Annotated in this window: 45 protein-coding genes and 1 tRNA gene (1 of these 46 running past the window's edge); 15 read left to right on the top strand and 31 right to left on the bottom strand. The window is 64.1% G+C overall.

Annotation, left to right across the window (positions count from 1 at the left end):
• Window positions 1-121: 121 nt before the first annotated feature.
• Window positions 122-2,083 (top strand): choline transporter BetT, encoded by a 1,962-nt coding sequence (gene betT / locus ACL9RJ_RS29815; RefSeq protein ID WP_017125363.1) that lies wholly within the window; start codon window positions 122-124, stop codon window positions 2,081-2,083.
• A 176-nt stretch (window positions 2,084-2,259) separates the two neighbouring features.
• Here betT and ACL9RJ_RS29810 read toward each other — a convergent pair whose 3' ends face one another.
• From ACL9RJ_RS29810 to ACL9RJ_RS29800, 3 genes are all read right to left on the bottom strand, one after another.
• A complete protein-coding gene (locus ACL9RJ_RS29810) occupies window positions 2,260-2,517 on the bottom strand; it encodes a hypothetical protein (protein WP_017125364.1) in 258 nt (85 codons plus the stop codon).
• 128 nt (window positions 2,518-2,645) lie between these two features.
• A complete protein-coding gene (locus ACL9RJ_RS29805; protein WP_017125365.1) occupies window positions 2,646-3,542 on the bottom strand; it encodes an SDR family oxidoreductase in 897 nt (298 codons plus the stop codon).
• A gap of 106 nt (window positions 3,543-3,648) precedes the next feature.
• The gene (locus tag ACL9RJ_RS29800) at window positions 3,649-4,389 is read right to left on the bottom strand and encodes an SDR family oxidoreductase (RefSeq protein WP_017125366.1); all 741 of its coding nucleotides are present in this window, start codon (window positions 4,387-4,389) and stop codon (window positions 3,649-3,651) included.
• Window positions 4,390-4,516: 127 nt separating this feature from the next.
• On the opposite strand from ACL9RJ_RS29800, the gene ACL9RJ_RS29795 reads away from it, so the two are divergent.
• Window positions 4,517-5,407, top strand: coding sequence for a LysR family transcriptional regulator (locus ACL9RJ_RS29795; RefSeq protein WP_017125367.1), 891 nt, complete (start codon window positions 4,517-4,519; stop codon window positions 5,405-5,407).
• A gap of 447 nt (window positions 5,408-5,854) precedes the next feature.
• Window positions 5,855-6,892, top strand: coding sequence for an L-glyceraldehyde 3-phosphate reductase (gene mgrA / locus ACL9RJ_RS29790; protein WP_103032814.1), 1,038 nt, complete (start codon window positions 5,855-5,857; stop codon window positions 6,890-6,892).
• 162 nt (window positions 6,893-7,054) lie between these two features.
• On the opposite strand, the gene ACL9RJ_RS29785 is transcribed toward mgrA, so the two are convergent.
• From ACL9RJ_RS29785 to ACL9RJ_RS29775, 3 genes are read right to left on the bottom strand one after another with little or no spacing between them, the layout of a single operon-like run.
• On the bottom strand, window positions 7,055-10,108 hold the full coding sequence (locus ACL9RJ_RS29785; protein WP_177119423.1) for an efflux RND transporter permease subunit: 3,054 nt from the start codon (window positions 10,106-10,108) through the stop codon (window positions 7,055-7,057).
• On the bottom strand, window positions 10,105-11,187 hold the full coding sequence (locus ACL9RJ_RS29780; protein ID WP_017125370.1) for an efflux RND transporter periplasmic adaptor subunit: 1,083 nt from the start codon (window positions 11,185-11,187) through the stop codon (window positions 10,105-10,107). The genes ACL9RJ_RS29785 and ACL9RJ_RS29780 overlap by 4 nt, the downstream gene beginning before the upstream one ends.
• Window positions 11,184-12,284: an efflux RND transporter periplasmic adaptor subunit gene (locus ACL9RJ_RS29775; protein WP_422765926.1), complete on the bottom strand. Its 1,101-nt coding sequence runs from the start codon at window positions 12,282-12,284 to the stop codon at window positions 11,184-11,186. The genes ACL9RJ_RS29780 and ACL9RJ_RS29775 overlap by 4 nt, the downstream gene beginning before the upstream one ends.
• A gap of 151 nt (window positions 12,285-12,435) precedes the next feature.
• Between ACL9RJ_RS29775 and ACL9RJ_RS29770 the strand changes: the two genes are divergently transcribed.
• Complete coding sequence (locus ACL9RJ_RS29770; RefSeq protein WP_017125372.1) at window positions 12,436-13,596, top strand: AAA family ATPase; 1,161 nt, start codon at window positions 12,436-12,438, stop codon at window positions 13,594-13,596.
• 467 nt (window positions 13,597-14,063) lie between these two features.
• Here the strand turns inward: ACL9RJ_RS29770 and ACL9RJ_RS29765 are convergent, their stop codons facing one another.
• From ACL9RJ_RS29765 to ACL9RJ_RS29730, 8 genes are all read right to left on the bottom strand, one after another.
• A complete protein-coding gene (locus tag ACL9RJ_RS29765; RefSeq protein WP_177119421.1) occupies window positions 14,064-14,846 on the bottom strand; it encodes a MetQ/NlpA family ABC transporter substrate-binding protein in 783 nt (260 codons plus the stop codon).
• Between the two features lie 321 nt (window positions 14,847-15,167).
• A complete protein-coding gene (locus ACL9RJ_RS29760) occupies window positions 15,168-16,064 on the bottom strand; it encodes a sigma 54-interacting transcriptional regulator (protein WP_177083715.1) in 897 nt (298 codons plus the stop codon).
• A 56-nt stretch (window positions 16,065-16,120) separates the two neighbouring features.
• A complete protein-coding gene (locus ACL9RJ_RS29755; protein WP_103033142.1) occupies window positions 16,121-16,702 on the bottom strand; it encodes an alpha/beta hydrolase in 582 nt (193 codons plus the stop codon).
• 476 nt (window positions 16,703-17,178) lie between these two features.
• Window positions 17,179-17,580 carry an ExbD/TolR family protein gene (locus ACL9RJ_RS29750; RefSeq protein WP_017124728.1) on the bottom strand — a complete coding sequence of 134 codons (402 nt, stop codon included), beginning with the start codon at window positions 17,578-17,580 and terminating at the stop codon, window positions 17,179-17,181.
• 1 nt (window position 17,581) lies between these two features.
• Window positions 17,582-18,307 (bottom strand): MotA/TolQ/ExbB proton channel family protein, encoded by a 726-nt coding sequence (locus ACL9RJ_RS29745; protein ID WP_017124729.1) that lies wholly within the window; start codon window positions 18,305-18,307, stop codon window positions 17,582-17,584.
• Between the two features lie 43 nt (window positions 18,308-18,350).
• Window positions 18,351-19,169 (bottom strand): energy transducer TonB, encoded by an 819-nt coding sequence (locus tag ACL9RJ_RS29740; RefSeq protein ID WP_177083721.1) that lies wholly within the window; start codon window positions 19,167-19,169, stop codon window positions 18,351-18,353.
• A gap of 487 nt (window positions 19,170-19,656) precedes the next feature.
• Window positions 19,657-19,980: a hypothetical protein gene (locus ACL9RJ_RS29735; RefSeq protein ID WP_422765925.1), complete on the bottom strand. Its 324-nt coding sequence runs from the start codon at window positions 19,978-19,980 to the stop codon at window positions 19,657-19,659.
• 209 nt (window positions 19,981-20,189) lie between these two features.
• Window positions 20,190-22,562 carry a TonB-dependent receptor gene (locus tag ACL9RJ_RS29730; protein WP_422765924.1) on the bottom strand — a complete coding sequence of 791 codons (2,373 nt, stop codon included), beginning with the start codon at window positions 22,560-22,562 and terminating at the stop codon, window positions 20,190-20,192.
• Window positions 22,563-22,715: 153 nt separating this feature from the next.
• Between ACL9RJ_RS29730 and ACL9RJ_RS29725 the strand changes: the two genes are divergently transcribed.
• Entirely contained in the window at window positions 22,716-23,663 is a 948-nt protein-coding gene (locus ACL9RJ_RS29725; protein WP_017124732.1) for a LysR family transcriptional regulator, read from the top strand.
• A 210-nt stretch (window positions 23,664-23,873) separates the two neighbouring features.
• Complete coding sequence (locus ACL9RJ_RS29720) at window positions 23,874-25,478, top strand: alkaline phosphatase family protein (RefSeq protein ID WP_422765923.1); 1,605 nt, start codon at window positions 23,874-23,876, stop codon at window positions 25,476-25,478.
• 60 nt (window positions 25,479-25,538) lie between these two features.
• Here ACL9RJ_RS29720 and ACL9RJ_RS29715 read toward each other — a convergent pair whose 3' ends face one another.
• A complete protein-coding gene (locus tag ACL9RJ_RS29715) occupies window positions 25,539-26,444 on the bottom strand; it encodes a TauD/TfdA dioxygenase family protein (RefSeq protein WP_422765922.1) in 906 nt (301 codons plus the stop codon).
• Between the two features lie 183 nt (window positions 26,445-26,627).
• Between ACL9RJ_RS29715 and ACL9RJ_RS29710 the strand changes: the two genes are divergently transcribed.
• The gene (locus ACL9RJ_RS29710) at window positions 26,628-27,548 is read left to right on the top strand and encodes a LysR family transcriptional regulator (RefSeq protein ID WP_103032478.1); all 921 of its coding nucleotides are present in this window, start codon (window positions 26,628-26,630) and stop codon (window positions 27,546-27,548) included.
• A gap of 35 nt (window positions 27,549-27,583) precedes the next feature.
• Here ACL9RJ_RS29710 and ACL9RJ_RS29705 read toward each other — a convergent pair whose 3' ends face one another.
• Window positions 27,584-28,609, bottom strand: a complete 1,026-nt coding sequence (locus tag ACL9RJ_RS29705) for an ABC transporter substrate-binding protein (protein WP_103032479.1) — start codon at window positions 28,607-28,609, stop codon at window positions 27,584-27,586.
• A gap of 322 nt (window positions 28,610-28,931) precedes the next feature.
• Between ACL9RJ_RS29705 and ACL9RJ_RS29700 the strand changes: the two genes are divergently transcribed.
• From ACL9RJ_RS29700 to ACL9RJ_RS29690, 3 genes are read left to right on the top strand one after another with little or no spacing between them, the layout of a single operon-like run.
• The gene (locus ACL9RJ_RS29700; protein WP_422765921.1) at window positions 28,932-30,530 is read left to right on the top strand and encodes an ABC transporter permease; all 1,599 of its coding nucleotides are present in this window, start codon (window positions 28,932-28,934) and stop codon (window positions 30,528-30,530) included.
• Window positions 30,527-31,342, top strand: coding sequence for an ABC transporter ATP-binding protein (locus ACL9RJ_RS29695; RefSeq protein ID WP_017124736.1), 816 nt, complete (start codon window positions 30,527-30,529; stop codon window positions 31,340-31,342). Before ACL9RJ_RS29700 ends, ACL9RJ_RS29695 begins: the two co-directional genes overlap by 4 nt.
• A gap of 13 nt (window positions 31,343-31,355) precedes the next feature.
• Window positions 31,356-32,966 carry an arylsulfatase gene (locus ACL9RJ_RS29690; RefSeq protein WP_422765920.1) on the top strand — a complete coding sequence of 537 codons (1,611 nt, stop codon included), beginning with the start codon at window positions 31,356-31,358 and terminating at the stop codon, window positions 32,964-32,966.
• Window positions 32,967-33,088: 122 nt separating this feature from the next.
• On the opposite strand, the gene ACL9RJ_RS29685 is transcribed toward ACL9RJ_RS29690, so the two are convergent.
• The gene (locus tag ACL9RJ_RS29685) at window positions 33,089-34,162 is read right to left on the bottom strand and encodes a fatty acid desaturase (RefSeq protein ID WP_422765919.1); all 1,074 of its coding nucleotides are present in this window, start codon (window positions 34,160-34,162) and stop codon (window positions 33,089-33,091) included.
• 96 nt (window positions 34,163-34,258) lie between these two features.
• Between ACL9RJ_RS29685 and ACL9RJ_RS29680 the strand changes: the two genes are divergently transcribed.
• On the top strand, window positions 34,259-35,263 hold the full coding sequence (locus ACL9RJ_RS29680) for an AraC family transcriptional regulator (RefSeq protein WP_017124740.1): 1,005 nt from the start codon (window positions 34,259-34,261) through the stop codon (window positions 35,261-35,263).
• A 162-nt stretch (window positions 35,264-35,425) separates the two neighbouring features.
• Here the strand turns inward: ACL9RJ_RS29680 and ACL9RJ_RS29675 are convergent, their stop codons facing one another.
• On the bottom strand, window positions 35,426-36,112 hold the full coding sequence (locus ACL9RJ_RS29675) for a Crp/Fnr family transcriptional regulator (protein WP_422765918.1): 687 nt from the start codon (window positions 36,110-36,112) through the stop codon (window positions 35,426-35,428).
• A gap of 86 nt (window positions 36,113-36,198) precedes the next feature.
• Between ACL9RJ_RS29675 and ACL9RJ_RS29670 the strand changes: the two genes are divergently transcribed.
• Complete coding sequence (locus tag ACL9RJ_RS29670; protein WP_422765917.1) at window positions 36,199-36,723, top strand: DUF962 domain-containing protein; 525 nt, start codon at window positions 36,199-36,201, stop codon at window positions 36,721-36,723.
• A gap of 174 nt (window positions 36,724-36,897) precedes the next feature.
• On the opposite strand, the gene ACL9RJ_RS29665 is transcribed toward ACL9RJ_RS29670, so the two are convergent.
• The 6 genes from ACL9RJ_RS29665 to dibA form a co-directional block, all read right to left on the bottom strand.
• Complete coding sequence (locus ACL9RJ_RS29665) at window positions 36,898-37,887, bottom strand: sulfate/molybdate ABC transporter ATP-binding protein (protein WP_017124743.1); 990 nt, start codon at window positions 37,885-37,887, stop codon at window positions 36,898-36,900.
• Between the two features lie 3 nt (window positions 37,888-37,890).
• Entirely contained in the window at window positions 37,891-38,763 is an 873-nt protein-coding gene (gene cysW / locus ACL9RJ_RS29660) for a sulfate ABC transporter permease subunit CysW (RefSeq protein WP_177063531.1), read from the bottom strand.
• Between the two features lie 12 nt (window positions 38,764-38,775).
• The gene (cysT, locus tag ACL9RJ_RS29655) at window positions 38,776-39,594 is read right to left on the bottom strand and encodes a sulfate ABC transporter permease subunit CysT (protein ID WP_017124745.1); all 819 of its coding nucleotides are present in this window, start codon (window positions 39,592-39,594) and stop codon (window positions 38,776-38,778) included.
• An 82-nt stretch (window positions 39,595-39,676) separates the two neighbouring features.
• Complete coding sequence (locus ACL9RJ_RS29650) at window positions 39,677-40,687, bottom strand: sulfate ABC transporter substrate-binding protein (RefSeq protein WP_017124746.1); 1,011 nt, start codon at window positions 40,685-40,687, stop codon at window positions 39,677-39,679.
• A 158-nt stretch (window positions 40,688-40,845) separates the two neighbouring features.
• On the bottom strand, window positions 40,846-41,028 hold the full coding sequence (gene oscA, locus ACL9RJ_RS29645) for a sulfur starvation response protein OscA (RefSeq protein WP_007945260.1): 183 nt from the start codon (window positions 41,026-41,028) through the stop codon (window positions 40,846-40,848).
• 357 nt (window positions 41,029-41,385) lie between these two features.
• Window positions 41,386-43,305, bottom strand: coding sequence for a phosphodiesterase DibA (gene dibA, locus ACL9RJ_RS29640; RefSeq protein ID WP_017124747.1), 1,920 nt, complete (start codon window positions 43,303-43,305; stop codon window positions 41,386-41,388).
• A gap of 167 nt (window positions 43,306-43,472) precedes the next feature.
• On the opposite strand from dibA, the gene desA reads away from it, so the two are divergent.
• Together desA and ACL9RJ_RS29630 are read left to right on the top strand one after the other, a co-directional pair.
• Window positions 43,473-44,657 (top strand): delta-9 fatty acid desaturase DesA, encoded by a 1,185-nt coding sequence (desA, locus tag ACL9RJ_RS29635; RefSeq protein ID WP_017124748.1) that lies wholly within the window; start codon window positions 43,473-43,475, stop codon window positions 44,655-44,657.
• A gap of 149 nt (window positions 44,658-44,806) precedes the next feature.
• Complete coding sequence (locus ACL9RJ_RS29630) at window positions 44,807-45,796, top strand: GGDEF domain-containing protein (RefSeq protein ID WP_017124749.1); 990 nt, start codon at window positions 44,807-44,809, stop codon at window positions 45,794-45,796.
• Window positions 45,797-45,815: 19 nt separating this feature from the next.
• On the opposite strand, the gene ACL9RJ_RS29625 is transcribed toward ACL9RJ_RS29630, so the two are convergent.
• From ACL9RJ_RS29625 to ACL9RJ_RS29610, 4 genes are all read right to left on the bottom strand, one after another.
• Window positions 45,816-47,027: a response regulator gene (locus ACL9RJ_RS29625; RefSeq protein WP_177119412.1), complete on the bottom strand. Its 1,212-nt coding sequence runs from the start codon at window positions 47,025-47,027 to the stop codon at window positions 45,816-45,818.
• Between the two features lie 132 nt (window positions 47,028-47,159).
• Window positions 47,160-48,440, bottom strand: coding sequence for a 4-aminobutyrate--2-oxoglutarate transaminase (gene gabT / locus ACL9RJ_RS29620; RefSeq protein ID WP_177083740.1), 1,281 nt, complete (start codon window positions 48,438-48,440; stop codon window positions 47,160-47,162).
• Between the two features lie 183 nt (window positions 48,441-48,623).
• Complete coding sequence (gene gabD / locus ACL9RJ_RS29615) at window positions 48,624-50,066, bottom strand: NADP-dependent succinate-semialdehyde dehydrogenase (protein WP_177083741.1); 1,443 nt, start codon at window positions 50,064-50,066, stop codon at window positions 48,624-48,626.
• A 313-nt stretch (window positions 50,067-50,379) separates the two neighbouring features.
• Complete coding sequence (locus tag ACL9RJ_RS29610) at window positions 50,380-50,694, bottom strand: RebB family R body protein (protein ID WP_177109124.1); 315 nt, start codon at window positions 50,692-50,694, stop codon at window positions 50,380-50,382.
• Window positions 50,695-50,947: 253 nt separating this feature from the next.
• Between ACL9RJ_RS29610 and ACL9RJ_RS29605 the strand changes: the two genes are divergently transcribed.
• Window positions 50,948-51,024, top strand: a tRNA-Arg gene (locus tag ACL9RJ_RS29605).
• A 99-nt stretch (window positions 51,025-51,123) separates the two neighbouring features.
• On the opposite strand, the gene ACL9RJ_RS29600 is transcribed toward ACL9RJ_RS29605, so the two are convergent.
• The 3 genes from ACL9RJ_RS29600 to pgaC all read right to left on the bottom strand — a co-directional run.
• Entirely contained in the window at window positions 51,124-56,370 is a 5,247-nt protein-coding gene (locus ACL9RJ_RS29600; RefSeq protein WP_422765916.1) for a dermonecrotic toxin domain-containing protein, read from the bottom strand.
• A gap of 106 nt (window positions 56,371-56,476) precedes the next feature.
• Entirely contained in the window at window positions 56,477-56,989 is a 513-nt protein-coding gene (gene pgaD, locus ACL9RJ_RS29595) for a poly-beta-1,6-N-acetyl-D-glucosamine biosynthesis protein PgaD (RefSeq protein ID WP_017124755.1), read from the bottom strand.
• Window positions 56,986-57,069 carry the final stretch of a poly-beta-1,6-N-acetyl-D-glucosamine synthase gene (gene pgaC, locus ACL9RJ_RS29590; protein WP_017124756.1) on the bottom strand. 1,269 nt of this gene lie beyond the right edge of the window, so only the last 84 of its 1,353 coding nucleotides appear in the window; the start codon falls outside the window, past its right edge — the gene reads right to left on this strand; the stop codon is at window positions 56,986-56,988. The genes pgaD and pgaC overlap by 4 nt, the downstream gene beginning before the upstream one ends.

The raw sequence follows: 57,069 nt of genomic DNA, 5'->3' as shown, positions 1-57,069 counted from the left end.
GCTGCCCGCTCACAACAGGAGGCTTGCCTTTGCTGAGTCCGAGATGTCCAGCCATGTTTCATCCCTTCGAGGTGCCCGCCGCATGAGTACCTCCGCGACCCCGTCAAGCGGCCTGGTCCGCATGAACCCGCCGGTGTTCTACTTCGCCGCGACCTTCATCCTGCTGTTCGGCCTGGTGGTCATCAGCCTTCCCGAAGCCGCCGGCCAATGGCTGCTGGCCGCGCAGAACTGGGCGGCCAATACGGTCGGCTGGTATTACCTGCTGGCGATGACCCTGTACCTGGTCTTCGTGGTGGTCACCGCCTTGTCCGGCTACGGCAAGATCAAGCTCGGTGCCGACCACGACGAACCCGAGTTCAGCTACCTGTCCTGGGCCGGCATGCTGTTCGCCGCCGGGATCAGCATCACCCTGTTCTTCTTCTGCGTCTCCGAACCGCTGACCCACATGCTCCAGCCGCCCCAGGGCGAAGCCGGTGGCCAGGCGGCCGCGCGCCAGGCCATGCAGATCCTGTTCCTGCACTGGGGCCTGCACGGCTGGGGCGTGTTCGCCTTCGTCGGCATGGCCCTGGCCTACTTCGCCTACCGGCACAACCTGCCCCTGGCCCTGCGTTCGGCGCTCTATCCGCTGATCGGCAAGCGCATCAACGGCCCCATCGGCTACGCGGTGGATGGCTTCGGCATCATCGCCACGGTGTTCGGCCTGGGTGCCGACATGGGCTTCGGCGTCCTGCACCTCAACTCCGGCCTGGACTATCTGTTCAACGTGCCCCACACCCAGTGGATCCAGGTCGGACTGATCACCCTGATGATGGGCGCGGCGATCCTGGTGGCCGTGGCCGGCGTCGACAAGGGCGTGCGGGTGATGTCCGACATCAACATGCTGCTGGCCTGCGCGCTGCTGCTGTTCGTGCTGTTCGCCGGGCCCACCCAGCACCTGCTCAACACCCTGATCCAGAACCTTGGCGACTACCTCGGCGCCCTGCCGACCAAGAGTTTCGACCTCTACGCCTACGACAAACCCAGCGACTGGCTCGGCGGCTGGACGGTGTTCTACTGGGCCTGGTGGATTGCCTGGTCGCCGTTCGTGGGCCTGTTCATCGCGCGGATTTCCCGCGGCCGGACCATCCGCGAGTTCGTCTTCGGCGTGTTGCTGATCCCGCTCGGCTTCACCCTGGCGTGGATGTCGATCTTCGGCAACAGCGCCATCGACCAGGTGCTCAACCACGGCATGGTCGCCCTCGGCCAGTCGGCCATCGACGATCCGTCGCGGACCCTGTACCTGCTGCTGGAAACCTACCCCTGGAGCAAGACGGTGATCGCCGTCACGGTGTTCATCAGCTTCGTGTTCTTCGTCACCTCAGCCGATTCCGGCACCGTGGTGCTCTCGACGCTCTCGGCACGGGGCGGCAGCGCCGACGAAGACGGGCCGAAATGGCTGCGGGTGTTCTGGGGCGCGATGACCGCGCTGGTCACCAGCGCGCTGCTGTTCTCCGGCAGTATCGACGCGCTGAAATCGGCGGTGGTGCTGACCTCGCTGCCGTTCTCGCTGATCCTGCTGCTGATGATGTGGGGACTGCACAAGGCTTTCCACCTGGAGTCGCAGAAACGCATTGCCCAACTGCATTCGCTGGCGCCGGTCTCCGGCTCACGACGCGGCAAGGGTGGCTGGCGCCAGCGCCTCAGCCAGGCGGTGCATTTCCCGTCGCGGGACGAGGTCTATCGATTCCTCGACCAGACCGTGCGACCGGCCATCGAGGAAGTCAGCGCGGTGTTTGTCGAGAAGGGCCTGAACGTGATCACCCAGCCCGATCCGGCCAACGACAGCGTCAGCCTGGAAATCGGTCATGGCGACCAGCATCCGTTCGTCTACCAGGTACAGATGCGCGGTTACTTCACACCGTCCTTCGCCCGTGGCGGCATGGGTCCCAAGGAACTACGCAACCGCCGCTACTACCGCGCCGAAGTGCACCTGAGCGAAGGCAGCCAGGACTATGACCTGATGGGCTACAGCAAGGACCAGATCATCAACGACATCCTCGACCAGTACGAACGGCACATGCAGTTCCTGCACCTGGTGCGCTGACGCGACAGCCGGCGAGTTTTCGTACCGAGCCTGGTGGCCTGCGCGGCGGGTTCACCAGCTCGGATTCGGCTGCCGGAAGTTCCCGGCCAGGGCGCTGTGACGAGTCATGGCCCGCCATGGCGAGTCACTGCGAGGCAGGCGCCGAAGCTGGCTGACCGGACTGACCACACAAGCCACTAGGCCTTGTCCAGCAGCATGAACAAGGCCATGGCGATGGCCGGCAGGCCGAAGACGGCCAGGGCGATCAACAGTTCGGAAATCAGCGGCTGGTGAGCGATGACCACGCCTATGGCGCCATTGACGATGGTCGCCAGCAGCCACATGCCGAGGAAACCGAAGCCCAGGGTCTGCCGGCTGATGCCCAGGCGCTGGCCGAAGAACAGCGTACAACCCAGCAGAAGCAGGCCGACGGTGAGGATGATGGCGGTGTGCATGGGGATATCCTCCGCAAGCTGTATCCGATCGTTCCCATGCTCCGCGTGGGAACGATCATGAGTGGTGCGACATCAGGAAGTACCGCCCCGACCTCCCTATCTATCACTGTAGATCGAAACCCGTCCCCTCAACGGCTGCCGACGCGCAGCAGATCTTCCAGGCCGATGCGCCGGAACATCTCCGCGCGCACCCGGTCGGCCATGCCGTTGACCACCTCGGCACCGTCCTCGGATGGATCGATATGGCATCGGAACGGCCGGCTGCCATGGGGCAGGTCGACAATCCCGACAATCGCCCGGGCCACCTCGACGACATCCGCATCCGCCGGCTCGAGCGCCGCCAGCCCTTCCAGCGCCTGGGCCGCCACCCCGGCGTATGGCCCCTCGGTGTATTCCAGGGCACGCGCCTTGTCAGCCGGCGAACCGGAATGTACGAAGTGGTTGGTGCCCTTGGTGAACGCCCCCGGAACCACGATCGAGGTCTCGATGCCCCAGCGCACCAGCTCGCTGGCATAGGACACCGCCAGGGAATCCATCGCCGCCTTGGCCGCGAAGTAAGGAGCGAGGAACGGCGGGGTGCCGCCACGGGCGCTACTGGAGGAGACCCACAGCACCAGGCCCCTGCCCTGCTTGCGCAACTGCGGCAAGGCGGCGCGGTTGACCCGCTGGGTGCTCAACACATTGATGTCGTAGAGCTGGGCGAACTGCTCCGGAGTGAAGGCTTCGGTGGGGCCGAAGGACATATGCCCGGCGTTGTGGATAACCACATCCAGCCGCCCGCAGTCGGCGATGATCCGGGCCACGCCGGCCTCGACCGAAGCGTCGGACGCCACGTCCAGCTCGACGCTGCGCAGGTCCACCGCATGCTCGCTGGCATAACGCTGGACCTCGGCCACCTGCGGCGCGTTACGGCCCAGGGTTTCACGCATGCTGGCGTAGACGGTATGGCCGGCATCGGCCAGGGCACGGGCGGTCAGGGCACCAAACCCGCTGGAGGCGCCGGTAATCAGGATCACGGATTTCATGGGGTTTCACCTCGAGCTCGGAGAATAAAGGGACTCGCCGGAGCGGGATGCGCAGGCGAGCAGACCGCCCGCGAACCGGGCGATCACTCAGGCAACGGCAGGTCGATCAGACCAGGCCGCCATTGGCGCGCAGGACTTGCCCATTGACCCAGCCGGCGGCCGGGCTCACCAGGAAGGACACCACGTTGGCGATGTCTTCCGGCTGACCGAGACGCTCCAGCGGCGGCATCTTGGCGAAGGTCTGGATCTGCTCTTCGCTCTTGCCATGCAGGAACAGTTCAGTCGCTACCGGGCCGGGGGCGACGGCGTTGACGGTGATCTGGCGGCCGCGCAGTTCCTTGGAGAACACGTGGGTGAAGGACTCCACCGCCGCCTTGCTGGCGATGTACACCGCGTAGCCGGGCATGTTCAGGGCCACGGTGCTGCTGGAGAAGTTGACGATACGGCCGCCATCGTTCATCCGGGTGGCCGCCGCGCGCAGGGTGTTGAAGGTGCCGCGGGTGTTGATGGCGAACGTCTGGTCGAACAGTTCGTCGCTGTGCTGGGCCAGCGGCAGGACCTTGAGGATACCGGCGTTGTTGATCAGCACATCGACCTTGCCCAGTTGCTGTTCGGTTTCGTCGAACAAGCGGCTGACATCGGCAGAGTTGGCGACATCGGCCTTGATCGCTATGGCCTGGTGACCGGCCTGACGCAGTTCGACCACCAGTGCCGAGGCTTCGGTGGCGCTGCTGGCGTAGTTGATGGCGACGGCAAAACCGTCCGCGGCCAGTTGGCGGGCGATCACCGCGCCGATGCCACGCGAGGCGCCGGTAACGATGGCAACTTTCGGGGTCTGGGTAGTCATGTCGAATCTCCTGGGGTGCTGAGTGGGTGTGAAGCCAATTTCACATGTTTACCCAGGGCGATAAATGCGCGAGAGTTGCCTTGACTGTTCAATAATCGCCAACAATCAATCACAACGGAGCACCCCCATGGACCAGGTCAAGGCCATGAAGGTTTTTGTACGGATCTACGAACGCAGCAGCTTCACCCTGGCGGCCGAAGACCTCAACCTGCCTCGCGCCACCCTGACCCATACCCTGAATCAGTTCGAGGCCTGGCTCGGTACCCGGCTCCTGGAGCGTAGTACGCGGCGCGTGCGCCCGACCCTCGATGGCGAAGCCTATTACCAGCGCTGCGTGCAGTTGCTGGCGCAGTTGGAAGAAGCCGAGCTGGCCTTTCGTACGGTGGAGCCCAAGGGGCGCTTGCGCGTGGACCTGCAGGGGACCCTGGCAAAGTACTTCGTGGTGCCGGCCCTGCCGGCGTTTCTCGAACGCTACCCGGAGATCGAAGTCTCGATCAGCGAGGCCAGCCACTTTATCGACCTGATCGCCGAAGGCGTCGACTGCGTACTGCGCTCGGGCAACCTCGGCGACTCGTCGCTGATCGGCCGGCGAGTCGCCAACCTGCGCCAGGTGACCTGTGCCAGTCCGGCGTACCTGCGCAAGCATGGCGAACCGCAGAACCTCGACGACCTCGGCCGGCACCAGGGCGTGAACTACGTGTCACGGGCCACCGGCAAGCTGTTTCCGTTCGAATTCACCGAAAACGGCGAGCTGCGCGAAGTGCCGCTGGCGGGCAAGGTCTCGGTGTTCGGCGCCGAGATCTACGCCGCCTCGGCCGTGGCCGGGCTGGGGCTGATCCAGGTGCCGCATTACCGGGTGGCAGAGCAGATCGGCCAGGGGCTGCTCAAGGAAGTCCTGCCGAACCATCCGCCGCCGCCCATGCCGGTTTCCGTGCTTTATCCACAGAACCGGCATATGTCGCCGAGGGTACGGGTGTTCGTCGACTGGATAAGCGAGGTTTTCGCAAAAGCCCACTGATCCAGTGCGCCTTCCTCGGAAAACTGCCGTATTGGAAGCCCCTTATCCGTACAAAACCATACTACGTATTACGTGTACTCACTCATTGATTCATGAATATCCATATTTTACTGAATGAAAACCTGTTATCCGGCTTATGGGAAAAGTAGGGAGATATGTACTAATTCATACTGATAAAAAATCAGGAATAAGAGGTCCGGCGATTGTCAATCGCTGGTGGGCAGGAGAGTCGCTGATCATTCAACCCGGATGTCATCAGGTCTGCCGCGAAAGCCCGGGGACGAATCCCCGAGAAGTGTGAAACGTTTCAGCAAAGGTTCGAACACGGGGTTGGCTTGGTCATTCTTGGGCGTATGCTGGGTGACTTCGCCCCCGTCAGAGCGATGCCACGCCAGGGGGAAGCGGGCCTGTCCGCGAAGATGTCACACCCCCATGAGAGAGGATTCGATGACTTACCAAGCTGCCGAAAACCGCTACGACTCCATTCCCTACCGCCGCGTCGGCCGCAGTGGCCTGGTGCTGCCGGCCCTGTCCCTGGGCCTGTGGCACAACTTCGGCGACAGCACGCCGATCGATACCCAGCGCGCCCTGCTGCGCACCGCCTTCGACCTGGGCATCAACCATTTCGACCTGGCGAACAACTACGGCCCGCCCTACGGCAGCGCCGAGATCAACTTCGGGCGCCTGCTGCGCGAAGACTTCAAGCAGTACCGCGACGAACTGATCATCTCCAGCAAGGCCGGCTGGGACATGTGGCCCGGCCCGTATGGCCAGGGCGGCGGCTCGCGCAAATACGTGCTCGCCAGCCTCGACCAGAGCCTGCAGCGCCTGGGCCTGGACTATGTGGATATCTTCTATTCGCACCGCTTCGACCCGGACACCCCGCTGGAAGAAACCGCCAGCGCCCTGGCCACCGCCGTGCAGCAAGGCAAGGCGCTGTACATCGGTATCTCGTCGTATTCCGGGGTGAAGACCCGCGAGATCGCGGCCCTGCTGCAGGAATGGAAAGTGCCGCTGCTGATCCACCAGCCGGCCTACAACCTGCTCAACCGCTGGGTGGAAAAGGACCTGCTGGACACCGTCGAAGAGCTGGGTACCGGCGTGATCGCCTTTACGCCGCTGGCCCAGGGTCTGCTGACCGACAAGTACCTCAACGGCGTGCCGAAGGATGCGCGGGTCAATCGCCCGGGCGGCGGTTCGTTGCAGGCTTCGCACCTGTCCGAAGCGAATATCGCCCACGTACGCGCCTTGAACGAGATCGCCCGGCGTCGCGGCCAGAGCCTGGCGCAACTGGCCCTGGCCTGGACCCTGCGTGATCCACGGGTGACCTCGGCGCTGATCGGCGCCAGCCGGCCGGAGCAGATCATCGAGAACGTTGGCGCGCTGAAGAACCTGAGCTTCACCCAGGAAGAACTGGCGGAAATCGACCGGTTTGCCCAGGAAGGCGGGATCAACCTGTGGGAGAAGCCGTCCACGGCGGAATAACCCGTTCGACCCTCGTTCCCACGCTCCAGCGTGGGAACGATCAGAACCTGTGGGAGCCGGCTTGCCGGCGATGGCGTCCGGTCAGGCGATGCAAGGCTCACTGGCCTTATCGCCAGCAAGCCGGCTCCTACACGGGAATTGGGGCCGCCCCCAAAACCCCTGCTAAGCGGCGTCCCGCTTCGGCTCACGAATCCGGTACCAGGCCACATACAGCGCCGGCAGGAACATCAGCGTCAGCACCGTCGCCACCACGATCCCGCCGATCATCGCGTAGGCCATCGGCCCCCAGAACACTTCCCGGGCAATCGGGATCATCCCCAGGCTCGCCGCCGCGGCCGTCAGCAGGATCGGCCGGCGCCGATGCTCCGTCGCTTCCACCACCGCATCCCAGGGCTCATAGCCGTTGCGCTCGTATTCGTCGATCTGAGTCACCAGGATCACCGAGTTGCGGATGATGATGCCGATCAGCGCGAGGATGCCGAGAATCGCCACGAAGCCCATCGGCGTCCCCGTCGGCACCAGCGCCAGGACCACGCCGATCAGCCCCAGCGGCGCGACACTGGCCACCAGGAACATCTTCTGCACGCTGTGCAACTGGATCATCAGGAAGGTCGCCATCAGGAACAGCATCAGCGGCACCACCTTGGCGATCGGCCCCTGGGCCTTGCCGCTCTCTTCCACCGTACCGCCAGTGACCACCTTGTAGCCCGCCGGCAAACCGGCGGCGAACTTGTCGATCTCGGGCTGCAGTTGCCGGACCAGGTCGGTGGGCTGGATACCGCCGCGGACCCCGGCCTTGAGGGTGATGGTCGGCAGGCGATCGCGCCGCCAGACCAGCGGCTGCTCCAGTTCATAACGCACCGTGGCGAACGCCAGCAGCGGAATCGAGGTGCCGCCGGGCGTGACGATCTGCAGGTTCTGCAGGGTTTCCGGGGTGCCCCGCTCGCTGTCCACCGCGCGCCCGACCACGTTGATCAGATAGATATCGTCCTTGACCTGGGTCACCGGCGAGCCGCTGACAATGCTGTTCATCAGCTTCGCCACATCCTCGGAGGACAGGCCGAACTGACGCGCCTTGTCCTGGGCGATATCGATACGCAGCACCTTGCCCGGCTCGTTCCAGTCATAGATGGTCTCGCCGACATTGCGGTTCCTGTCGAGGATGGTCGCCAGTTCGATGGCGTGCTTGCGCACCTGGTCGATGTCCTTGCCGCTGACCCGGTACTGCAATGGCCGGCCCACCGGCGGGCCCATTTCCAGGGTCTGGACGAAGCTGCCGATGCCGACGAAATCGTCCCGCAGGCGCTTGTTCAGGCGGTCCATCAGCGCCGCCCGTTGTTCCAGGCTCTTGCTGACGATGATCAGCTGGGCGTAGTAGGGATTCTGCAATTGCTGGTCGAGGGGCAGGTAGAACCGGATCGCGCCTTCGCCGATATAGCTGCTCCAGCGCAGGATATCCGGATCGTCCTTGAGACTGGCCTCGAGCTTGTCCACCGCCTTGCGCGTCTCGTTGATCGAAGCGTTCTGCGGCAGGTTGAGGTCGACGAGGATTTCCGGGCGGTCCGAGGACGGGAAGAACTGGTTCTGCACGAAGCGCATGCAGAACACCGACAGGGCGAAGATCAGCACCGTGAGGCCGATGGCCCACCAGCGGTTGCGCAGCGACCACAGCAGCCCGGCATTGAAGGCCCGGGCCACGCGCCCCGCCTCCGTATCATGGCCCTTCACCTTTTCAGTGAGGATATGCACGCCGATCACCGGCGCGAACAGCACCGCGACGATCCACGACACCAGCATCGCCACCGCGATCACCGCGAACAGGGTGAAGGTGTATTCCCCCGCCGAGCTGGCATTGAGGCCGATGGGCACGAAGCCGGCCACGGTGACCAGGGTCCCGGTGAGCATCGGGAAGGCCGTGGAGGTGTAGGCGAAGGTCGCCGCCTGCTCCTTGCTGTCACCCTTCTCCAGCCGCGTGACCATCATTTCCACGGTGATCATCGCATCGTCCACCAGCAGGCCGAGGGCGATGATCAGCGCCCCGAGGGAAATCCGCTGCATGGTGATGCCGCTGTACTCCATGAACACGAAGACCATCGCCAGCACCAGCGGGATCGAGCAGGCCACCACCAGGCCGGCGCGCAGGCCGAGGGCGACAAAACTCACCACCAGCACGATGATCACCGCCTCGAACAGCGCGCTGGTGAAGCCGCCGACGGCCTTTTCCACCACCTCGGCCTGGTCGGAGACCTTGTGCACGCCGACGCCCACCGGCAGTTCGGCGGTCAGGCTGTCCATGCGCTCATGCAGGCTCTTGCCGAAGTCCTGGATATTGCCGCCCTTCTTCATGGCAATCGCCAGGCCGATGGCCGTCTGCCCGTTGTAGCGGAACAACGGGGTCGGCGGGTCGGCGTAGCCACGGCTGATCTCGGCGATATCCGCCAGCCGGTAGAAACGATCGTTGAGCTTGAGATTGACCGCTTCCAGGTCCTTCTCCGAGGCGTATTGCCCGGAAGCGCGCACCGAGATCCGCTCGGGCCCGGCCTCGATCACCCCGGCCGGGGTCACCGCATTCTGCGCCTGCAGGCTCTGCACCACCTGGCGCTGGTCGATGCCCAGGGCCGCCAGCTTGCGGGTGGAGAAGTTCAGGTAGAGCACTTCGTTCTGCTCGCCGATCATCTCGATCTTGCCCAGCCCCGGCACATCGCGGATCTGTGCGCGCACCTGCTCCACGTAGTCGCGCAGCTGGCGCATGCTCAGGCCGTCGCTGGTAAAGGCGTAGACCGAACCGAACACATCGCCGAATTCGTCGTTGAACCCCGGCCCCTGGATCCCCTGGGGGAAGTCGCCACGGATATCGTCGATCTTCTTGCGCACCTGGTACCAGATCTGCGGGATGTCCTTGCCGCTGGTGGTGTCGCGCAGGAACACGAACACCGTCGACTCGCCAGGACGGGTGTAGCTTTTCACATAGTCGAGGGAGTCCAGTTCCTCGAGTTTTTTCTCGATGCGGTCGGTGACCTGCTCCAGGGTTTCATCCACCGTGGCGCCCGGCCAGGTGGTCTGGATGATCATGGTCTTGATGGTGAAGGACGGGTCTTCCTCGCGCCCCAGGTTGATATAGGAAAACACCCCCATCAACAGCGCGACGAACATCAGGTACCAGACGAACGACTGGTGCTTGAGGGCCCACTCGGACAGGTTGAAGCTCCCTTTCATTGTGGGTGTTCCTCGTCGATTTTGACTTTCTGCCCGGGCTTCAGGCTGTTCACCCCGGCGCTCACCACTTTCTCGCCGGCCCGGACCCCACCGGTGGCGTCCGCACCCAGCAGCATCGTCTCGCCCTCGCGAGCCAGCACCTGGATATCACGGGGCGAGACGGTGTGGGTCTGCGGGTCGATGATCCAGATCTGCGTCTTGCCCTGCTCTTCCCGCAAGGCCGACAGCGGCAACTGGGTACGCGGCTCGATGGCCGAACTCAGGGTGACGCTGATGGAGGTCCCCAGGCGGAACGCCGCGGGCGTCTCGGCCAGGGTCAGGCGAGCCCGCCGTGTGCGGGTGGCGCTGTCGGCCTGGGGCTCGATTTCCCGCAGCCGCGCGGTGGTGTTGACGCTCGGATCGAGCTGGCCGGCGACACGGAACTCGACGCCCTCGCTGAGCTGATCGGCCAATACCGCCGGCAGGTCGATCACCGCTTCCTTGATATCCGGACGCGCCAGGGTGACCACTTCCTGGCCGGCACTGACCACCTGGCCGGCCTCGACTTTCCAGTCGGTCACCACCGCGGCGTGATCGGTATGCAGCTCGGTGTAGCCCAACTGATCGTTGGCCTGGCTGAGCGAGGCACGGGCCTGTTCGAGGGACGCGCCGGTGGTCTTCAGGTCGGTCTGCGCCACATCCAGCTGGGCCTGGGCGCCGACGCCACGGTCGAACAGTTCCTGCTGGCGGCGGGCATTGGCCTGGGCGTTGATCCACTGCGCCTGGATCCGCGACAGGTCGCCCTGGGCCGCGCGCAACTGGTTCTGCTGATCGGTGGGGTCGAGGCTCGCCAGCAAGGCACCCTGGGCCACTTCACTGCCGACGTCGACATAACGCCGGGCGATCCGCCCCGAAACGCGGAAACCCAGGGTGCTTTCATAACGCGCCTGGATGCTGCCGGCAAAACGCCCGAGTTGCTGGACCGATTCCGGCGTGACCTCGACAAACAGCACCGGCCGCACCGGCTCCGGTGGCGGTTCCTCCTTCGAGCACCCGGCGACCAGCAGGCCACCCAGCAGGACCAGCGACAGGCGCTTCATGGCTGGGCTCCCGAGGCGGTTGCCGGGCTCGGCGTGGCGATCTCCACCCGCATGCCTGGATGTAGCAGCTGACCGCCGGCGACCACGACTTTCTCGCCGCCCTCCAGGCCTTCGCTGATCATCACGTGACCGGTCAGGTAACGCCCGACCTTGACCCGGTGCAGGCTGACCTTGCCGTCGGCGTCCACCAGCCACACGGCCGGGTCGCTGACATCCTTGGTCAGGGCCGACCAGGGCAATTCGATACTCGATCTGGCCGGCGCCGTGGCGGTGGCGCTGACCACCGAGCCCAGGTCCATGCCCGCCGGCAGCTCGCCCAGGGCCACCTTGACCTGTACCGTACCGCTCTGGGCCGAGACCGCCGGCGTCACTTCGCGCACCTTGCCCACGGCCTTGATCGCCGGGTTGTCGAGCAGGGTCACGGTGATCGGCTGGTCATCCGGTGGCTCCACCAGCAACGACTCGTAGACATTGAACACCGCATCGCGCTCGCCATCGCGGGCCAGGCTGAAGATCGGCATAGTCGCCTGCACCACTTGCCCGACCTCGGCCTGGCGAGCGGTGATCACCCCCGGGGCTTCGGCGATCAGCGAGGTGTAGCCCAACTGCTCGCGGGCATTGGCGAGCTGTGCCTGGGCCGCCGTCAGGGCGCTCCTGGCACTGAGCACGCCGGCCTGGGCGGCGTCATATTCGCTGCGGCTGGTATAGCCCTTGGGCAGCAGCTTCTGCTGCCGGACAAACGCCGCGCTGGTCTGCTGCACCCGCGCCTGCTCGGCGTTGACCTCGGCCTGGGCGGTGTCGACATTGGTCTGCAGATCCTTCGGATCGAGCTTGGCGAGCACCTGGAGGGCGGAGATCCGCGCCCCGACATCGACACTGCGCTGGATGATCTTGCCGCCGACGCGAAATGACAGGTCGGTCTGCACCCGGGCCTGGATATCGCCGGTCAGGGTCACGGCGGCGCCGAAGTCCTTGCGCTGCACCTGCTCGACAAAGACCCGTGGCCGCTCCGGTTCAGGGGGGGGTTCATGACCGCAGCCGCTGAGGAGCGCCACCAGTACCAGGGCCATTTCCCACCGAACTAGATGCCCTTTCATACACACTCCTTCGCGTAATGCTTACTCGCCGTGTCGTTACGACTGTTAGCGTAGAACAGGGTTCCTTATCTGCAGGGTTCCTTATTCCCGAGGCGCCTTTCTATACTGGCGCGAACCGGCGCAAGCGCCCTCCCCCAGGAAACAGTCGCGGATGCTCAAGACCCTCGCGGTGGCCAACTACCGCTCCATCAACAAACTGGTGGTGCCGCTCGACCGCTTGAACCTGATCACCGGTCCCAATGGCAGCGGCAAGTCCAACCTGTACCGGGCCTTGCGCCTGCTGGCGGAAACGGCCCAGGGTGGCGTGGTCAATGCGCTGGCCCGCGAAGGCGGGCTGGATTCGACCTTCTGGGCCGGGCCGGAGGCCATCAGCCGGCGCATGCGCAACGGCGAGGTGGCGGTGCAAGGCCTGGTCCGCCAGGGCGCGAAACGCCTGCGCCTGGGGTTCGCCGGGGAAGACTTCAGCTACGCCATTTCCCTCGGCTTGCCGGAACCGAGTTCCTCGCAGTTTTCCCTGGATCCGGAGATCAAGCGCGAATGCATCTGGGCCGGCCCGCTGTATCGTCCCGCCAGCCTGCTGGTGGGCCGTTCGGGCCCCATGGTCAAGGCCCGTGAAGGTCGCGCCTGGGAAGTGCTGGCGCAGCACACCCCGGCCTTCGACAGCCTGTTCGACCAGGTCGGCAACCTGCGCAGCTCGCCGGAAGTGCTGTTGTTGCGCGAGAGCATTCGCGGCTGGCGCTTCTACGATCATTTTCGCAGTGACGCCGAGGCACCTGTGCGCCAGCCGCAACTGGGCACCCGCACGCCGGTACTGCATCACGACGGTCGCGACCTCGCGGCGGCACTGCGGACCATTATCGAAATCGGCGATCCCCAGGCCCTGCAGGCGGCGATCAGCGATGCCTTTCCCGGCTCACGGCTGCAGATCGAGGCGCTGCCGGGCGCGCGCTTCACCATCGAGTTCTACCAGGAAGGGCTGCTGCGACCGCTGTCCGCCGCCGAGCTGTCGGACGGCACCTTGCGCTACCTGCTGCTGGTGGCTGCGCTGCTCACCCCCAGGCCGCCGACCCTGATGGTGCTCAACGAACCGGAAACCAGCCTGCATCCGGACCTGCTGCCGGCACTGGCGCGCCTGATCATCCGTGCGTCCGAGCGTTGCCAGGTGTGGGTGGTGTCCCATGCCAGCCGCCTGATCGCGGCCTTGCAGCAGGACCCCGGCTGCAACTCCATCGTCCTGGAGAAAACCCTTGGCCAGACCGGGATCGTCGGCCAGGGCATGCTCGACGAACCGGCCTGGAACTGGCCGGATTGACGCTGCGCGCCAACTCGTCCGACGGATTTGCCGGATGCCCGGCAGAGGGCTACCTTGCTTTTCATCGCGACACGGATCTTTTGTGCCGATGGACGCTCCAAGCACGGACGAAAACAGCTCGCCCAACGGCCGACCGATAACAGGGAAGATGATATGGACCAGGCAAAAGCGCCGGAAAAGCTCGATCCGCAGGACATCGTGAAACTGCTGGTGGCCTTGCGCCGGGCCGTCAAAGGCCAATCAATCGGGCGCACCGCCAAACCGCTCTTGTAGGTGCCGGCTTGTCGGGACGACGCCTCGCAACGACGAGGTCCCTGAGGCTTGCACCGCGCCCGCCGACGTCATCGCCGGCAAGCCGGCTCCTACAGGGCCCGCATCGAACAAGGGCATCCGGGCAGGGCACACAATAAAAAACGCCGACGCTGGTTGCTCGTCGGCGTTCAAACCTTGAAGGGGTTATTCGCGAATCAGAACGCCGGCAGTACCGCGCCCTTGTACTTCGAATCGATGAAGGCCTTCACTTCCGGGCTGGTCAGGGCCTTGGCCAGTTTCTGGATCGCGTCGCTGTCCTTGTTGTCAGGACGGGCGACCAGGAAGTTCACGTAAGGCGAATCGGCACCTTCGATCAGCAGGGCGTCCTTGGCCGGGTTCAGGCCGGCTTCCAGCGCATAGTTGGTGTTGATCAGGTCCAGGTCGACCTGGTCCAGGACCCGCGGCAGCAGGGCCGATTCCAGTTCCTTGAACTTGAAGTGGCGCGGGTTCTTGGCGATGTCTTTCGGCGTCGACAGGGCGTTTTTCGGATCCTTGAGTTCGATCAGGCCTTTGCTCTGCAGCAGCAACAGGGCACGACCGGCGTTGCTGCCTTCGTTCGGAATCGCGATGGTCGCGCCATCCTTCAGCTCGTCCAGGCTCTTGACCTTCTTCGAGTAGCCGCCGAAAGGTTCGACATGGACACCGATCACGGTGACCAGGTTGGTGCCCTTGCCCTTGTTGAAGTTATCCAGGTAAGGCTTGGTCTGGAAATAGTTGGCGTCCAGGTGCTTCTCGGCGACCTGGGTGTTCGGTTGTACGTAGTCGGTGAAGACCTTGATCTCCAGGTCCACGCCTTCCTTTTTCAGGGTTGGCTTGATCAGCTCGAGGATCTCGGCGTGGGGAATCGGCGTGGCCGCCACCACCAGTTTCTCGCCGGCCTGGGCCAGACCCGCAGTCAGAGCAGCCGCCAATGCGGTAAACAACAGAACCTTTTTCATGCAGTGTCCTTATCGAGAATCACGGTCGTCATCGACGACAGCCTTGAGAGAGGTGCCAGCAAAGTGATATCGCTGGCGTGGAGCAGAAGATACCGATATTTTTTATTCCAGAACAATATCTTTTATTCATCTTCATATTCCATTTTGTTCACTGTCCTACTTCTCTGCAAAAGCGCTGTTTTTGTGGGCGAGGCCTCATGTGGGAGCGGGCTTGCCCGCGAAGCTTCTGGCGCTTTCACTGGCCCCTTCGCGGGCAAGCCCGCTCCCACAGGTGCCACATCGGCAAGCCGGCTCCCGCAAAAGGCACTCGTCTGAATCCGCTCAGCCCAACAGGCGCTTGAGCGCTGCCAGCTCCTCGGGAGAACTGCCGAGGATGAATTGTTCGATCAACCCCAACGGCTCGGGCAGGTTCAGATGCTCCGGCAGGATCTCGTCGCCGCTGCTCACCAGCAAGGCAAAGTGGATGACGTTTTCCAGCTCGCGGGTATTGCCCGGCCAGCTGTGACGCTCCAGCGCGCGCTGGGCGCTGTCGCTGATCAACGGCACCGGCAGGCTCAGGCGCTGGCTGTAGATGCCGAGGAAATACTCGGCCAGGGACAGGATATCGCCGACCCGCTCACGCAACGCCGGCAACTCCAGCCGGCCTTCGCTGAGGTAGTGATAGAGGCGCTCGTGGAATTTCCCCGCCGCCACCGCCTGGGCCAGGTCGATGCTGGTCGCCGCCACCAGGCGTACGTCCACCGGGCTGGGCTGCTGCGCGCCGACACGGGTCACCTCGTGGTTTTCCAGGGCCGCCAGCAGCTTGATCTGGATCGGCAGCGGCAGGTCGCCGATCTCGTCCAGGTACAGGGTCCCGCCATTGGCCGAACCGAACCAGCCGGCCCGGCTGCTCACTGAGCTGCTGTGGGCGCCCGCCGCATAACCGAACAGCTCGGCGTCGGCGTAAGTGGGGCTGATGGCGCCGCAGTTGACCGAGACAAACAGCCCGGTACGGTCGCTGGCGCGGTGGATATGCCGGGCCAGCAGTTCCTTGCCGCTGCCGGTTTCGCCGCGGATCAGCACCGGCAGCGCCTTGGGCGCCAGTTGTTCGAGTTCTTCGCGCAACTGGCGCGAACGTGGGTCGACGAACACCAGCGCCTTGGCGCGGATGCTCAGCGGGCTTTTTTCCGCATCGGGAAAGGTCAGCAAAGGCTGGCCGAAGGTTTCATGCAGGCTCATGGCGAACTCCCGCCCCGACCGCCTTGCGGCGGGGGACGTTCAAGCAAGGGAAAAAATCAGGCGCGGCGCAGGGAATGCTGTTCCATGCGGGTCTGCAGGCGGTACAGGTAGGCAAAACCCTGCTCCCAGCGCTGGTGGCCGGACTTCACATTGATATGCCCGGCGCCACTGATGATGCCGGCTTCGGCGCCCCAGCGACGGGCCAGTTCGAGGGCGCGCGGGGCGCTGACGGCGGCATCGTTGTCGGAGGCGACGACCTGGCTCGGGAACGGCAGCAGATCGCCCGGGATCGGCGCGAAATTGCGCAACGCCGGGGCGCAGGCAGGCCGTTCGACATCGGCCGGGGCCACCAGCAAGGCACCGTGGACCTGCCGCAACAGGTGCAGCGGCGCGGTTTGCGCCCAGTGGGCGACGGTGATGCAACCCAGGCTGTGGGCAATCAGGATCACCGGCGTGCTGTCGGCGGCAATGGCTTCGGCCAGGGCCGCGACCCAGTCTTCACGACGGGGCGTCAGCCAGTCGGCCTGTTCCACCCGCGCACTGTTGGGCAGGCTGTTCTGCCAGTGGGTTTGCCAATGATCTTCTGGCGATCCTTGCCAGCCCGGCACGATCAGATAACGAATCGACTCGTTGCGCATGGGGTACACCTCCTCCAGCGTTTGCGTTCCGGATCGAGTATAGGGAGCAGAGTTATATTCGTTAAGGAATAAGAAGCTATTTATTAAGATCACAAAGAAATATAAGAACCGACAAGTCACTCCCTGCTGGCGCAACCCCTTGTAGGAGCCGGCTTGCTGGCGATGACGGCCGATCGGGCGATGCAAGACTCACTGGCCTCATCGCCGGCAAGCCGGCTCCCACAGGGTCCGCGTCCACCTGCCATTGCGTGGAAATAAAAAAATAAGAACCGACGAGTCACTCCCTGCTGACGCAACCCCTTGCAGGAGCCGGCTTGCTGGCGATGACGGCCGATCAGGCGATGCAAGACTCACTGGCCTCATCACCGGCAAGCCGGCTCCCACAGGTTCCGCGCCAACCTGCCCTTGCGTGGAAATAAAAAAAGGGCCGCACCCTGCCAAGGAGACGGCCCGAGAAACTCGAGGATCTGTTGCGTTCAGCGGGCGGTGATCACCGACAACTTGGTGATCCCGGCCCGCTCGATGGAGGCCATGGCCCTCGCCACTTCACCGTAGTTCACGCCATTGTCGGCCTGCAGCTGCACCCGCAGGTCCGGGTCCTTGGCCTTGGCCGCCTGGAGATTGAACTCCAGCAGCTCGGGCTTGATTTCGTCCTTGTTGAGAAACAGCTTGCCGGTCCCGTCGATGCTCACCACCAGCGGGTCCTTCTGCTCCACCGGCGCCACGGCTTCGGTCTTGGGCAGGTTGATCGGAATCGCGTTGGTCAGCAGCGGCGCGGTGACGATGAACACCACCAGCAGCACCAGCATCACGTCCACCAGCGGCGTAACGTTGATCTCGCTCAGCACCTCATCGCTGTCTTGGGTAGAAAAGGCCATGTCAGGACGCCTCCTTCACTTTCTGCGCGGAACCCTGACCGGCGCCCTTGTTCGCCGTCGGGTGGATCAGGACCCGGAAGGAGCTCTTCTGCGCCAGGCTGTAGAAGTCGTGGGCGAAGTCGTCGAGGTCGGCGGCGGTGAGTTTCAGGCGACGCAGGAAGTAGTTGTAGACCAGCACCGCGGGCACGGCGACGGCGATCCCCACCCCGGTCGCGACCAGCGCAGCGCCGATCGGCCCGGCCACGGTTTCGAGGCTCGCGGAGCCGGCGGCGCTGATGCCTTTCAGGGCTTCCATGATCCCCCAGACGGTGCCGAACAGGCCAATGAACGGCGAGGTACTGCCGATACTGGCGACCACCGCCAGACCGGTTTCCAGGGAGCGGCGTTCACGCACGATCTGCTGGCGCAGGGCTCGTTCCAGACGGTCCTGGTGATTGATCGCCTGGCTCAGGTCGGCGGCATGTGGCGCCTCGCCGACCTGGATCGCGGCATAGCCGGCCTGGGCCACGCGAGCGGCGGCACCGGGCTGGGTTTCGCTCAGTTCGGCCGCCGAATCGAGGCTGGAGGCCGCCCAGAACTGCTTGTGGAACTTGCGATCCTGGCCTTTCAGGCGGCCGAACTGCACGGCCTTGAGCAGGGCCAGGCCCCAGGTGGCGACGGAAAAGACCACCAGCAGCCAGATCACCGCGCTTTCGATGGATTGGAGTGGAGATGCCAGTAACGTCATGATGTGTTCCCTCTGTAAAAGCGTTCAGCGCGTGGATTGCCGATCAGTGGATCTTGAAGTCGATGGGTACGCTGACCCAGCCGACCTGGGCGACATCGCCCTGTTTGGCCGGGACAAAGCTCCAACGCTTCACCGCTGCCAGGGCGGCCTCGTCGAGTTGCTCGCGACCACTGCTTTTCTGAATCTGGATCTCGCCCGGTCTACCGCTGGCCAGCACCTGGACCCGCAGCAGCACCGTGCCTTCCCAGCCGCGACGCTGGGCCAGCGACGGATACTCCGGCGCCGGGTTCTTCAGGTACGCGGCACTGGCCGAAGCCGGGGTCACCGGAGCCGGGCTGGGCGGAGCCGGTGGCGCGGCCGGTGCCGCCGGTTGTGGCGGTGCCGGCGGCTGTTCGACCGGCTTCGGCGCGGGCTTGGGCTCAGGCTTGGGTACCGGCTTGGGCTTCGGTACGGGTTTGGGCTTGGGCGGCGGTGGCGGTTTCACCGCCAGTTCGTCGACCACTGGTGGTGGCGGCTCGACTACCGGTGGCGGCGGTGGTGGCGGCACGGGCGGCGGCGGTTCGACCACGGGCGGTGCCGGCTGGGAAAATTCGATGGTCATCGGCGGGATTTCCGGCGGCACCACCGGCAGCACCGGGGTCTGTTTCTGGCTCAGCCAGTAGATCACCGCGCCATGCAGCACCAGCGCAAACACCCCGAGCAAGATCGCCTCGCGCCGGCTGAGGATGCCCTTGGGCACTTTCTGCAGACGCAACTGCCCCAGCGGCGCGCGATGGGGCCGGCCGAGATCGACCAACTCGCCACCCGGTGCCTGAGGCCTGCGCACCTCATGTGCACTGGCAGCGGTCTGGACATTGCCCATTGAATAACTCCTGCGGTCTTCAGCAAAAAATCGTCGAGGCGCCCATGGCGACGTCGAGGTGCCGATGATCCACGGAGCTTGCTTAGTCCTTAAAGTAATCTTTGAAGTTATAGATAGATCGAAAATGAATATTAGATTCTGACGATCCGCGTAAAGCCCCGTGTTTCAAGGGCTCCAGCCCAGCGCTGAAAAATCGATGCTTTTCAGGCATTGAAAATATTCCCTGAAGGCATGCTTTCAGGGCCGGAAAACCTCCGTGTCCACCGGGTTGGCGAACACACGGCAACTTTCTCCCCACCATGAGCGCACGGATAACGGACAAGAAAAGAGAAATGAATGACGGAATAGTTGCAATGCAAAGTGCGCAAACAGACTTTTATTTATTGGCGGGCACAACAATACATACCGCCAGAACTTCAATCGGACAAGCGCAGGAATACACTTGTCCTTTCGTTGGCCTGGCAGTATGTCGGTATTGCCTTTGCTGTTACTGTTTGACGAATTCGCCGCCCAGGCCGACCACCTGGCCATCAAAGCCGGTCCGTGATCCGCTGGCGCGCAGTTTCACGTAGATATGGTCCGGGGAGTAGGCGGTAAATGCCACGTAACCCTTGTCGCTGTTGGAGCCGATAAAGGAAATGGTGGTGGGATTGCCGGTGCTGTTCTGGAAGTGGTAGTGACCGGTGACGCTGTAGTTCACCCCTGCCTGGGTGATCTGCCCGTTGAAGGTACCATTCGAATCGTTACCATCGGTGACTACCAACTTGGCGTCGGCGTTGTTATTCAGATAAGTTCCATTGATGCTCGACATGATGCGTTCTCCTTATGTCGTTAATACACTCTTCCGCTGAAAGTGGGTCTCTCCTGAAACTCACGACTTGCAGAATGGTAGGACTTCCAAGTTCTGTCCAACCGGCCCACCCGGTATTTATCAATTGATTGGCTATATGCACCATGAAGGTTGTGAATAACTTATATCCGGCACCGGTCTTATTACAGCCGCTATCCCATCAGCGCGGATCAGAAGTCATAGCGCCCGGTGACCCCCAGGGTCCGTGGTGTGCCGAGCAAGCCCTCATAACCGCCGTTACCACCGGTCCAGAGGGTGGTGTAGTAGGTCTTGTCGAAAGCGTTCTTCAGCCATAGCGAGACATCCCACTGGCCCTGGTTGAAGTCGCCACGCAGGCCGGTGGACAGGTTGACCACGGCATAACTGGGAATCTGCCCGTAGGTCGAATCCTCGACGGTGCCGACGGCCTTGGAGCGGAAGGCATAACTGGCGGTGACATATTCTTCCCAGCCGTTATCCAGGTTCCATTTGTATTCGCCATTGGCGTTGCCGATCCATTTCGACGCACCGACCACCTGGTGTCCGCTGAGGTCGCAGGAGGCCGGTGCTCCCGGCTGCAGGCTGACCTCCGGCGGGCACGGCGCATCCTTGTAGGACAGGTAGCGGACATCGTTATAGGAGCCGTTGAGGTTGAGCGTCAGGCCGCGCAGGGGAATCAGCGTGCTCTCGACTTCCACCCCGCGTGAGCGCACCGAGCCGGCATTGGTCAGGTACTGCACGCGGTTGTCGGCATCGTAGGCATTGGTCTGGTAACCGTTGACCTGGGTCCAGAACAGGTTGGCGTTGAGTTGCAGGCGCTTGTCCCACAGTGTGCTCTTGAAACCCAGCTCGGCGTTGTTGGCGCGCTCGGTGCCGATCAGCAGCGAATCGGCGCCCGCCGTCGGCGCCGAGCCCACCGCGAGGTTCACGCCGCCGGACTTTTCCCCGTGGGACAAGGTGGCGTAACCCAGCAGCTCGTCGGTGAAGCGATAACTCAGGTTCAACAGGCCGGACGGACTGGTGCTGTACTGGCTGAGGTTGCCGGAGTCATAGATACCGGCGCGACCGCGGCGGGCCGTGGCCGCGGCACCGGTCACGGCAGCGCCACCGAGCGGCTCATCGCGGGTCACCCAGGCGCTTTTTTCCTCGTAGCTGCCGCGCAGGCCGGCGGTGAAATCCAGGCGTTCGGTCAAGTGCCAGGTGCCCTGGGCGAAGAGCGCGAAACTGTCGGTATCGATATGCCCGTTGCCGATGCTGGTGACGTTGTTCAGCGCGCCGGTGGGGGTGCCGTTCCAGATGTCGGCCTGGGGCCCGTAGTAGCTGAAACTCTTGTTGTCGAGCTTGGAGCCGAAGTAGTACGCGCCCAGCACATAGTCGAAGAAACCGCCCGTGGGCGAGGCCAGGCGAAACTCCTGTGACCACTGCTTGTCTTCCACCGAGACCCCGGCGTTGTAGGCCACCGGCACATTGAGCCCATCGTCGTTGCGCGGGGTGAAGTTCCACCAGCGATAGGAACTGACGGAGGTCAGGGTGAAATCGTTGGGCAGGGTCCAGTTGGCCTCCAGGGAGCTGCCACCCTGGAACACCGTGACATGCTGCTGGCCGTCGAGATTCACCTCGCGATGGGGGCCGTTGGCAAGGGTTGCCCCGGCGGCATTGGCCCGGGACTGGTAGAGGTTGACGCCATTGATGGTCGGGCCGGTGCTGTACAACACGCGGGTCCCGGCACTGGAGTCCTCTTCGTTGTAGTCGCCGATCCAGCGCAGGTTGAAGTTCTCGTTGGGCTTGTACAGCAGTTGCGCGCGAAAGCCATCCCGGGAGCCGCCGTTCAACTCGTGGCCGTCGTATTCGTTCTTGATATCGCCGTCGCTGCGGGTGCGATAGGCCGACAGGCGCCCGGCCAACTGATCGTTGAGCGGGCCCGAAATCGTGCCCTTGGTCTGGAAATAACCGTCCTCGCCGACCGAGCTTTCGATACTGCGCTCCGGGGTGAAGCTCGGCGCCCGGGTGTTGATATTGATCACCCCGGCGGTGGTGTTCTTGCCGAAGAGCGTGCCCTGGGGACCGCGCAGGACTTCCAGTTGCTCGATGTCCATCAGATCGAAAACCGCCATGCCCGGACGCCCCAGGTAGACGTTGTCGATATACAGCCCGACGCTGCCTTCGAGGCCGTCGCTGGCCGGGTTGTTGCCCAGCCCGCGAATCGACACGCTGGACTGGCGCGCATGCATGTAGGCGACGTTGACGCTGGGCACCAGCTGCTGCAGATCCTGGATGCGATAGACCCGCTGGCTTTCCAGGGCCTGGCCGCCGATCACGCTGATGGGCGTGGGCACGCTCTGGGAGCTTTCCTCGCGGCGCCGGGCGGTGACGGTCACGGTTTCCAGCCGGCCGCTGTCGGCCTTGGGTTTGCTGCTGGCGGTGACGGGGGCCGTCTCCACAGGGGTTTCGCTTTCGGCGGCATGGCCCAGCGACCAGCTGGCGCTCCCCGCCAGCAACAGGGCCAGGGGCAAGCGCTTGAGCCGCCGCGAAGGATGATGCACAGCAAGATTGAACGAACTCATGGGCGGCTCCTGGTCAAAAAATACACAAGACGTATATTCTTTAAAGTTATTTATTTATGTTTTTACAAAGATTTACTGCATAAGAGATTGCCTTTATAAGGAGTTGACCTAATGCATAGCCAATGCATTTCCCCGATATTTTTTATGTGAAAAATGCATATCGATCTGCGCCAACTCCGCCACTTCATCGCCCTCGCCGAGCAGCGCAGTTTTGTCGCCGCCGCCCTCGCGGTGAACCTGTCGCAGTCGGCGTTCAGCCGCAGCATCCAGGCCCTGGAACACAGTGCCGGCTGCCAGTTGGTGGATCGCGGACGCAAGGACCTGGCCCCGACCAAACAGGGCCAGGTATTGCTCGAACATGCCCGGCGACTGGTCAGCGGGGCCCAGCAACTGGCCAATGAAATCAGTCAGTTCAACGGCCTGGAGGCCGGGGAGTTGCGTTTCGGTTGCGGGCCGGCACCGGCCTCGGGACTGATCCCCCGCGCCATCGGCCATTTCATCGGGCGCTACCCGAAAGCCCGGGTACAGTTCCAGGTGGATGACTGGCAGAGCCTGAGCAAGCGCCTGCTGAACGAGGAGTTCGAATTCTTTGTCGCCGACACCCGCAGCTTCGAGGCCAACCCGGACTACCTGACCCAGCGCCTGCGCCCGCGCAGATGGCATTTCTGCTGTCGGGCCGGGCATCCGCTGGCGGCGCAGGCGAGTGTCACGGCCGAGCAGTTGCTGAGTTATCCGCTGGCCTCGACGATTCGCCCGCCGAACCTGCGCAAGGTGATCGTCGATCTCAGCGGTCGCCCGGATTTCACCCCGCAGGTGGAGTGCGAAAGCGCGTTCAGCCTGCTGGGCGTGGTGTTGCGTTCGGATGCCATCGGCATCTGCGGGGAGAACAGCGATGCCTGGGAATACGCCCGGGGCGATCTCGTGCGACTGAAGATCGACGGGCTGGCGGATGACCTGGAGGAGCTGTACACCCGCTACGGCATCGTCAGCCGGGCCGGGTATCGCTTATCGCCGCTGGCCGAAGCGATGATCGAGCAGATCAGGAGCGAGGATGCTCTGGAAGCGGATGAGGTGTGCAACCTGGAGCAGGTTGCTGTCTGAACCCACCCTTTCGCGGGCAACCCCGCACCCACAACGCCCGCGGGACTCGCCCCCTTCGTGGGAGCGGGCTTGCCCGCGAAGAGGCCCGGAAGATCAGCGCAAACCGCCCCCCATGCACGGCATGCATCGGAAACAGTCGCCAAATGCGCTTGCCGAAAGCCGCGCCGCAACGCGAAATCCTTCACCTGTCTTCCTCTGCGGTGAACTCCCATGCCCCACGTGCGCAACGTGCTCTACATCATGTGCGACCAGCTGCGTCGCGACTACCTGTCCTGCTACGGCCACCCCCATCTGCAGACGCCGAACATCGACCGCCTGGCCGCCGCCGGCGTGCGCTTCAGCCGCGCCTATACCCAGGGCACCATCTGCGGACCGTCGCGGATGTCGGCCTATACCGGACGCTATGTCAGCAGCCACCAGGTGGCCTGGAACGCCGTGCCGCTGCCCCTGGAAGAGCTGACCATCGGCGACTATCTGCGCCCCCACGGCATCCGCACCGCCCTGGTCGGCAAGACCCACGCCACGCCCAATCTCGACGCCCTGCAGCGGCTGGCCATCGACCCCGACAGCGCCCGGGCCGAGCCGCTGAACGAAGTCGGCTTCGAAGCCTGGATGCGGCACGACGGCATCTACCCCGACAGCCCGCTGTTCGCCGACAAGCGCGAGTCGGCCCCCTACACCCACTACCTGCGCGACCTCGGTTATGGCGGCAGCAACCCCTGGCATGACTGGGCCAACGCCGCCGAAGGCAGCGACGGCGAAATCCTCAGCGGCTGGAAAATGCGCCACGCCCATCTGCCCGCACGGATCCCGCAGCAGCACTCGGAGACGGCGTACACCACCGACCGCGCCATCGACTTCATCAACCAGCAGGGCGAACAGCCGTGGTGCCTGCACCTGTCGTATATCAAGCCGCATTGGCCCTACCTCGCCCCTGCGCCCTATCACGCCCTGTACGGGCGCGAGCAGGTGGTGCCGGCGGTGCGTGCCGAGCCGGGCGAGGCCAGTGATCACCCGGTCTACAACGCTTTCCGCCAGCACGAGGAAAGCCTGAATTTCTCCCGGGACGAAGTGCGGTTGAATGTGGTGCCGACCTACATGGGCCTGATCAGACAGGTGGATGACCAGCTCGGGCGACTGTTCGACGTGCTCGAAAGCAGCGGCCGCTGGGATGACACGCTGATCGTGTTCACCAGCGATCACGGCGATTTTCTCGGCGATCATTTTCTCGGGGAAAAGGAGTTCCTGCTGGAGCAAGCGGTCGGCGTGCCACTGATCGTGCGCGACCCACGGACAGCGGCGGACAGCACGCGCGGCACGGTGGATGCACGCCTGGTGGAAACCATCGACGCGCTGCCGACCTTTCTCGACGCGCTGGGCCTGCCGACCGCGGAACACCGGCTGGAAGGCCGTTCGCTGGTGCCGTTGCTGCATGGCGGACAACCGCACTGGCGCCGCTATGCCATCGCCGAATACGACTACGCGTTCCAGGCCCCGGCGCGGGAACGCCTGGGGCAGGCGATCGATCGTTGCCGGATGACCATGGTGCGCAGCGAGCGCTGGAAGTACCTGGCGTATGACGGCTTCCGACCGCAGTTGTTCGACCTCCAGGAAGACCCCCAGGAACTGCGCGACCTGGGGGCCGATCCGGCATTCGCGACGGTGCGTGAAGAGCACCTGGGCTATCTGCTCGACTGGCTGCGCGGCCTGAAGCGCCGGACCACCATCAGCCACGAGGAGATCGACCTGCGCGGCCAGCGCTTTCGGTATGGCGAACCGGAAGCGGAAAAGGTGGTGCAGATCGGCGTCTGGTAAAACCTCCAGGGCCTCTTCGCGGGCAAGCCCGCGAAGGCGGCGGTCCTGTCACCGCGATACTCAAGCCCCCTTGAGCGTCTGGCTGCGCTGCGCATGCACACCCACCGGCACTTCGCCCCTGAGCGTCACCCGCCGCACGATCCGTTCCTGGGTGCCATAGTCGTCCACCGCATAATGCTGGGTCGAACGGTTATCCCAGATCGCCACATCGCCGCTCTGCCAGCGCCAGCGCACAGTGTTTTCCAGGCGGGTCACATGGCTCTGCAACAGGTTGAACAGGTGCGCCGAATCCGCCAGCGAATAGCCCTTGATGCGCTTGACGAAGTGCCCCAGCAACAGGCTCCTCTCGCCGCTGATGGGATGCACCCGCACCACCGGATGCTCGGTCTCGTACACCGTCGAGGTGAAGACCTGGCGGTAGCGCTCGAGCTTTTCCGCCGAGACATTCGGCCGCGAGCCGGCGTAGTCGTATTCGTTGCTGTGCACCGCCCAGAGCTTGTCCGCCAGCTCGCGCAGTTCCGCCGGCAACTCCTCGTAGGCCGCCGCCGTATTCGCCCAGACGGTGTCGCCACCGGAGGTCGGCGCCAGCACCGAACGCAGGATCGAGGCCTTCGGATAGGCGTCGACGAAGGTCACGTCGGTGTGCCAGGAGTTGGCCCGCTGGCCCTGCGCGCCGTCCAGCTCCAGCAGGTAACGCGTGCCGTCGCGCACCGGCACCGTCGGATGCGCCACCGGCTCGCCGAGCAAGTGCGAAAAGGCCTCCTGACTCTGGTCATCGAGGTGGGTCTGGCCGCGGAAGAAAATCACCTTGTACTGCACCAGTGCCTGCTGGATCGCCTCGATGACGTCCGCCTCCAGGGCGCCGGAAAGCTCTACGCCACGGATCTCGGCGCCGATACGACCGGCCACCGGATGGATCTCCAGGGTGTGCACAGCGGGTTTTACAGCAAGTGCGGCATTGCTCATGGGTGAACCCTCGTCGGACTGCTTACGGTTTGAGCCGCAGCGAAACAACGCTCTATCTATATTCAATTTAGGTCTAATAGATATTCACATGCTTCGTTGACGGAATAAGAGCTTGCATTTAAAACCTCAAGCCTCACTCGTCGCAAATGCCTTCGAGCTATTTTTCGGATGCCGGGAAAGCATATGGATCTTCGCCAACTGCGCTATTTCATCGCCCTCAACGAACACCGCAGTTTTGTCCGCGCGGCAGACGCCATGGGCATCACCCAGCCAGCCTTCAGCCGCAGTATCCAGGGGCTGGAACAGGAGTTCGGCTGTGTGCTGGTGGACCGCGGCAACAAGGACCTGCGCCCGACGCCCGAAGGCCAGGTGGTGTTGCAACATGCCCTGACCCTGGTCCAGGGCGCGGCGCTGCTGAGCGCTGAAGTGACCCAGATGACCAAGCTCGACGCCGGCGAACTGCGCTTCGGTTGCGGCCCCGCGCCGGCGGTGAAACTGGTGCCGGAAGCGGTGGCGCGATTTATCAACGCCCACCCGAAAGTGCGCACCCGGTTCCAGGTGGATAACTGGGAAAAGCTCAGTCGCAGCCTGAGCCGCGAGGAGATCGAATTCTTTATCGCCGACATCCGCCATTTCGAGGCCGACCCGAACTTCCAGACCCAGGCACTGACGCCCAGGCGCGGCGTATTCTTCTGCCGCCCCGGGCATCCGTTGCTGGCCAAGGAAAGCCTGTCGACCAACGACATGTTCGACTATCCGCTGGCGACCACGCTGATCCCGCCGGGCATCCGCAAGCTGCTGGCGAACCTCAGCGGGCGCACGGATTTTTCGCCGAATATCGAGACCGAGCATTTCCCGGCGCTGGTGAAGATCGTCCGCCAGTCCAATGCGATCGGCGTCGGCACCCATGAGGCGTTCGTCGAAGATGTGGCCCAAGGCTCGCTGGTACTGCTGCACTGGCGCAACCTGCCGCAGAACATCGAGAGCATGAACGCCCGCTGCGGGATCGTCAGCCGCACCGGCTTCCGGCTGTCGCCGGCGGCGCGGGCGATGATCGAGACGCTGGTGGCGGTGGACAGCCAGGAAGATCGCGTCGCCGTTTAGGGCCTCTTCGCGGGCAAGCCCTCAGGCGCGACCGATCACAACCCTGCCGCCGCCAGGTTCGGCGCCACCCAGTCGGTCACCTTGAACGGCTTGCGGATCAGCTTCTGCTGGACCGCCAGATCCACCGAATCCTGCAGTTTGCCAAGGAACACCGGGTCCAGTTGCGAAGGGAAAATCTCGCTGAGTTTCTCGTCCTTCAGGTCCTGCTGGAGAATCACCGATGGATAACTGGCCAGTCCCGAGACCAGTTGGACATAGGCATCCTTGTTGCCATCCTCGGTCAGCCATTCCACGGCTTGCTGCTGGGCCTTGAGCAACTTGTCGACCACATCCGGGTGGGCATCGACAAAGGCCCCGGAACCCACCAGCACGCTCTGGATGCTGCCGGCCCCGCCCAGCGCCTTGGTGTTCACCGGCAATTCGGCCAGGCCCTTGGCCTGCAATGCCGTCAGGTTCGAACTGCCCCACGACGCATCGATCTGCTTCGCCGCCAAGGCCGCCACCGCCGCGCTGAAGTCCAGGTTGATGACCTTGAAGTCCTTCTCGCTCAAGCCCTGGCTGGCCAGCGCGGCATCGAAGGAAAGCTGGCTGGCGGTGCCACGGAATACCGCCACGCGCTTGCCCTTGAGGTCCTCCAGGGTCTTGATCCCCGAGCCGGGCACCACGCCCAGGTACTGCTTGACCCCTCGCGCCGAGGCACTCAGCAACCGCGTATCCAGCCCGTTCGACTTGCCGATGATCGCCGCCAGGTCGCCCAGGTAGGCGAAGTCCACCTGACCGTTGGCGAAGGCTTCATTGATCACCGGGCCGGCGCCCTTGAAGAAATTCCACTGCACCTTGATGCCCTGGTCGGCAAAGGCCTTTTCGTAGATCTGCCGGCTGCGCAGCACATCCACCACACCGCCGCCGCTGTGTTCGGTGCCGGCGCTCAGGTCGGGCACGGCAATGCGGATTTCCTTGAGCTCGGCCGCCTCGGCCGAGAGCGGCAGGTAGCCCAGCACGCCGGCCAGGGCGGTGGTGGCGAACAGGCGGACGACGCCGCCTTTGAACAGGGTTTTCATGGGGTGGTGCTCCTTTGCGACAGGCTTCGAGGCGCTGAAGGTAGGCACAGCCCTGATCAACAATAAAATACTAATAATTCACATTTTAGTAACTTTAAAGAATATAAGCACTGAAACACCGCTCCCACCACGCTATGCATGCAGCGCATCGAAAATATTCTTCGAATGCATTGGATGCTTGCCTTGTACGGGCCTTAAATGGCTTTTTCTTATCTCCCAATAGAATCGATAAGATTTTTTATAGAGCCAATAAGCATATACAAACGAGCTTATTCAAATCAGCGCCGTGCATCGCCCGGAACACCGACAACGGAGGTCTGCCATGGCCCGTGTTTCTCTCCTCAGTCTGCCGCTGACACTCCCGCCCGCCGGACACCGGCGGTCATGGCCGAGCCTCGGCCCGCGGGCATTGCCCTGGCTGCTGCCCCTGACGCTGGCGGCCCTGTGGTGGATCGCCAGCCGTGAGCGGTGGATGAGCGAGCAGATCCTGCCGCCGCCGTCGCTGGTCTGGCAAAGCGCCCTGGACATGGCCGGCGGCGAATTGTGGAGCCACCTGTGGATCAGCCTGCAGCGCCTGCTGCGCGGTCTGCTCGCCGGGGTCGGTATCGGCGCCCTGCTGGGTGGCTTGCTGGGGTTCAGCCGGCGCGCCGAGCGCTGGGTGTTCCCCACCTTCAGCGCCCTCGCGCAGATCCCGACCCTGGCCTGGATTCCGCTGTTCATGGTGTTTTTCGGCATCGGCGAAATGCTCAAGCTGGTGGTGCTGATCAAGGCCGTCGTGGTGCCGGTGACCCTGCATACCCTGATCGGTGTACGCGATGCCCAGCCGAGGCTGCGCGAGGCCGCGGCGGTCCTGCGCCTGCCGCCGTACCTGCTGGTCCGCCGGCTGATCCTGCCCGCCGCGCTGCCGGCGTTCATGGCCGGCCTGCGCCTGGCGCTGGCCGCCGGCTGGACCTCGCTGCTGGCCGTGGAACTGCTGGCCTCCAGCGAGGGTATCGGCTACCTGATGGTCTATGCCCGGCAACTGTTCATGCTGGATATCGTCTTTGTCTGCATCCTGGTCATCGGTGTGCTCGGCGTGCTGATGGACCGGGGCATCGCCCTGCTCGACCGGCGCCTGGTGCATTGGCCACACCCGGCCACCGCCCAGATTCCCCGTGGCCCGCGGTATCAGGGCTGGCAACGCCTGCAACCCTGGGCACTGCCGCTGATGCTGCTGGTGCTCTGGCAAGGCGCGAGCGACCAGCAGTGGATCGACGCGAACATCCTGGTCAGCCCCTTGGCGGTGCTGCACAGCCTCTGGAGCGGGATACTCGACAACAGCCTGCCCGCCAGCCTGGGCCTGAGCCTGAAACGCACCCTGGCCGGCCTGCTCCTCGGCGGGTCCCTGGGCTTTGGCCTCGGCTTGCTGCTGGGCCTGTCGAAAACCGGCGAGCGCCTGCTCAGCCCGAGCCTGTCGGCCCTGCGCCAGATCGCGATTTTCGCCTGGGTGCCGCTGCTCACCGCCTGGTTCGGCCTGGGCGAACTGGCCAAGGCGGTGTTCGTCGCCCTGGCCGCCTTCTTCCCGTTGTTTATCGCCACACAGCGCAGCGTCGCCAACCTGTCGCCGCAACTGAGCGAAGCCGCCCGGGTCCTGCGCCTGAACCTCTGGCAACGCCTGCGCAAGCTGGTGTTGCCCGGTGCCGCCCCGGGGATTTTCGCCGGGCTGCGCCTGAGCCTGATCTACGCCTGGCTCGGCACCCTCGGCGCCGAATACTTCATGCCGTCCAACGGCGGTATCGGCGCGGTGATGATCGGCGCCCAACAGCTGCTGCGCATGGACGTGATCATGGCCGGCATGCTCCTGGTCGGTCTCACCGGCGCCCTGATCAACCTGCTCGGCCAACGCCTCGAAACCCGCGCCACCCGCTGGAGACACGCATGAACGCACCGATTGTCAGCTTCAACCAGGTCGGCAAATCCTTCGACGTCGACGGCGCCGAACTGCAGGCCATCGATGAATTCAGCCTGGATATCGCCGAAGGCGAATTCGTCGCCATCGTCGGCTCCAGCGGTTGCGGCAAATCCACCTTGCTGCGCCTGCTGATCGGCCTGGACACGGCCTTTCGCGGCGAGATCCGCGTCGACGGCCAGGCAATCGCGGGCATCGGCAGCGAACGCGGCATCGTGTTCCAGGAACACCGGCTGTTTCCCTGGCTGACGGTCGCGCAAAACATCGGCCTGGGCCTGGTCAACGAGCCGCTGGGCAGCGCCGAGCGCCAACGCCGCATCGACGATTTCATCCAGCTGGTGGGGCTCGGCGATTTCACCCGCGCCTACCCGCACCAGCTCTCCGGCGGCATGGCCCAGCGCGTGGCGATTGCCCGCGGCCTGGTGGCCAGCCCGCGCATCCTGCTGCTGGACGAACCTTTCGGTGCCCTCGACGCCCTGACCCGCCAGCAGATGCAGGACGAGCTGCTGGCCATCCGGGCCCGGGCGAAGATCACCACGCTGCTGGTCACCCACGATGTCGAGGAAGCGATTTTCCTGGCCGACCGGGTGGTGGTGATGGAACCGCGTCCTGGACGGATCAAGCAGGTGGTCGAAGTCGCCCTGCCCCATCCGCGCCAGCGCAGCAGCTTCGACTTTCACCAGTTGCGCGAGGAACTGCTCCACGAGCTCACCAGCGACGACCACTACCAGCCGCCAGCTCCCGAGCAGATACGCGACCTGCCCCTGACCTTCATTGCCTGCTGAGAGGAACCCCGACATGGCGCAACGCCCGAATTTCCTGGTGATCCTGGCCGACGACCTCGGCTTCTCCGATATCGGTGCCTTCGGCGGCGAGATCGCCACGCCGAACCTCGACGCACTGGCCCATGGCGGCCTGCGCCTGACCGATTTTCACACCGCGCCGACCTGTTCGCCGACCCGTTCGATGCTGCTGACCGGCACCGATCACCATATCGCCGGGATCGGCACCATGGCCGAGGCGCTGACCCCGGAGCTGATCGGCAAGCCGGGCTACGAGGGCTATCTCAACGACCGCGTGGTGGCCTTGCCCGAACTGCTGCGCGACGCCGGTTACCAGACCCTGATGAGCGGCAAATGGCACCTGGGCCTGACCGCCGAGCTGGCGCCCCATGCCCGTGGTTTCGAGCGTTCTTTCTCGCTGTTGCCCGGCGCCGCCAACCATTACGGCTTCGAGCCGAGCTACGACGAGCGTACGCCGGGACTGCTCAAGTCGACTCCGGCGCTGTACATCGAGGACGACCGTTTCGTCGAGCAACTGCCAGAGGACTTCTATTCCTCCGATGCCTTTGGCGACAAGCTGCTGCAATACCTCAAGGAGCGCGACCAGACCCGGCCGTTCTTCGCCTACCTGCCGTTTTCCGCGCCGCACTGGCCGTTGCAGGCACCGGCCGAAGTGGTCGCCCGGTACAAGGGCCGCTATGACGCCGGGCCGGAGGTGCTGCGCCTGGAACGCCTGGAAAAGCTCAGGCAACTGGGACTGATCGACACGGAGGTGGAGCCGCATCCGCTGCTGGGCCTGAACACCGAATGGGCGGCCCTGAGCGAGGAACAGCGCCAGGTGTCCGCACGGGCCATGGAGGTCTATGCGGCGATGGTCGAGCGGATGGACTGGAATATCGGCCGGGTGGTGAATTACCTGCGCAACCAGGGCCTGCTGGACAACACCTTTATCCTGTTCATGTCCGATAACGGCGCCGAGGGTGCACTGCTGGAGGCCTTTCCCAAGTTCGGCCCGGAACTGCTGAGCTACCTGAACCAGCACTACGACAACAGCCTGGCGAATATCGGCCGGGCCAATTCCTACGTCTGGTACGGCCCGGCCTGGGCCCAGGCGGCGACGGCGCCGTCCCGGCTGTTCAAGGCCTTCACCACCGAAGGCGGGATCCGCGTGCCGGCGCTGCTGCACTATCCGGCGCTGACCCGGCCGGGGCAGATCAGCCATGGCTTTTCGACGGTGATGGATATCACCCCGACCATTCTCGACCTGGCCGGCGTGCGCCATCCGGGCAAGCGCTGGCGCGGCAAGGACGTGGCGCCGTTGCGCGGCAAGTCGTGGCTGGGCTTCCTCTCGGGCGAGACGGCGCAGGTGCATGACGAACACACGGTCACCGGCTGGGAGCTGTTCGGCCGGCGGGCGATTCGCCAGGGACACTGGAAGGCGGTGTATATCCCCGGCCCCGTGGGGCCGGCGACCTGGCAACTGTATGACCTGAGCGTCGACCCCGGGGAAATTCATGACCTGGCCCAGGCCCTGCCGGACAAGCTCGACGCCCTGATCGGGCATTGGCAGCGCTATGTCGAGGAAACCGGGGTGATCCTCAGTTCGTCGCCGTTCCAGCCGGATTGAGACAAGAGCGAAACCTGTAGGAGCCCGCCCGATGATCGTTCCCACGCTCCGCGTGGGAACGCCTCATTGGACGCTCTGCGTCCGCTTTTTGTGGCGCAGAGCATCACGGGCTGTATTTCCGCCTACCCCTGTGCCGTACGCGCCGCCTGCGGGCTCCGCTGTTCCTGCGTGGCAAACCGGTTCGCCCGGCCGAACGTGCCGAAATCGTTGAAGCGCACGCCCATCTCGGCCATCACCCTGTGCGCCACCGGCGCGGTCATCTGGCGGATATAGAAGGGTTCCTTGACCACGAAATGATGAATCCCGTGGGTGCTGCCGAAATTGAAGCAGAACGCCTGCAACGGCCACAGCCACCAGGGATTGAGCACCTGGGTCTGCTGGATCACGTTGCCCGGCTCGACGTCGCCGTAGTAGTGCATGTTCGAGCTGATGAAATGCAGGCAGAAGGTGCGCAATACGTTCGGCCCGATCAGCACCACCACCGCGATATCGATCACCCGCATCACCGCCAGGGTATCGGCCGACCAGTCGATCGACGCTCCCAGCAGGCCGGCGAGGCCATTGGCGCCGTGGAAGCCGAGGAATACATACCAGGCCCCCCAGTGCAGCAAGGCCAGCGGTGCATAGACCAGGAACACCCGCTTGAGAATGCTGCGCCGATGGGCCCAGGTCTTCGCCCGGGACATGCGGATCAGCGCCGACATCATGTTGTCGCCCACCATCAGCAGCCGCGCCAGTCCCCAGGGCTCGCCATTGGTGATCGCCCGCTCTTCCATGTCGGCCTCGGTGCCGGACACCTTGTGGTGGTTGAGGTGCAGGTGCCGGCGGACCCACGGGTTGATGGTGCTCGGCCGCGCCAGCCAGACCAGCGCCAGCATCAGATTGTGGGGCAGCCGCTGCTTGCGGAAGTACATGCTGTGGATCAGGTCGTGCTCCAGCTCATGGGTCAGTGAGGCCAGGAACGCGTTCAGCAACAGGCATGCCCACCAGGCCAGGTAACCCTCCATGTAGAGCGCCGCCGAGCCGACCATGCCGGCCAGGGCAAAGGCCAGGATGCCCGCGCCAAGGGCGTCCTGGTGGTTCAGCAGCGGGTAGCGCCGGCGCAGTTCGACGCCCCGGGCCATGACCACTTCACGAATATGCGCGCTGCGTTGTTGTGCATTCAGGCGCTCGGGACTTGCGCAAACACCATCCATGATTCCATCCTCTGGTTATTGATGTTCGCATCCTGCGCCGCGCCGTCGCCCAACGTAGTAGCCGCGAACGCCAACCTGTTGACCGGATGCGCCAACATGCCCGAACCGACTTCGCTTTCCAGCTGGACCCGCGCCCTGCGCAAGCAGCTCGACGCCCTCGGCCTCGACAGCGCCGCCCTGTGCCGCGAGGCCGGGCTCGACCCGCAGTTGATGGACGATCCCAACGCCCGCTACCCGTTGTCGGCCACCACGCGCCTGTGGCAACTGGCGGTGACGGCCAGCGGCGACCCGGCGATCGGCCTGCGGGTCTCGCGTTTCGTCAGCCCGACCACCTTCCACGCCCTCGGTTATGCCCTGGTCGCCAGTGGCAGCCTGCGCGAGGTGTTCGAACGGATCGTGCGCTATCACCAGGTGGTCAGCGATGCCCTCGAGCTGGAACTGAGCCGCGAGGGCGAGCGCTACCGTTTTCGCCTGCAGGTGCCCAAGGACAGCCCGGCACCGGCGCCAGAGGCCATCGACGCCTTCGCCGCGATCTACGTGCGCACCTGCCGCAACCGCCTGGGCCGCGAATACGCGCCGCTGGCGGTGTACTTGCGGCGACCCGAGCCGGCCGATCCGAAACCCTGGCACACGGTGTTCCGCGCGCCGGTGTTCTTCGCCGCCGCGGAAGATCGCCTGGAGTTCGCCTGCGCCGACTTCGACAGCCATCTGGACGACGCCAACCCGGAACTGGCCGAGCACAACGAAGCGGTGCTCAATCGCACCCTGGCACAACTCAAGCCGCTGACCTGGGAGCGCAAGGTACGCCAGGCCATCGAGGCGCAGTTGCCGGAAGGCGAACCGTCGGCCGAACGCATCGCCCAGGCCCTGCACCTGAGCCTGCGCAGCCTGCAACGGCACCTGGCCGACGAGGGTTGCCGCTACGACACGCTGCTCAACGAATGCCGGGAAAACCTGGCGCTGCTGCACCTGCGCGACCCGCAGTGCTCATTGAGCGAGGTCAGCTACCTGCTCGGTTTTGCCGACACCAGCAGCTTCAGCCGGGCGTTCAAGCGCTGGACCGGCATCACCCCGGGGCAGTTCCGCGACGGACTGCGCTGAAGGCCCCCGAAGGAACGAACACACGGGGCACTGTAGGAGCCGGCTTGCTGGCGATCCGAGCACCTCGGTCTATCAGTCACACCGCAGCGATGCTATCGCCAGCAAGCCGGCTCCCACGGTTCGGGGCGTACATGACGCCTGTGTACGACCGGCTCCCACCGGTCAGTTGCTGGCCGCCGCCCGCAGGCGTTCCAGGTCGAGAATCTCGATTTCCCCGTAGCTGAGGTGGACGATGCCCTCGTCCTGCAGGCCCTGGAGAATCTGGTTGGTGGTCTGGCGTGATAGCGACAGCATCGACGCCAGCTGGTCCTGGGCCAGCGGGATCAGTTGTCGCGAGTGATTGAGTTCGCCGTAGCCTTCGGCGATCTGCAACAGCCGATGCGCCAGGCGCGCCGGGGCCGGCATCAGGCTCAACTGCTCCAGGCCGATAAAGGTCAGGCGCAGCTTCTGGCTCATCAGCAACGCGAACTGCCGCCAGTATTCCGGGTGCTCTTCCAGCAGTTCCAGCAGGACACTCTGCGGCACTTGCAGAAGAATCGTATGACCAACGGCATAGGCATTGTGGGTCCGGGGCAGGCCGTCGAACAGGGAAATCTCGCCGAACCAGTACGGCAGTTCGATCAGGCTGAGCAGCGCTTCCTTGCCTTTTTCGCTGACGGCACCAACCCGTACCGAACCTTCGAGAACCGCATACAGGCCGCACGGCGGATCGCCGCGCTTGAACAGGCGCTGACCCGGCGTCAGGCGCCGCCCCTTGGCCGCGGCCAGCAAGCTATCCTGCAAGTGAGCAGGCAGATTGCTGAACCAGTGGCCCGTCAGCAGGCGCGAGCGCCAGGCAGATACGTCCATGAGATCTCCAAAACGATTGTCGTCTAGCCGACAGTGCAAATTTTCCGGTTGGGGCATGATCCCATCACCCCACAGGAGGAATAACAATGAAAAACCTCGTCGAGCATCTCAGTCAATACGCGGCATACCACCGTGATCCGCGCAATATCGCCAGCCACTTCATCGGGATTCCGCTGATCGTGGTCGCCGTCGCCGTCTTGCTGTCACGGCCAGGATGGCCGGTGGCCGGGCTCTGGCTGACCCCGGCGGTACTTTTGGCGGTGGTCTCGGCGTGGTTCTACCTGCGCCTGGAAGTGGCCCTCGGACTGCTGATGACGGTGCTGCTCGGCCTATCCGTTTGGCTAGGCCAGATACTGGCCGCACAGGGCACGATGGTCTGGTTGAGCAGCGGCGTCGGCCTGTTCGTGCTCGGCTGGGCGATCCAGTTCGTCGGGCATTACTACGAAGGGCGCAAGCCGGCGTTTGTCGACGACCTGAGCGGATTGATCGTCGGACCGCTGTTCGTGGTGGCGGAACTGGCGTTCCTGCTGGGACTGCGCAAGGCGCTCAAGCATGAGATCGAAGCGCGGGCGGGGGGGGTGCGGTTGCGGGAGAAGCGGGCGGCCGTTTGAGGGGGGCCTGCAAGGGCTTCTTCGGCCTCTTCGGCCTCTTCGTCGGAGTGCCGCCCAGACCAAGCCCGCTCCCACGGGTTCTCGGTCGTACACAAGACTCAGGTACGACATGGACATTGTGGGAGCGGGCTTGGTCTGGGCGGCATTCAGAGGCCAGCACAAGCGCCGCCAGCTTCAGATATTGGCCAGTTTCTGCCAGACCTTGGGCTTGAAGAACAGCGTCTCGCCCCGCGCCAGGCCGATCAGGCTGTCGTGGTCCTTCACCACTTCAGCCTCGATCAGTTCGCTCTGGCCCTCGACCTTCAGCGTCACCCGAGTGGTCGCGCCCAGCGGACGGATATCGCGCACTTCGGCCGCATGGTGGTCTTCCAGTTCGTGGCGCGACAACGACACCTCGTGGGGACGGAACAGCACATGGTTGTCCTCCCCCAGGTGCAGGCGGTTGGAGTCGCCGAGGAAGTGGTAGACGAAATCGCTGGCCGGGTTCTCGTAGACCTCGCCCGGTGAGCCGATCTGCTCGATCACGCCCTTGTTCATCACCACGATGCGGTCGGCGACTTCCATCGCTTCTTCCTGGTCGTGGGTCACGAACACCGAGGTCAGGTTGATATCTTCATGCAGGCGCGCCAGCCAGCGCCGCAGCTCCTTGCGCACCTTGGCATCCAGGGCCCCGAACGGCTCGTCCAGCAGCAGCACCTTGGGTTCCACCGCCAGGGCCCGGGCCAGGGCAATGCGCTGGCGCTGGCCGCCGGACAGCTGTTCCGGATAACGGTCGGACAGCCAGTCCAGCTGCACCATGTTCAGCAGTTCATGGACCTTGGTCGCGATCTGGCTTTCGCTCGGGCGCTGGTTCTTCGGCTTCATGCGCAGGCCGAAGGCAACGTTGTCGAACACGGTCATATGGCGGAACAGCGCGTAGTGCTGGAACACGAAACCGACGTTGCGATCGCGCACGTCGTGACCGGACACGTCTTCGCCGTGGAACACGATGCTGCCGTCATCCGGGGTTTCCAGACCGGCGATGATCCGCAGCAGGGTGGTCTTGCCGCAGCCGGACGGGCCGAGCAACGCCACCAGCTCGCCGCTCTGGATGTCCAGGTTGATGCTGTTCAGGGCCTTGAAGGCGTTGAAGTTCTTGCTGACATTACGGACTTCGATCGACATGACTTATTCCTCCGCGGCGCTGGCGCGCAGGCGGTTGATTCGGTTTTCGCTCCACTGCTTGAGCAGCAGGATGAAGAGCGCCAGGATCAGCAACAGGCTCGCCACGGCGAACGCGGCCACGTGGTTGTATTCGTTGTAGAGGATCTCGACGTGCAGCGGCAGGGTGTTGGTCACCCCGCGAATGTGCCCGGAAACCACCGACACCGCGCCAAACTCGCCCATCGCCCGCGCCGTGCAGAGCACCACGCCGTAGATCAGGCCCCACTTGATGTTCGGCACGGTGACATGCCAGAACATCTGCCAGCCGTTGGCGCCCAGCAGTCGCGCCGCCTCTTCTTCCTGGGTGCCCTGCTCCTGCATCAGCGGGATCAGTTCACGGGCGACGAAGGGCACGGTGACGAAGATCGTCGCCAGGACGATGCCCGGCAAGGCGAAGACGATCTGGATATCGTGGTCCGCCAGCCAGGGGCCGAACAGGCCCTGGGCGCCGAACATCAGCACGTAGACGAGACCGGCGATCACCGGCGAGACCGAGAACGGCAGGTCGATCAGCGTGACCAGCATGCTCTTGCCGCGAAAGCTGTACTTGCTCACGCACCAGGCGGCGCTGACACCGAACACCAGGTTCAGCGGCACCGAGATCAGCACGGCGATCACCGTCAGTTTCAGCGCCGACAGTGCGTCCGGCTCGAAGATCGCGGTGAAGAACGCGCCGAGGCCGAGCTTGAGGCCCTGGGACACCACGATAAACAGCGGCAACAGCAGGAACAGCGCGAAGATCAGCCAGCCGAGGCCGATCAGGAGCCGTCGCGAGACGGCACTGCCGCGGCGGGCAGCGTTGGCCGAGGAAGCGGCGCTTATGGACGATTGGGACATGTTCGCGCCTCCTTATGGGGTTTCGATACGCCGCTGCAGCAAGTTGATCAGCAGCAACAGGACAAAGGAAACCACCAGCATCATCACGCCGATGGAGGTCGCGCCGGTGTAGTCGTACTGGTCGAGCTTGACCATGATCAGCAGCGGCAGGATCTCGGTCTTCATCGGCATGTTGCCGGCGATGAAGATCACCGAGCCGTACTCGCCGACGCCACGGGCAAAGGCCAGGGCGAAGCCGGTCAGCCAGGCGGGCAGCAGCGCCGGTACGAGGATGTGGCGGAACACCTGCAAGGGCTTGGCGCCCAGGCAGGCCGCGGCTTCCTCGACTTCACGGGGAATGTCGGCGAGCACCGGCTGCACCGTGCGGACCACGAACGGCAGGGTCACGAAGGTCAGTGCGAGGGTGATGCCCAGCGGGGTGTAGGCGATCTTGAAGCCCAGGTCGGCGGCGAACTGCCCGACCAGGCCGGTCGGCGTGTACAGCGCGGTCAGGGCGATGCCGGCGACGGCGGTGGGCAGGGCGAACGGCAGGTCGATCATCGCATCGATGATCTTGCGTCCCGGGAAGGTGTAGCGCACCAGCACCCAGGCCAGCAACGTACCGATAATGCCGTTGATGATTGCCGCATACAGCGCGGTGCCGAAGCTCAGCTTCAGCGCCGCGACCACCCGGGGCGCCGAAATGATCGCCCAGAACTGCTCCCAGGTGAGTTGGGCGGCGTGCACGAACATCGCCGCCAGCGGTATGAGCACAATCAGGCTGAGGTACACCAAGGTGTAGCCCAGCGTCAGCCCGAAGCCGGGTATGACGGGGGAGATACGACGTGACATAAAAGTCCTTGGTTGTGACGCACAAAAGCCCCGAATGAAATCCGGGGCTCCGAGCTTGGCTTACTGTAGGTTACCGTTTCAGTTACTGGGCCTGGTAGATCTGGTCGAACACGCCACCGTCATTGAAGAATTTCGGTTGCGCCGATTTCCAGCCGCCAAAGTCCTTGTCGATGGTCACCAGGTCGAGTTTCGGGAATTGCTTCTCGTACTTGGCGGCGACCTTCTCGTCACGTGGACGGTAGAAGTTCTTCGCGGCGATTTCCTGGCCGGCCGGGCTGTACAGGTGCTTGAGGTACTCGGTGGCGATCTCGGTATTGCCTTTCTTCTCGGCGTTCTTGTCGACCACGGCCACCGGCGGTTCGGCGAGGATCGACAGGGAAGGCACGACGATATCGAACTTGTCGGCGCCGCCGTCTTCCTTGAGGGCCAGGAATGCTTCGTTTTCCCAGGCCAGCAGCACGTCGCCCTGACCGTTGTTGACGAAGGTGATGGTCGAGCCGCGAGCGCCGGTGTCGAGGATCGGCACGTGCTTGAACAGTTCTTTCACGTATTCCTGGGCCTTGGCTTCGCTGCCGCCGGCTTTCAGGCCGTAGGCCCAGGCGGCGAGGAAGTTCCAGCGGGCGCCGCCGGAGGTTTTCGGATTCGGGGTGATGACCGAGACGTCTTTCTTGATCAGGTCGTTCCAGTCCTTGATGCCCTTGGGATTACCCTTGCGCACCAGGAACACGATGGTCGAGGTGTAGGGAGTGCTGGCGTCCGGCAGGCGCTTCTGCCAGTCCTCGGGCAGGGTCTTGCCGAGCTTGGCGATTTCGTCGATGTCGCCGGCCAGGGCCAGGGTCACCACGTCGGCACGCAGGCCGTCGATCACGGCACGGCCCTGTTTGCCGGAACCACCGTGGGATTGCTGGATCTTCACGTTGTCGCCGGGATGAGCCTGCTTCCAGAAGCTGGTGAACTCGGCGTTGTAGTCCTGGTACAGCTCACGGGTCGGGTCGTAGGACACGTTGAGCAGTTCATAATCCTTGGCAACAGCGGAACCGGCAAACACGGCACTGGCGAGCGCGGCCAGGGCGTAACGGCGAATCGACGACATGGTGAAGCTCCCGAAAATTTTTTGGTGTGTTGGCTTTTTCTTATGGCGCTTCAAGCCCGCATTCGTGCTTGAACGCTGCAGTTTTTTCTGGGGGGCATGAATGACGCCCTCCGGTTGACCAGTCGGGCCTCTGACGAACTCAGAGGGTGATGCGGGATTCAGCTGGGTTTGTTGCTGGGGTTTTGCAGACGGAACTTTTCCTTGCGTTCGATCTGTACCACCTGAGCGTTATGGACGGTGATTTCCACCGCACCAAAACGCAGGTCGCGCAAGGCGCTCTGGATCTCACGCAGGATGGTTGCTTCGTCCTGGCCGTCAACGCTACGCAGAGATGCGCTCATGGTCGTGCTCCTGAAATAAGGGTTGCCCCGGCAGTGGCGGGACTGCTTATGGCGTGGAGGCAATATTAGACAGGCGAAGTTATTCTTAAAAATACTATTTAAGAATTTTAATATAACCAAAACTTTATCAGAGGATTCGGGAATGGCCGCCGCTGCGCGTCGGATCGCCAGCAAGCCGGCTCCTACAGGAAATGGTCTCGCACACGGGACCTGTGGCAGACACCATTGCCCCGAAGCCGGCTTGCCGGCTCCTACAGGAAGTGGCCTCGCACACGGGACTTGTGGCAGACACCATTGCTCCGTGGGAGCCGGCTTGCTGGCGATGACGTCCGGACAGACGACGCAAGGCCCAAGCGGTCAGGCGATTGCCGGCGCCCGCAGCCAATCCAGCTGCCTGGCCGGCATCGGTCGACCGAACCAGTAGCCCTGCCCCAGATCGCAACCCTGGTCGAGCAGGAACCGCGCCTGTTCCTGCTGTTCGATGCCCTCGGCATGCACCTGCATGCCCATGCTCTGCGCCAGGGCGATGACCACGCGGACAATCGCCGCATCGTCCTCGTCCCACGGCAAGCCGGCGACAAAGCCCTGGTCGATCTTGAGTTTCTGCACCGGCAGGCGCTTGAGCCGCAGCAACGAAGAGTAACCGGTGCCGAAATCGTCGATCGCCAGGCTCACCCCCAGTTCTCGCAGGCGATGCAACTGCTCCAGCGCCACCTCGGGGTCCTCCATCACCGCGCTTTCCGTGACTTCCAGCTCCAGCAGCGCCGGGTCCAGGCCGGTGTCGTCCAGCACCTTCGCCACCTGCTGGTACAGCTCGCGACGGGCAAACAGCCGGCTGGAAACGTTGACCGCGATAAACGACAGCGCCACCCCCTCGCGCAGCCATTGGCACATCTGCCGGCAGGCCTGCTCCATGACCCAGGCATCGATCTCGGCGATCAGCCCGGTGCGCTCGGCAATCGGAATGAACTCGCCGGGCGACACCAGCCCGCGCTGCGGGTGCTCCCAGCGCACCAGGGCCTCGACCCCGATCAGCCGGCTGCTGCCGAGCTCGTGCACCGGCTGGTAATAGACCCGCAGCTCGTCCTGTTCCAGGGCCCGACGCAACTCGCTGGCCATTTCCACCCGGTGCTGGGCGTGGGCCGTCAGTTCCTCGGTGTACAGGGCGTAGCCTTCCCGTCCGGCACTCTTGGCCTTGAACAGGGCCGAGTCGGCATTGCGCAGCAACTGTTCGGCGTTCAACGCATCGCTGGGAAACAGGCTGATGCCGATGCTGGCGTTGATGAACAGCTGGTGCTCGTCGAGCTGGAACGGCTCCTTCAGGCCCTCGATCACCCGCTGGGCCAGGGCCGCCGCCTGGACCACCTGCGGGCAGTTCTCGGCCAGTACCGCGAATTCGTCGCCGCCCAGCCGCGCCAGGGTGATGCCGCCGCCGAACAGGCCTTGCAGGCGCTCGCCCACCGCCTTGAGCAACTGGTCGCCGATATTGTGGCCCAGGCTGTCATTGATGATCTTGAAGTGGTCGAGGTCGATCAGCAGCAAGGCACAGCCGCGCTTGTGCACCTGCGCCGACGCCAGCGCCTGGGCGGCGCGGTCGGAGAACAGCAGGCGATTGGGCAGGCCGGTCAGCGGGTCGTAGTGCGCCAGCTGGCTCAATTCGTACTGGGAATCCTTGATCGCACTGATATCGGAAAATACCGCGACATAGTGGCTGAGCTGGCCCTGGTCGTCGCGGATCGCGCGGATCGTCTGCCATTGCGGGTAGATCTCGCCGCTCTTGCGCCGGTTCCAGATCTCGCCACTCCACTCGCCGCTCCCTTCCAGCGCCTGGTAGACCTTCTGGTAGAAGTCCGCCGAATGCCGGCCGGACTTGAACAGGTTCGGCCGCTCCCCCAGCACCTCGGCTTCCTGGTAACCGGTAATGGCGACGAACGCCCGGTTGACGTGGACGATCAGGCCGTCCCTGTCGGTGACCAGCACGCCCTCGCGGGTGCAGTCGAAGACCGCGGCGGCCTGGCGCAGGCGTTCCCGGTCGCCGGCCGTGGAGTCGCGCTCGGCGGCGGCATGGGCAAAACGCTGGTAACGGGCATGGATCAGGAAAATCAGCACCGCGCTGACGCTGACCCACAGGTAACCGCGAATGATCTGCCAGTGGGCCAATTGCTCGGGCTCATCGAAAAAACTGCTCAACAGCTGTTGGCTGAGCTGGATCCAGAGGATCGACAGCAGCAGGTACAACACGCCCGCCTTCAGAGCATTGCGGTATGAAATTGCCATAAACGATGCTAATTCCCTCTAGAAATGCCAAATTGCCCTACAAATCGGCCGGAATTATAGAGTAAGAAACATCCGGCCACTCTTATCTGAAACAGCGACTGGTTTTCTCTGGTGGCTCGGTGATAATGCGCTGGCTGTTCTTTACTTTATCGAGGGCCATACAGCCTATGTGGTACAACGGCTTCCTTGACCTGTCAGCCTGGCAACTGGTGGCGGTCACTCTGTTGATGACCCACGTGACCATTGTCGGCGTCACGGTCTATCTGCACCGCTACTCGGCCCATCGCTCCCTGGAGCTGAATGCCGGCCTCAAGCACTTCTTCCGTTTCTGGCTGTGGCTGACCACGGCCCAGAATACCCGCGAGTGGACCGCCATCCACCGTAAACATCACGCAAAATGTGAAACCGTCGACGATCCCCACAGCCCGGTGATCCTTGGCCTGTCCACCGTCCTGCGCACCGGCGCCGAGCTGTACCGCGCCGAGGCCGGCAATGCCGAGACCCTGCGCATCTACGGCAAGAACTGCCCGGAAGACTGGCTCGAACGCAACCTCTACTCGCGCTACAAGATGCTCGGCATCAGCCTGATGGCGGTGATCGACCTGCTGCTGTTCGGCGCCATCGGCATCACCATCTGGGCGATCCAGATGATGTGGATCCCGTTCTGGGCCGCCGGCGTGATCAACGGCCTGGGCCACGCGGTCGGCTATCGCAACTTCGAATGCCGTGACGCGGCCACCAACCTGGTGCCCTGGGGCATCCTGATCGGCGGCGAAGAACTGCACAACAACCACCACACCTACCCCAACTCGGCCAAGCTCTCGGTCAAGAAATGGGAATTCGACCTGGGCTGGGCGTGGATCAAGGTCTTCAGCTTCCTGCGCCTGGCCAGGGTGCAACGCGTCGCGCCCATCGCCCACCGGGTCGAAGGCAAGGGTCACCTGGACATGGACACCGCCATGGCGATCCTCAACAACCGCTTCCAGATCATGGCCCAGTACCGCAAGCTGGTGATCGCCCCGCTGGTGAAACAGGAGCTGGCCAAGGTCGATCATTCGGTCCGCCACCAGTTCCACCGGGCCAAGCGCCTGCTGTCGCGGGAAACCAGCCTGCTCAGCGACAAACACCAGGTGCGCATCGAAACCATGCTGGCACACAGCCAGGCGCTCAAGGTAATTTACGAGAAACGCCTGGCCCTGCAACAGATCTGGGTCAAGACCAGCTCGAATGGCCACGACATGCTCGCGGCGATCAAGGACTGGGTCCACGAAGCCGAGGCCAGCGGCATCCAGTCGCTGCGTGAGTTCGCCAACCAGCTGAAAACCTACTCGCTGCGTCCATCCGTCGCCTGACACCGTTGATCGGCGCGCCTCGCCCCGAGGCGCGCCGTTCGGAACTTAGCGGCCATTCCCTTATCTCAAAATGCACTTCGCCATCCCGGCGGGTTGTCGGTGTCGCCACGCCTGATACGAACGTGACACACCCTGTGAGATGTGTGCCGATGGTCAATAAAAATCCGAGACCGCCTTCCCTCCAACAGTGGCCCGAAGCCGCTGAAACCCTGCTCGCCCTGATGCACGCGCAAGGTGAAGTCGCGCGCCTGAGCGAACGCGAACAGCTGTTCAGCTCGCTGCTGGTGAGCGTCAACGCCGTGTTGTGGGCTTTCGACTGGGAAGCCCGGCAGATGCTCTATGTCAGCCCGGCCTACGAACGCATCTTCGGCCGTTCCGCCGGCCTGCTGCTGGCCGACTACAACGAGTGGCGCGACAGCATCTACCCCGACGACCTCGACTACGCCGAGCGCAGCCTGGCCGAAGTGCTGGAAAAGGGCGCGGTGGAAGATCGCGAGTACCGCATCATCAGCGCCGACGGCGAGATCCGCTGGCTCAGCGACAAATGTTTCATCAGCCGCCATGCCGAGCCGGGGCAGCGGGTGATCGTGGTCGGCATCGCCGAAGACATCACCGAAAAGAAAGCCCTGGAAGACGAATTGCAGCGCCTGGCGACCACCGACGTGTTGACCCGCAGCAGCAACCGCCGGCATTTCTTCGAATGCGCCCACCGCGAGTTCGAGCAAGCCCGCCTGCAGGACTCGCCGCTGGCCTTCCTGCTGCTGGATATCGATGACTTCAAGCTGATCAATGACACCTACGGGCACCCGGAAGGTGACGTGGTCCTGCAGAAAATCGCCGAGACAGGCCGTTCGGCATTGCGCAGCGGCGATCTGTTCGGCCGTATCGGCGGCGAAGAATTCGCCGCGCTGCTGCCCGGCTGCGCGCCGGACATGGCACGACAGATTGCCGAGCGCCTGCAACGGGAGATCCAGCGCCTGGCGTTCAGCCATGACGGCGAACAGTTCGGCATCACCGTCAGCCAGGGCCTGACCAGCCTGACCCCCGAGGACGAACTGCTCGACAGCCTGTTCGCCCGCGCAGACGGCGCGATGTACCAGGCCAAGCGCCAGGGCAAGAATCAGATCGTGCTGGCGTGAAGAACCGGGGTTTCGGCTCTCAGTTCTTGCGCAGCCGCATCAACTCCGGCAAGCCGATCCGCAGCAGTCGCGCCGTGCGGCTCTTCGCCAGTTCCTCGACGCCCTCGTTGGGCGTCAGGCGCGCCAGCTGGGCCGACAGGTTCATCACCAGGGCCTCGCGGGAATACACCCCGCCACCGAGCTGATAGACCGCCGCGATCAGCTCCCGCAGCTCCAGCGGCAGACGCCAGCGGGTGCGCAACGCGGAACCGTAGCCGGCACCGAATGCGTAGAGCGACTCGCCGATCAGTTCGTCATCCAGCTCGCCACCCGCCTGTTGCCATTCCTGCATGCAGCGCAGCAGCGCCAGGTCGCCCAGGCGGTGCAGCAGGCCCGCGCAGTAACAGCGCTCCTGGTCGAGGTCGAGCAGACGCGCCAGGGTCCGGCCGTATTCGGCGGTATGCAGTGACAACTCCCAGTAGCGCTCGGCGTAGTCGGCCAGCGCGGCATCGCTGAGCCTGGCGCTGCGCTTGAGGCTCAGGCCGAGGATCAGGTTCATGCTTTGCGCCGCGCCCAGGCGGTGGAGGGCCTGGGCCAGGGTCTGCACCGTGCTGCCATGATGCTGCGCCGCGCTGTTGGCGGCGGCGATCAGCACCGCGGTGATCTGCGGGTCGGTGCGGATTTCCTGCTCCAGTACCTTCAGGTCGAGGCCATTGGGATTGAGGCTGCGTTTGACCGCGACCTGCACATCGGCCATCAGCGGTGCGCCCTCGGATTCTTCGCGACGGCGTTCGAGGAAGGTTTTCAGGTCCATGCCCGGCGCCAGGGCCGGAATCTCGCAGGACACACTCTGCCCGCCATCCAGCAGCAGATCCTGCAGGCGCTGGGTCAGGCTTTCCATGTTCAGGGGTTTGGTCAGGTAGGCCGTCGGTTGCAGCGCCACGGCTTCACGCACGCTGGCGATGTCGCTGCGCGAACTCAGCAGGATGAACGGCAGCAGCGGACGGCGTTTCTTCTGGCGCATACCGTAGAGCAGGCTCAAGCCGTCGATACCGGGCAGCTCCCAGTCGGCGATCACCAGGTCGAAGGGTTGGTCGTTGAGCAACTGCAAGGCTTCCTGGCCGTCGGCACACAGCGTCAGGCGGGCGTCGCAACGCACGTTCAGCAACACCTGCTTGAGCAGGTCCCGTGACCAAGGATCCGCCTCGGCAATCAACACACGGGGTACAGCGGGTAAATCCACAGCAGTCATCAAGCACTCTCCGAGGGCATTCCTAGCACCTTAGTCAATGCTGGCCCAGGCATACAGCTAAACGCCACCATTGCCTTCCCTTGACACAAAAAAACCCGCCGAAGCGGGTCTTTTTGTCTATCGCGTCACAACTCAGGCGAGTTCGGCGAAGCACTCTTCGATGATCGCCAGGCCTTTGTCCAGTTGCTCATCCGGCGAGGTCAGCGGGACCAGCACGCGCAGGACGTTGCCGTAGGTGCCGCAGGACAGCAGGATCAGCCCCTTGTCACGGGCCTTGGCCACGACCTGGGCCACAGCGGCCGCGTTCGGCTTGTGGCTGTCGCCGCCTTCGAACAGCTCGACCGCGATCATCGCGCCCAGGGCACGCACTTCGCCGATCACCGGGTACTTGGCCTGAATCGCCTTCAGACCGGTTACCAGGCGCTCGCCGACCGCTTTGCAGCGATCCAGCAGATGCTCTTCCTCGAACACTTCCATCACGGCCAGGGCCGCGGCACAAGCGATCGGGCTACCGGCGTAGGTGCCGCCCAGGCCGCCTGGAGCGATGGCGTCCATGTATTCGGCCTTGCCGCAGACACCGGCCAGAGGGAAACCACCGGCGATGGACTTGGCGAAGGTGGTCAGGTCGGCCGCGACGCCCATCTGTTCCATGGCGAAGAAGGTCCCGGTACGACCGGCGCCGGTCTGCACTTCGTCGGCGATCAGCAGGATGCCGTGCTGGTCGCACAGGGCACGCAGGCGCTTCATGAATTCTTTTGGCGCGACGTAGAAACCGCCTTCGCCCTGTACCGGCTCGATGATGATCGCGGCGATATCACGGGGCTCGGCGTCGTTCTTGAAGATGCGCTCGATGCTGGCGATGGAGTCGTCGATGCTCACGCCGTGCAGCTCGTTCGGGTACAGCGCGCGGAAGATGCCGCCTGGCATCAGGCCCATGCCGGCCGAGTAAGGCACGACTTTGCCGGTCAGGCCCAGGGTCATCATGGTGCGACCGTGGTAGGCGCCGGTGAAGGCGATCACGCCGGCACGGCCGGTAGCGGCACGGGCGATCTTCACGGCGTTCTCGACCGCTTCGGAACCGGTGGTGACCAGCAGGGTTTTCTTGGCGAAGTCACCCGGGACCTTGGCGTTCACTTTCTCGCACAGTTCTACGTAGGGTTCGTAGGCCAGGACCTGGAAGCAGGTGTGGGTCAGCTTGTTCAGCTGCGCGGTCACGGCGGCGATGATTTTCGGATGCACGTGGCCGGTGTTCAGCACGGCGATACCGCCGGCGAAGTCGATGAACTCACGACCTTCGACGTCGGTCACGGTGGCATTCTTCGCCGACTCGGCGAAGATCGGGTGGATCTGGCCGACGCCGCGTGGAACAGCGGCCTGGCGGCGTTGCATCAAGGATTCGTTGGTCTTGCTCATGGTGTCCTCATTCACCGCTCATCGGGCGGCGTGGTTCAAGGAATGCATGGCGGGGAGGCAACTACGGCAGCATGCGATGATCGACTGCCACAGCTTTCCCGGCCACAGAGAAAATTCCGTTTGAAGCACACAAGGGGACAGCGCTCTCGTGCCCCTTGTGTTTGAAGCGATCCCCGACCGGGCTCAGATGCCCAGGCAGAGGTATTTGATTTCCAGGTAGTCTTCGATGCCGTACTTGGAGCCCTCACGGCCCAGGCCCGACGCCTTGATGCCGCCGAACGGCGCGACTTCGTTGGAGATCAGCCCGGTGTTGACGCCGACCATGCCATATTCCAGGGCCTCGGCCACACGGAACACACGGCCCAGGTCACGGGCATAGAAGTACGAAGCCAGGCCGAACTCGGTGTCGTTGGACATCGCGATGACTTCGGCTTCGTCCTTGAAGCGGAACAGCGGCGCCAGAGGACCGAAGGTTTCTTCCTTGGCCACGGCGGCATCCTTGGAGACATTGACCAGGATGGTCGGCTCGAAGAAGTTGCCTTCGATGGACTTGCCGCCGGCCAGCAGGGTCGCGCCTTTGCTCAGGGCGTCGGCGATATGTTCCTGGACCTTGGCCACGGCTTTCTCGTCGATCAGCGGACCGGTGGTGGTGCCTTCTTCCAGACCGTTGCCGATCTTGAGCTTGGCGACGGCCACTTTCAGCTTCTCGGCGAAAGCATCGTAGACCGCGTCCTGGATGTACAGGCGGTTGGCGCAGACGCAGGTCTGGCCGTTGTTGCGGTACTTGGAAATGATCGCGCCTTCGACGGCCTTGTCCAGGTCAGCGTCGTCGAACACGATGAACGGGGCGTTGCCGCCCAGTTCCAGGGAGACTTTCTTGATGTCCTTGGCGCACTCGGCCATCAGCTGGCGACCGATCTCGGTCGAACCGGTGAAGGACAGCTTGCGCACGATCGGGTTGCTGGTCAACTCGCTGCCGATATCGCCGGCGCTGCCGGACACCACGCTGAACACGCCTTTCGGAATGCCGGCGCGCTGGGCCAGTTCCGCCAGGGCGAAGGCCGAGAACGGGGTCTGCGAAGCGGGCTTGAGCACCATGGTGCAACCGGCGGCCAGGGCCGGGCCGGCTTTACGGGTGATCATCGCGGCCGGGAAGTTCCACGGGGTGATGGCGGCGGTCACGCCGATCGGCTGCTTGATCACGATCAGGCGCTTGTCCGGCTGGTGGCCCGGGATCACATCGCCATAAACGCGCTTGGCTTCTTCGGCGAACCACTCGATGAACGACGCGGCATAGACGATTTCGCCCTTGGCTTCGGCCAATGGCTTGCCTTGTTCGAGGGTCATCAGGCGGGCCAGGTCGTCCTGGTTCTCGATCATCAGTTCGAACCAGCGACGCAGTTTGTTCGAACGCTCCTTGGCGGTCAGGGCACGCCAGGCCGGCAGGGCCTTGTCAGCGGCTTCGATAGCGCGACGGGTTTCGGCAGCGCCCATTTTCGGCACGGTGCCCAGGATTTCGCCCGTGGCCGGGTTGTTGACCTTGATCGTCTGACCATTGTCCGCGTCGACCCAAGCCCCATCGATAAAGGCTTGCTGGCGGAACAACTGGCTGTCTTTGAGCTGCATGTAGGCTTTCCTTAACAGCACCGCGCATGCGCGGAGCGAATTATTGATTGTAGAAAGGCGCCTTGGTGGCTGCCGTCAGGAAATTCATTCACCGGGCCGAAGCACATAAATAGCGCACATGAGATGGATGTGCGGTTCAGCACCCAGACAAGAGCGTTTGAAATCTCAAACGAATCCTAGGATCAATGGGGGTAAAGGACAATAGTCTGTTCGAAAAAAAGAACGAAAATGCCGCGTTTGCGGGGTTTTTCTGATCAACGTAGACCTTGGGGCTTCGCGATGCCGTTCGACATCGCGAAGTGGCAAGCGTCGCTCAGGACTTGAACGAATTGAGCACCGTCAGCAGGCTGGTGAGATTGTCCGCCACCCCGCCTTGCGCCACCTTCTCGGTGGCCTGCGCGCCGGAGGCGGTATCCTCGCTGTAGATCTGCATCACCCCCTGGTTGGTGGCGGCCTGGGCTTCAGCGTTCTGCTGTTGCTGATCCTCGACGGCGTTTTCGAACACGATGCCGGTGGAGTGGGCCGCGGTTTGATAGAGATTGCCCAGCGCGGCGGCGGGGGCTTCGCCGACGACCTTGACGTTGCTCTGGGTCACGGCATCGGTGATTTGCTCATTGACGGTAGCCATACCTTAACTTCCTTTGTCAGTACGAATACGTGCCGGGTTCGGGGGACAAGCGAAGACCAGGCGCCGGATCGGCACGCGCAACCGGCGTCACCCGAGGGTGATCCCGGATCCGTGGAGCGTCAATGCCTGCCTGACGGACTGCGCGGAGCGAGACAGGCCGGGGTGTACGCAAGTGAAACCCCACAAAGGGAATTTCCCGACAAAACCCGAATGGACGCCCCGAGCCGACATGGGTATGATGTCGCCCGCATAAGCACCAGTAGCTCAGCTGGATAGAGTACTGCCCTCCGAAGGCAGGGGTCGTGGGTTCGAATCCCGCCTGGTGCACCATCTGCAAATAAAATGCCCCGGATCGTTGATCCGGGGCATTTTTGTTTTTGGGTCTGGTCCACGATCAGGCGCTACGAGCCACAACCATCACCCACCTCCCTAGACCGCCCGAGTAAAAAACACCGTGACCAACCCGGTGTCCGTCGAGCGCTGCAAGCCCGCGATGATTTTCACCAGGCGCCCCTCGTTCATCGCTTCCTTCACCGGCTTGAGCACTGCGCGCTGACCCAGGGGCCTGAACTCGAAATGGCGGTTGAACCAGTCATCCGACAATTGCCGGGGCCCCGCCTGGTAGCGGGTCAGGGGCACCGAGCGCTTGTCGGTCCATTTGAGCATGACGTAGTAGAGGTGGTTGGAGCCGGAGTGGGTACAATACAGGTTGACCGTATTGAAGGACTGGGATTTCGGGATCTCGTTCACGACAAAGCCATGACGGCGCAGGATGCCGATGACGGCGGTCTCGCTGTTCGAGGCCAGCTCGGCAATGCGCGCCGGCCCCCGGGCGTCGAACAACCGTGGATCGACGGCCTGGGGCGGTTCGAAGTCCAGGCGGGAAAAACCCACCGAGTCGGTCGCGCGACCGATGGAAAAGTGGGTCCGCCCCAGGGCCTGGGCATCGAGCTCGCGCAACAGCACGTCCATGTGCACGCCCCGCAGGCTCCAGGCTTCCTGCGTGCGCTTGAGCGCGACCATGCGACTCGCCGTGACCGACCTGTAGGCGACATCGCTGCGCTCGATCAGTCGGTTGATCGTCCTCTGCAGGCTGATCGGCGTCATACCCCGCAACGGCTGCGCCAGGGACTGTTCCATCGGTTCGCCGAACAGGGCGGCACGCACCGTCCAGGTTTGGCTGGGCGGGTCAAACGTGGCCGGTATCGGCTGCTCGTCCAGATGGCTCCACCAGTGGCTGAAATCGATTCGGGCCAGAGCGGCCGACGGACCGGGACGCTTCAGGAAGACGATATCGGGATGAACCTGCGAACCGTCGGGCAGCAGCTCGAAATAGCGCCCGTCCAGTTTCAGCAGGCGCCCCATGTCGGCCCCCCGTCTCGTATAGATCCCCCGGCTCGCCGATAGCTCCACGAGCTGTTCGTTTTCCAGGAGCAATCCCCGTGTCGCCCAATCCGCGGGTAACAAGGCCGGTCGACGGGTCATCCACTCCAGTTGCAGCACCGGGGCGGTGGCAGGCTGCGACGGCGCGGGCGGTGTCCAGGGTTGCCACATCGCGCGACTGGGACCCGGCTGCGGCTCGGGCGCATCGGCACGCAACAGGTATTCACCCGGCTCGTGGATGTGCAGGATCAGTTCATTGTCCTGCGTGGCGGTTTTCTTCAGGCGCAGGCTGCTTTCGCCCTTGGCCTGGTAGACCTCGTAGCGCTTGCTACCATCGGTGATGAACTGCACCCCGTTCTTCACGTAGCTGCCGGCATTGGTCGGGCCGTGCAGGGCCACGGCGTCATCTCCGGCGATGTTCGCTTCGTAGCCCGGCAGCATTGGTCGGGGCCTGGCAGAACGGTCGAGTTTTTTCAGGGCCATCGCGCCCTTGTGGGAAAGGGCCTGGCGCTGGGACAGGCTCTTCAGCGCCGCGCGCGGCCAGAGCCCCTGGCCGACCCTCGCCGGCCGGGTGGCCAGGCCGGCGGGAAAGAACGTCAGGGCGGCGTCGACCAACGTCATGTGCGCGGCCTTGAACAGCTCCAGGGCATCGCGTGGATCGCCGCTGCGATGAAACCGGCGCAAGGCCACGGCCGTCTCGTAGGCATTGACCGCGACACTGACCACGGGCACCACCGACAACACCCGGCGCCAGTAGGCCGAGCGCTCTTCGCGTTCACGCAACTCGCGCAACTGCGCCAGTTGCCGATTGGAGTTCGAGACCGACCGGGCACGTTGCTGCGCCCGCAGGACAAAGGCATGCGCCAGGAGCAGCGACAGATCGCAACGCTCGGTTTTCACCAGCCGCAACCAGTGCCCGGGATTTTCCGCGATCTCGCGCCGCACCTCCTTTTCCAGCGCGGCGGAATCCGGCAGGGGGGATTCCGGTTCGCTCGTCCACCAGCTCCTGATGACCTTGAGCAACGTCGTGGACCTGGCCGCGACAACCGGCGTGACTGCCGCAGATTGCAGGACCAGCGCAGCTCCGTCACCCCGCAGGGAGGCCAGTCGCGGCGAATATGCCTCCTGTTCCGCCGGATAACCCTCGACCACCTCGCGGTCCCAGCCCGCCGCCAGGCGTTGCACGATATCCGCCACCCGCTGCGACGCCTGCTCGGTCTTGACCAGTGCCCGTTGCGCCGCCGCCAGATCGGCGTGTTCGGTCAGCACCTGCTCATGGGGAGCCCCCGGCAGGTAGACCAGGGTTTTCCCGGAAATCCTGTCATGGATCGCCACCGCGTTGCCCACATGCCGCGCCCGGGCAAACGCCCGACCGGCGAAGGTGACCCGATGCAATTCGAGGTCCAGGCGCGCGGTCCGCAAGTCCACGGCGAACTCGGCGTTCAGGGCCACCTCGAAGGCCTCGGTCGCCCAGTCGCCGAGCCCTTGTTGCCGGGCACTGAACAACTCCATCGCGGCGCGTTGCCTGACCAGGCGGTACAACAGCGCGCGGTCGAATGCCCGGGGCTGTTCGCGCCGGGGATCCTCCACGCCGTAGAAGGCCCGCTGGATCAGGCTGTCGTACTGACCGCCAAGGTCGAGGGCGGAAATCGTCGCGATCAGGTAATCGGGGGTCAGGCGCTGCTGCCAGGCGGGGTCCAGGAGCCGCCCGTGTTGCAGGCGCCGGCGGCTACCCATGGATTGCGGATCGAGGTTCTCCAGGGCCAGGCGCAGCAGGCTGTAGGTATGTCGCGTGTCGCTGACCACGGTCTTCGGGCCCGACTCGCCCACTACGCGCTCGGGGTGACCGGCCCACACCCGCTCGACGCTGTCGGGAAGATCGAACAGCGGTTTGTCGATATCCAGCCCCGGATACCAGCCGTCCTGCCTGAGCCGCTCGATGAGTTTTCCCCGGGCGAAGTCATCCAGGTCCGGCAGTTGCCGTTCCAGCTTGAGCTCCAGGGCCTGCACGCTGTTCTGGTAGCGCGCCAACCGCCGCGCATACTGCTGGCGCGTCGACCGGGACGCCCCGGACAACCAGGCGGGCAGCCCCTGCGCCTGCACCGCGCCGAGTTGCAGTGCGGCCAGGTTGTCCAGCGCCCGCTCCCGGGCGTCGTGGCCGGGCACCGCGAGGTTCTGCGCCAGCTCATCGGCCAGCCATTGCAGGGAGCCGGGCGCATCGGCGACTTGCGAAAAAGGCCGCAGGCCGCCCTCGACCGCCCGGCAGACCCGCAGGTAAGCCTGGATCTGTTGCTGGAGCCCGTGCTGCAAGGCATCCGCGGCAATGGGCAGGTAATGCACGGCCAGCCGCTCGCCGGCCGGCAGGCTGCGCACCCAGCGCCGCGCATCGCCACGCTGGTCCCGGGCAATCAGCGGCCAGAGGCTGTCACATTCCGGACTGAGCAGGGTGATGCCCAGCCGTTGCGCCAGGCTGTCCAGGCTGATGAAGCGTTGCAGACCGCCCTGGCGTCCCGGCACGAACAGCAGCGCCGAGGTGCTCACGCGCCGATCCGCCAGGGCCTGGCGGGTACTGATGACACAGGCCCCCGTCAGCAGCCAGGGCCAGTCGTCGGGTCCCACGGCGATACCGACGATCCGTGTATCGCTGGCCACCCGTCCGGGCGGCGCTTGCGGCAGCACATCGAGGATCCGCTCCAGTTCCTTCTGATCCAGCAGTCCGAGCCGGTGTTGAATCCGTGCCTCGTACAACAGTGCCTGGCAGCGCCCCTTGAGCCATTTTTCGCCAAGAGCGTTGCCCTTCCCGTCCGCCTGCCAGAACCCGGCTCGCGACCAGTCCTGCCGGTCCCGCAGCAGCGCCTGGAGGTCGGCCGCCTGTTGTCGCCAGCGCTCATGATCCCCCAGCAGCTCGTTATAGGCCGGACTGTCGCGCCCGGGGCCCGGTTCATCCAGCAGCTTTAGGAGTCCACGCTCCTGCTGGCGCAGCTTGCTCTGGCGCAGGCGCACGGGAAGGTCCATGGCCAGGCTGCCGAAGGTGATCTCGAGCATCCGGCGGTGCTCGTCGCGCAGCAGCCGTTGCGCCAGCGCCGTCCTCACCGCTGGCAGACCGGTCAGGGCGGTGCGCGATTCCTGCATGGCTTCCACCGCCTGCAGTGGCGTCAGGCGCGCGGCATCGGCCAGGCCCTCGGGCAACATATACGCGCTATTGAGCAGCAAGGCGGCGGCCCATTCGTTGGCCAGTTGGGTCTCCAGCCGGCTCAGGGCGCTGTGGGCGAAGGCATCGCCGGCGAGCGCCGGGCTGTCCTGGAAATGGTAAGGCAGGGCCGGTCGCGCGCCCTGGGGAAACAGGCGATGGCGCTCCTGCAACGCCAGCAACTGCCAGGGCCGGTAATTGCCCGGGGCATTGAGCACTTCCGGAAGCCGGCGGTGCATTTCAGCCGGGTCGGCGAACTCGAAGAACTCCACGGGCGCACCGGGCACGAAGACCACCTGCCTGCCCCGCCGGACACTGCCGGTCCCGTGCAGGTGCAGGCTGCCGCTCAGGGCCAGCGTCGCCTGGCCTTCCGCCGGCCAGACCAGCTCCGAGACCATGAGCCGCGCCCAGCGGTCGCCGGCCAGCGTCCGCGCCTCGGGGGTCGGGGCATCCAGCAGCCCCATCAGCATATTGACCGCGCCAGCGGACAAACCGCCGAGGCCATAGGCCAACAGGACCTTGTCGTGAAACAACAGCTTGTGCAGTTCGATCAGGCGTTCCCGGCGCGACAGGTTGCTGTCATACGCCGGCTGCTCCCAGTAGCTGCGCAGGGCCGTATCGATACGGGAAGACAGCCCCAGGGACTTCAGGTGCGCCAGCACCTGCCCGGGGTCCAGTTGCAGGGCATTGTCCGGTTCGCCGACCAGGCCCAGGCGCACGCCAAGGCCCGAGCCCAGGGACAGGAACGGATTGCGCAACAGCGACATGGCGACCTGTGCCAGGGTCCGCGCCAACTGCCCGTCGCCACAACGCAGTGGCGGGATGAACAGGAGCCGATGCGGATCATGCCCGAAGGCTTCCCTCAGGAGCCGCTGGAGCACGTCGCCGATCCGTGGCGCCCGCTCGAAAAGCCGCTTGAGCCGATACTGGCTGTCGAGTCCGCGCACCAGCGCCGCCTGGAGCCGGTTGAGCAGCAGACTGGGGCGTTTCGACAGGGCGAGACGCTCGGCGAGTTGCTTGCCGAAGTGCTCCAGCGCCGCCTCGGGGGCGGACAGGAGCGGTGCTTCAACCCCGTTGGCCGGTTCCTGTAAGACCGTGTTCATGGGCATTCCCCTTTTCCATGGAAAAAGGAGAAAGCCTAGAGCCCGGCCCGGCATGCCCAGGCACTAGATAATTAACCACCAGCGGTGATCGCGGCCTGGAACGTTTTCACTCGGCCTTGCCATCATCGTCCGACGGCAGGCGGATCACCCGCGGATGGGCCGGCGGCGCCAGTGGCGGCGGTTGCTCCTGCGGCTCGACCCGGTACAGGTGCGTGATCACTTCGCTGACCCCGCCATGTTCGTCGTTGTGCACGATCATCGTCGCCGACTGGCGCATCCGGGCGAAGTTCTCGCCGCTCAGCTTGAAGCTACGACTCAAGCCCTCGTCCCCCACCACCGGCGGAGCCAGGCGACGCTGGGCATAGCCACGGCTCTTGCGCTGCTGATAACGCGCCCAGGCGATCAGCACCGCCGCGTTCAACAGGCCGATCCACAGATAGATCTGCAAGGTGTTCAGTGCTTCGAAGAACGAAATGTCGATCCGCGGCCCGGCATGCCCGTCGAGCAACGGCCACAAGCCCTGGATCAGCAGGTACAGCAGGCCGATCCAGGCCAGCAGGGTCAGCACCGCGTCGACGATCATCATGAAAGGCCGCTGGCGGGTTCGGAGGATTTTCATGAGCGCACCTTCTGCTCGTCGTCGACGGGCTTGATCCCCCGGTCCGGACTGACCCAGCGGGCTCGCCTGCCGCCCTGGCC

The sequence above is a fragment of the Pseudomonas sp. Mn2068 genome, assembly GCF_049319725.1.
Taxonomy (GTDB): Bacteria; Pseudomonadota; Gammaproteobacteria; order Pseudomonadales; family Pseudomonadaceae; genus Aquipseudomonas; species Aquipseudomonas gingeri.
The sequence above is the reverse complement of the archived record's forward strand: the minus strand, read 5'-3'. Positions and strand labels throughout refer to the sequence as shown.

Excerpts from the sequence above, each read along its gene's own strand:
- betT (WP_017125363.1), top strand. The coding sequence starts at position 122 with ATGAACCCGCCGGTGTTCTACTTCGCCGCGACCTTCATCCTGCTGTTC.
- ACL9RJ_RS29810 (WP_017125364.1), bottom strand. The coding sequence starts at position 2,517 with ATGCACACCGCCATCATCCTCACCGTCGGCCTGCTTCTGCTGGGTTGT.
- ACL9RJ_RS29805 (WP_017125365.1), bottom strand. The coding sequence starts at position 3,542 with ATGAAATCCGTGATCCTGATTACCGGCGCCTCCAGCGGGTTTGGTGCC.
- ACL9RJ_RS29800 (WP_017125366.1), bottom strand. The coding sequence starts at position 4,389 with ATGACTACCCAGACCCCGAAAGTTGCCATCGTTACCGGCGCCTCGCGT.
- ACL9RJ_RS29795 (WP_017125367.1), top strand. The coding sequence starts at position 4,517 with ATGGACCAGGTCAAGGCCATGAAGGTTTTTGTACGGATCTACGAACGC.
- mgrA (WP_103032814.1), top strand. The coding sequence starts at position 5,855 with ATGACTTACCAAGCTGCCGAAAACCGCTACGACTCCATTCCCTACCGC.
- ACL9RJ_RS29785 (WP_177119423.1), bottom strand. The coding sequence starts at position 10,108 with ATGAAAGGGAGCTTCAACCTGTCCGAGTGGGCCCTCAAGCACCAGTCG.
- ACL9RJ_RS29780 (WP_017125370.1), bottom strand. The coding sequence starts at position 11,187 with ATGAAGCGCCTGTCGCTGGTCCTGCTGGGTGGCCTGCTGGTCGCCGGG.
- ACL9RJ_RS29775 (WP_422765926.1), bottom strand. The coding sequence starts at position 12,284 with ATGAAAGGGCATCTAGTTCGGTGGGAAATGGCCCTGGTACTGGTGGCG.
- ACL9RJ_RS29770 (WP_017125372.1), top strand. The coding sequence starts at position 12,436 with ATGCTCAAGACCCTCGCGGTGGCCAACTACCGCTCCATCAACAAACTG.
- ACL9RJ_RS29765 (WP_177119421.1), bottom strand. The coding sequence starts at position 14,846 with ATGAAAAAGGTTCTGTTGTTTACCGCATTGGCGGCTGCTCTGACTGCG.
- ACL9RJ_RS29760 (WP_177083715.1), bottom strand. The coding sequence starts at position 16,064 with ATGAGCCTGCATGAAACCTTCGGCCAGCCTTTGCTGACCTTTCCCGAT.
- ACL9RJ_RS29755 (WP_103033142.1), bottom strand. The coding sequence starts at position 16,702 with ATGCGCAACGAGTCGATTCGTTATCTGATCGTGCCGGGCTGGCAAGGA.
- ACL9RJ_RS29750 (WP_017124728.1), bottom strand. The coding sequence starts at position 17,580 with ATGGCCTTTTCTACCCAAGACAGCGATGAGGTGCTGAGCGAGATCAAC.
- ACL9RJ_RS29745 (WP_017124729.1), bottom strand. The coding sequence starts at position 18,307 with ATGACGTTACTGGCATCTCCACTCCAATCCATCGAAAGCGCGGTGATC.
- ACL9RJ_RS29740 (WP_177083721.1), bottom strand. The coding sequence starts at position 19,169 with ATGGGCAATGTCCAGACCGCTGCCAGTGCACATGAGGTGCGCAGGCCT.
- ACL9RJ_RS29735 (WP_422765925.1), bottom strand. The coding sequence starts at position 19,980 with ATGTCGAGCATCAATGGAACTTATCTGAATAACAACGCCGACGCCAAG.
- ACL9RJ_RS29730 (WP_422765924.1), bottom strand. The coding sequence starts at position 22,562 with ATGAGTTCGTTCAATCTTGCTGTGCATCATCCTTCGCGGCGGCTCAAG.
- ACL9RJ_RS29725 (WP_017124732.1), top strand. The coding sequence starts at position 22,716 with ATGCATATCGATCTGCGCCAACTCCGCCACTTCATCGCCCTCGCCGAG.
- ACL9RJ_RS29720 (WP_422765923.1), top strand. The coding sequence starts at position 23,874 with ATGCCCCACGTGCGCAACGTGCTCTACATCATGTGCGACCAGCTGCGT.
- ACL9RJ_RS29715 (WP_422765922.1), bottom strand. The coding sequence starts at position 26,444 with ATGAGCAATGCCGCACTTGCTGTAAAACCCGCTGTGCACACCCTGGAG.
- ACL9RJ_RS29710 (WP_103032478.1), top strand. The coding sequence starts at position 26,628 with ATGGATCTTCGCCAACTGCGCTATTTCATCGCCCTCAACGAACACCGC.
- ACL9RJ_RS29705 (WP_103032479.1), bottom strand. The coding sequence starts at position 28,609 with ATGAAAACCCTGTTCAAAGGCGGCGTCGTCCGCCTGTTCGCCACCACC.
- ACL9RJ_RS29700 (WP_422765921.1), top strand. The coding sequence starts at position 28,932 with ATGGCCCGTGTTTCTCTCCTCAGTCTGCCGCTGACACTCCCGCCCGCC.
- ACL9RJ_RS29695 (WP_017124736.1), top strand. The coding sequence starts at position 30,527 with ATGAACGCACCGATTGTCAGCTTCAACCAGGTCGGCAAATCCTTCGAC.
- ACL9RJ_RS29690 (WP_422765920.1), top strand. The coding sequence starts at position 31,356 with ATGGCGCAACGCCCGAATTTCCTGGTGATCCTGGCCGACGACCTCGGC.
- ACL9RJ_RS29685 (WP_422765919.1), bottom strand. The coding sequence starts at position 34,162 with ATGGATGGTGTTTGCGCAAGTCCCGAGCGCCTGAATGCACAACAACGC.
- ACL9RJ_RS29680 (WP_017124740.1), top strand. The coding sequence starts at position 34,259 with ATGCCCGAACCGACTTCGCTTTCCAGCTGGACCCGCGCCCTGCGCAAG.
- ACL9RJ_RS29675 (WP_422765918.1), bottom strand. The coding sequence starts at position 36,112 with ATGGACGTATCTGCCTGGCGCTCGCGCCTGCTGACGGGCCACTGGTTC.
- ACL9RJ_RS29670 (WP_422765917.1), top strand. The coding sequence starts at position 36,199 with ATGAAAAACCTCGTCGAGCATCTCAGTCAATACGCGGCATACCACCGT.
- ACL9RJ_RS29665 (WP_017124743.1), bottom strand. The coding sequence starts at position 37,887 with ATGTCGATCGAAGTCCGTAATGTCAGCAAGAACTTCAACGCCTTCAAG.
- cysW (WP_177063531.1), bottom strand. The coding sequence starts at position 38,763 with ATGTCCCAATCGTCCATAAGCGCCGCTTCCTCGGCCAACGCTGCCCGC.
- cysT (WP_017124745.1), bottom strand. The coding sequence starts at position 39,594 with ATGTCACGTCGTATCTCCCCCGTCATACCCGGCTTCGGGCTGACGCTG.
- ACL9RJ_RS29650 (WP_017124746.1), bottom strand. The coding sequence starts at position 40,687 with ATGTCGTCGATTCGCCGTTACGCCCTGGCCGCGCTCGCCAGTGCCGTG.
- oscA (WP_007945260.1), bottom strand. The coding sequence starts at position 41,028 with ATGAGCGCATCTCTGCGTAGCGTTGACGGCCAGGACGAAGCAACCATC.
- dibA (WP_017124747.1), bottom strand. The coding sequence starts at position 43,305 with ATGGCAATTTCATACCGCAATGCTCTGAAGGCGGGCGTGTTGTACCTG.
- desA (WP_017124748.1), top strand. The coding sequence starts at position 43,473 with ATGTGGTACAACGGCTTCCTTGACCTGTCAGCCTGGCAACTGGTGGCG.
- ACL9RJ_RS29630 (WP_017124749.1), top strand. The coding sequence starts at position 44,807 with ATGGTCAATAAAAATCCGAGACCGCCTTCCCTCCAACAGTGGCCCGAA.
- ACL9RJ_RS29625 (WP_177119412.1), bottom strand. The coding sequence starts at position 47,027 with ATGACTGCTGTGGATTTACCCGCTGTACCCCGTGTGTTGATTGCCGAG.
- gabT (WP_177083740.1), bottom strand. The coding sequence starts at position 48,440 with ATGAGCAAGACCAACGAATCCTTGATGCAACGCCGCCAGGCCGCTGTT.
- gabD (WP_177083741.1), bottom strand. The coding sequence starts at position 50,066 with ATGCAGCTCAAAGACAGCCAGTTGTTCCGCCAGCAAGCCTTTATCGAT.
- ACL9RJ_RS29610 (WP_177109124.1), bottom strand. The coding sequence starts at position 50,694 with ATGGCTACCGTCAATGAGCAAATCACCGATGCCGTGACCCAGAGCAAC.
- ACL9RJ_RS29600 (WP_422765916.1), bottom strand. The coding sequence starts at position 56,370 with ATGAACACGGTCTTACAGGAACCGGCCAACGGGGTTGAAGCACCGCTC.
- pgaD (WP_017124755.1), bottom strand. The coding sequence starts at position 56,989 with ATGAAAATCCTCCGAACCCGCCAGCGGCCTTTCATGATGATCGTCGAC.